Source organism: Mycoplasma sp. 2575 (genome assembly GCF_053851635.1).
Genome location: NZ_JBSQBB010000004.1, coordinates 1 through 57671, shown reverse-complemented (window position 1 = coordinate 57671; position 57671 = coordinate 1). Strand labels below are relative to the sequence as shown.

Sequence of the window (57671 nt, the reverse complement as noted above, 5' to 3'; positions counted from 1 at the left end):
AGTTAGATATTAAGAGGTATGTTTATTACTTTTTTATTTTTTAAATTGTTGTTTAATGTAAAATTAAGTAAATATAAAATGGAAAGGTGACTTAATGGAAGTACAAAGTAGTGATCGAAGTAGTGCAAATATTGTGTTTTCACTAAGCACATTTTGTTAATTATGTAGAATTACTGCTTCCTTAAACATATTTTAAATATAAAGGAGGTGAATAATGAAGAAAGCAAAGGTTAATAATATTGAAAGTCAAAATATTAAATTATCTAAGCAAGATTTAGCAAAAAATAATCCGATAAATAAGCGACTAGTTGAAGCATCTATTAGTGATGTAGAACTTTTATTTGAAAAATATAAATCTTCTAAAAATGGTATCAAGATTGAAAAACAAGTTGAGCAAAACCGCGATGAATATGGTGTAAATAAAATTTCCAAAAAAGGGGCTGACACTGCTGGAAAAAGATTAATCCGCTCTTTCTTTAATTTGTTTAATATTATTCTTTTTATACTTACAATTATTACTGCTGTAGTCGATATTATATTGCCAATAAGCAGTGGTAAGTATAATGAAGTTAATTATATAACTGTCATTATTATTCTGGTAATAGTTTTTGCCAGCAGTATTATTCACTTTATTCAAGAACAAAAATCTGCTTCTAGTGCCAATAAACTTATTGAAATTATTGAGACAACTTGTTTGGTTGAGCGTGATGAGGTTCTAAAGGAAATACCGATGGACGAAATAGTTGTTGGTGATATTGTCCATTTAGCAGCTGGTGATATTATTCCTGGTGATGTTAGAATTATTGCGGCAAAAGACTTATTTGTTTCGCAATCCTCGTTATCTGGCGAAAGCGATGCAATTGAAAAATATAGTATTATTGATGCACAAACTAATTATGATAATCTGACAGATAGACCCAATCTTGCTTTTATGGGTTCAAACATTATTTCTGGTTCAGCAAAAGCATTGGTGCTAGTAGTCGGAAATGATACTGTCATTGGTAAGGTGGCTTCAAAATTAAATGAAAAACAAGTCCCTACTAACTTTGAAAAGGGTATTAAAAAAATTTCTGTAATGTTAACCTGCATCATTGCTTTTGTTATTCCTATCATTTTTTTAATTGTTGGATTAACCCATCAAAAGATTGAAGGAAACAATGCATGATTTAATGCTTTATTATTTGGTATATCTATTGCTATCGGATTAATCCCTGAAATGTTGCCAATGATTGTAACTGCTTGTTTATCAAAAGGTTCAATCGCAATGGGGAAGGCAAAAACTATTGTTAAAAATATTAACTCTATCCAAAATTTTGGTGCTATGGATATTTTATGTACTGATAAGACTGGAACAATAACTCAAGATGAAATTATTCTTGAAAGGCACCTTGATGTTAATGGGAAAGAGGATTATCATGTTTTAAAGTATGCTTTTTTAAATTCTTATTATCAAACGGGATTAAAAAACCTACTAGATAAATCGATTATTAATCGTACCCTTGATTTAGCTGATGAACAAAAATCATTAGATAATCTTGAACTGCATTATTTGAAAATTGATGAGGTTCCTTTCGATTTCAATAGAAAGCGTATGTCAGTGCTTGTAAAGTCTCTTAAAAATAATAAGGTTACATTGATTACTAAAGGAGCTGTTGAAGAAATTATTAATGTATGTAGCACAATTTATTTAGATGGAAAAGTAATTCCTCTTGATAAAAAGGTAATCCGTAAAGTTTTGAATAAGGTTGAGGAATTTAGTGAAGAAGGAATGAGAGTTGTTGCTGTCGCTTCCAAAAAGTCTAATATTGATGCTGTCGGAAAGCTGAGTGTAAACGATGAAAAAGATATGACTTTAATAGGCTATCTAACATTTTTAGACCCACCGAAAGATTCTGCTGAAGATGCTATTAAGAAGTTACATAATTTGGGCGTAGAAGTAAAAATACTAACTGGTGATAATCCACTGGTTACAAAGGCAGTTTGTTCAAAAGTCGGCATTCCTTATGAAAAAATATTGCTAGGAAAAGATATTACTAAACTTAGTGATGTCGAGCTAGCAATCGAAGTCGAAAAGACACAAATTTTTGCTAAACTTAGCCCCGATCAAAAAGCTAGAATAATTACCATTTTGCGTAATAATGGTCACGTTGTTGGCTACATGGGTGATGGTATTAATGATGCACCAGCAATGAAGGTTGCTGACGTATCAATATCTGTAGATACAGCAGTTGATATTGCAAAAGAGTCAGCTAATATCATTCTTCTTGAAAAAGATTTAAATGTTTTGGCTACAGGGATAGTTGAGGGAAGAAAAACTCATGCCAATATTAATAAATATATAAAAATGACTGTGTCCTCAAACTTTGGAAACATTTTTAGCGTAGTTATAGCCTCAATTATGCTTCCATTTATTCCTTTAGCACCTGTGCAAATTATTTTTTTAAATTTAATTTATGATTTTTGTTGTGGAACAATTCCCTGAGATAATGTAGATAAAGAATTTATTCAATCTCCGCGGCAATGGGGACATAAGTCTATTTGGCGATTTATGCTATGATTTGGCCCTGCTAGTTCAATTGTTGATGTTATGTCGTTTTGTTTATTATTTTTTGTTATCATTCCACAAGCAATTAAACAAACAACATTTACCAAAATTAGTGATTATAGTAATTTATCTCTTGAACAACAAAAAGAATTTAGATTGATGTTTTGAGCTGGGTGATTAGTTATCTCAATGTGAACACAAACTTTCGTTATTCATCTATTAAGAACTGATAAAGTGCCACTAATTAAATCTAACGCTTCTACTCCGGTGATTGTTTCAACCTTGACCGGAGTTGCGCTGGTAACTGCTCTTCCTTATATTCCAAAGCTAAATACTTCCTTGCAACTAGCACCGCTACCCTCGATATTTTATGCTTGGCTTGCACTATTGCTTTCGACCTATACATTTCTTGTAATAATAACCAAAATTATTTATCGTAAGATCTATAAGCATTTCTTATAATTAATAAGTCAACTTGGCTTATTTTTTTAATTTTGTAATAATCTAAGAAAAAGTTAAATATTAACACATTAATATATTAAAATTAATATTAAAAATTAGGGAAGGAAAATTTAAGCTAAAAAAAATGAAAAAATTAGATGAAAATGTAATTATTTTTGGGATGGACAATTCTGAAAAACTAGCTAATGAAATTGCTAAATATTTAGACACTGATGTTAAAAAGGTTAATAAAGTTGTTTTTGCTGACGGCGAGAATTTAGTTTATCCCGACGAAACTGTTCGAAATAAAACTGTTTTTGTTATCAACAATACAGGAAAACCAGTCAATGATAATTTGATGAGTCTTTTGATATTTATTGATGCACTGAAGCGTGCTAGCGCAAAAAGAATTATTTGTGTTACTACTTATTATGGTTATGCAAGACAAGATAGAAAAACAAGCGGCAGACATCCAATTTCAGCCAAACTTGTTGCTGATTTATTAGAAACTGCTGGTGCTGATAAAATTATTGTTGTTGATTTGCACAATGCATCAATTCAAGGCTTTTTTAATATTCCTGTTGATGATCTAAGAGGTCAATTTATTTTTGCTAAGGAATTAAGAAAAAGAAAAGATAAATTTGTTATTGTCTCTCCTGATCATGGCGGCGCAGTTAGAGCACGTCAATTATCAGAATGCCTAAATTCCGATGAACCAATTGCAATTATTGATAAAAGAAGAACTGGCCCAAATGTATCCGAAATTATGGGCGTTTTAGGTAATGTTAATGGTAAGAATGTAATCATCTACGATGATATTATTGATACTGGTGGAACTATTATACATGCCGCAGAAACACTAAAGGCACAAGGCGCTAACAAAGTTATTATCGCTGCAACACACGGGTTATTTTCAAGAGGTTTTGAAATGTTTGAAAGCAATCCTATCATTGATGAAGTTATAATAACTAATTCAGTAGATCACTCACATTTATCACATTTTAAGAAGCTAAAAGAATTATCAATGGCCGAATTTCTTGGTTTAGTTATTGAGGCTAATACTAATAGCACATCAATAAGTGAAATTTATAAAGAATATAGTAATGGAAGAATTTAGAAGAATTATAACTCAATATCTTTGCATTGAAGATGAAGACATAATTGCTAAACTTTATTTATATTATCAGTTAATTGAAGAAGAAAATAAGAAGTATAATTTAACTGGTTTTTACGGTGAAAAATTAATTAAAGAGGGCATTATAGAATCAATTCTTATTTTTAAAAATATAAATAAAAATATTGCAAATCTATGTAATAAGGAGGTTCTTGACATTGGTTCAGGAGCAGGTTTTCCTATTATCCCTTATTTAATATATAGTCAAAATTTTAATCTTACAATTTATGAGCCGATGCAAAAAAGGGTAAATTTTTTATGGCTTGTAGTCAAAAAATGTAATTTAAAAAATGTAAGGATTCTTAAAATAAGATCAGAAGAATCATTAGAAAAGGAAAGATTTGATTTTATAAGCGCAAGAGCAGTTTCAGAATTAAAGAATCTTGTTGAAATATCTCATCATGTTGGAAAAATAGGCTCAATTTTTTGTTTTTTAAAATCAACTAATTTTCAAAAGGAAATTGATAATTCTAGAAATATTAAGAATATATTAAAAATTAAATTTAATACTTTATGTTTAAATAAATTTTTTACTATCGATAATGTCTTGGTTTATTATGAAAAAAAAATTCCTACCCCTAATTTTATCCCAAGAAAATGGTCGATAATTATTAAAGAAAATTCCAAAAAATAAATTTAACTTTTCTGCTCATTATGTACATGAGCAGAATTTTTTGTTGCATATTTAAAAAAATTTATTAAATAATAATTTAATAAACTATATAATTAACATTACAAAGTTTGGGAAGGGGCGAGAGATGAAGAGATTATTTAAAGAAGTTTTTAGGTCACTTGCTAAAAACAAAGTTACATTAATTTGTTTAACAATCTTAATTTTCTTAACAACATTTTTATTTACTTTGTTAAATGATGTTAAGACTTCATATTCACGAACAATAAATGCATATGATAAGGTTTCTAAATTGCATGATTTAACTGTTGATTTAGATATTAATCCTTCAGGAGTCATCCCTAGCCATGGATATAATCAAATTGATAAGGATAATCATAGTGTTATTACTTCGCCAATAAAATTCGAATCATCTAAAAATGGTTCGGATGTTTCTTATACGATTAATTTGCCGGGAAGCGAGCACAATTTTATTAACATAAAAGATACTATCGAAAATTGAAACACCAATCCTAAATATTATTTGAAGACTGAAGACTTTTTAAAATTATATTATGAACAACTTTCAGGTCAAGTTTCAAGTGTCAGATTCGAGATTAATAAAGAAAACCCTAATCCAAAAAAGATTAGAGAATTTACTTTTTCAGGTGAAAATAGAAAATTTAAAGTTTATCAAAAAGAGGGAAATAAATATTCTTTGGTAACTAAAGTAAACAGAGTTAATACCGATGACTTAATAAGATTTAAAACAAAAGTAAAATTAGGTGATATTTTAACTATATCATATGGTCCCCAAGGACCTTTTAATCAACAAACAATTAAAGATAGCGTTGTAGAATCTTCGCCTCTTTATATCAATACCGTAACTAAACAAGCATCATTTTTGACCCAAGATTATGATGAATGAAAAGCAGAAGGCGTTTTATATGTTATTGAATCTAATAAAGTCCTTGAATTAATGGGATTTGAAAAAAAATCAAATGATCAAAAGTGATATTTTAATGAAGAAAAAGCTAAAAATGCAAAAATTAAAATCGCTGGCAACCAAAAAACAACACAATGAAATATTATTAATGATGATATCCTTGTTGATGATTTTAAACTCGGGACATTTGCAAATGTAAATAAAATAGTTTCTAATTCTCCTCTATATATCGAACTAGCTTCTAATAATACTTATAAAATTCCGGAAGGATGAATAAGAAGAGCTGAGCGAATGGTTTCATATAATTGATATCGTTACATTTTAAATTGAAATGAAAGCAATCAAGAAGATAAGTCCAATTGAAAAGGATCGTACTTTAAATTTATTGAGCAATTTAGCAAAAATCAACCTAAAGAATATGAGCAGCATTTATATTTCTCTTATTGAGATAAGACCATAACCACTACCTATAGTATTGGAAATAAATATAAACAAACCTTTGTGCAAACGGTTCCAATTGATAAAAATGATATTGATGTTACCTTTAAACAGCCGTGAAGTGGAGGGAAAGAAAATACACGAATTCCTAAAAATAAACAAAACCTTGATGCCTTTAATTTATGAAATATTAAGCAAGTAGAATTTAATAAATTAGGATCGCAGCCATTAAGTGATGAAGAATTTCAAGATGTATCAAATGTTGGCAAGCTTAATGTAGCTCAAAATTTTATTCGTAATAATGCTTTAAGTTTTGCTCGTTCTTCAATACTAGAAGATATTAAAAAAACTGTTGGTAAAGATAATTTAGGTATTAGAAAAACCATCACTGTTGAAACAGTTAATGAAGGCAACGCAAAAAAGAATGTATTTCATTTTGTTAATATTGGTGATAAGGATAAAAAAATACTAGGATTTGAAAATAATGTCGGTAAGTTATATAATGAAAGTCTTAATCCATCTATTTTGCATTCAAGTATTTCAAATGAAAATGTTGATAAATTCTTATTAAAGCCAGATAAAAATAGCAATCTTATAACTAAAATTCCTGCTGTTTATACTAGGTCGTTAGTTGAAACTATTTTTCGTAATTTTACGCCAAATAATGAATATTTTAATGCGGATATAAGATTTGAAAAGTACTATGATTTTCTTGAAAATACAAAAATCCCAACACTAGTTGATGGAAAAATATTGGTTTTAACTACTGCTACGCCAGAAATAAAGCGCCCCGGAGGATCTACTGTCGTTGGGGCAATTGCAATGCCTAGACCAAATAAATATATATTTTTAGTTCAAAGCAATATTGATGGTTTTACAGACGATATCGTGTGAAATAAGGTTTTAGTTAATGACAAGGAATATTTAAGCTTGGATGAAGTTTATAATTACCTTGTTCAACAAGATTATACTGTTCGTGGTGAAATAGGTGCAAACGGTTGAGCCGTTGTTAATCCTCAATTTAGAAACGCAATAAGTTTACCAATATCATTCGGATCAATTTCACCAGATTTAACTCTTGAAATTACACAAAAAAATACAATTAAAACCTTAGTTGATAGATTGCGTTCAGTTCTTTTAGATGCAGATTTTGGAAAATTATTTGATCGCCGTGATGTATATCGTATTTTCAAAGCTGTCACCGATTCTGTCGAAAGCAATGGGTTACATACATTGCTTGCCATCGGAAAAACTAACCGTTTTATTTTAGAAAAAACAATTTTAGATATTATTAAATTTTTAGTTAAACCTCTGCCGCAAGATAATAACCAAAATCTTGAATACATAAATATAAATGCAAATGCTTTCATTCATAATTTCTTTGCAAAGATATTTTTATATTTTAAAAAACAATATTTACTATCGGCTAAAACTAATGAGGAAAGGGAAAACTATCTTGTTTCACAAATAAATAATCTAAGCGGAATTTTAAATTTTTCTAATTTATACATTATTCCACAACTCAAGATTTCATTAAAAGATCTATTTGTTTATATAAGAGATAAAGAAAAAATTTTCGATATTTTAACCGAAATATTTTCATCAATTGATTTTGTTAAATTTTCAGCAATAATAAACGATTGATATGATCGCCATCCATATAAACCGTTTACTGCGGTAAATGATACATATTGAACAATGTCTCATGAACGGATGATTATTTCTTTATTAAGTTCATTGAATGAAGAAAAATTCAAAAAATCCATTAAGAACCTTTTTAATTTAGTAGATTTTAGCAAAATACTTGATCCAGAGCAAAAAAGCAGCTACTACCAAAAATGAGTTCAAGCATACAAAAATATAAATCAAGACTTAGATAAAAATACGAAGGATGAGGCTAAAAAATTCTTCAAAGCCTTAGACGCTAATAAAGATGGCTCATATAAGAATATTAACGAAGGACTATTTAGTATTTTTTCAAATATAAATATTGAACAATTCACTAATTCACTTAATAAATTAATTAAGATTAATAAATATCCAATTACAGCTAATAATAAAATTTATAACGATTACAATACTGAATATCTAAATCAATCTGATTATTTGGCAGCATTTATGTCCTCTCTAAATCTTGTTGGCGAAAATGAAATTTCAGCAAGCAAAATTATTCAAATTCAAAATGCGATTATTAAAATTTTTAACTTTTCAAACAAAACAGAAAGTTTGGTTAAAGAATTAAATATTTCTATTCCAACCAAAGAAGAAGGAAAAATTTCATTACTAGATTTGGCTATTTTACCTAAATTAGCATTGCCAAATAATTTGTCTAGCAATTTTTCTATTCCTTCATCATATAATGTTCCTATTAATGAATTTGATTTAGTTGATATCAAAAAGATTATTGCGAAGGTAAAACAAGCAATAAATTCTAAAACTTTATTAAAATTAACTAAATCTGAGTTTGATTTTGTTAAACAGCAAGCACTTGTTAATGATATTGAGCTAAATAATCTATCAAAATTACTTGCTAAACTTGAAAAATATTTTAATTTTGTATCTCTTTTAAAACTCAAATCTCTTAAACCAAGGGATAATAAGTTCGACTTTATATTAGAAGATAAAAACCAAAAGCCCGAATCATATGCTGATTTAGCCTATTTATCAGCAATTATTGATTCAAATGCTAAAGATAAAAAATCACAAATAGAAATTCTCAAAACCTTGCATAATTTTCTTGCTAAATATCTAGGTTCATCATTTCTTGCAAATGGTGAGGAATCAATTATTAAAAATATGTTTGTTTTATATAGCATATGAATTAAGATGGCTTATTTTTTGAATAGAATTGAGCGTATTGAGGATAAAATATCTATTGATCAAAATACTGGACAAAAGATTATTGAAAAGCAATATGCTAAAAAACTTTCTTATGCACAAATTAAACTTGTTCTAAATGAAATCTATAAACTAGCGCTAAATCCTGAATTTGTTAAGGCAATGCAAAACTTTGATAAAGTTATTAATCCAATTCCTAGTTTGGGAATATTGGGAAGCGATAATAAGTATCAAGCAACACTTTTAAAAATTCCTTATGCTCATGCACATACTAATTTAGCAAATCGTGAACTTATTTCTTTATTGAAAAAATCGCACGGTATTAATTTATTTAAATCTAATTTAATTAATGCTAGAATTGACACCAAAACTATTGATAAAATAATTGACCTTTTAATTAAGAATTCAAATGAACTTACTTATAACTTTGGTTACATTGCAACAGCCTCGCAAATTCCAACTTATTACAATAATTCATTAAAAATGTTTCTTGATTCATTCCTTGAAACTAATGACAAAACTCCTATAAAACCGTTAATTAAAGATGATTATGAACTAGATTTGGCATTCAAAAAGGTTATTGAAAATTCAAGACTTAATAATCATTTATCATTATTAAATATTCCTAATAATCTATTAAATCCTTTGACACTACTAAGCTTTCCTCAAATTCCTTTATATTATATTTTAAGTCCAAATCCAAACGAAGGCAATATTGCTTATATTGTTAAAAAAGTTTTAAATAATCTTAAGTCTTCGAATGTTAAGGATATATTTTATCAAATTGAAGCAATTACACAAAATTTTGAAAATTCTGCTTATTATGTTGAATCAAAAAACGATACTTCTATTGATTTAGACCTATCTAGATTTAATTATATTTTTAATCAAAAATTAAGAAATAGTAATGGTAAGGGACTTGATTTATTTGGTATTAACATTACCTCATCTTTAGAAAAATCAGTATATAAAATCATAGAACCTATTAAAATATCAAATTTAATTTCTTATTCAGATTCAGGCTCATATGTTGCTAAAGTTAATTATGGTTATGCATCTAAAAACGGTAAAGAAGTCTATAAAGGTGATATAAGCAAATATCTATCGAACCCTTATGCTATGCAATTATTTATTTCTTCATTAGATGAAAAGTACAAGGTTAAAGTTAATACGCAGGAGTATTTAATCATTGGTATTGATTCAACTGTTGATTATTTATATCCTGTTATTAATGAAGAAAATATTCAAGTAGATACTAATACCCAAGCAATTATTTATGTTAATTCAAAGGGTTTTGACCGTATAAATTCAGCATATCCAACTTTTGCTGTTAAGACTTATGCATTAGTTAAAGCACCTGTTGATGAGAATGGAAAATATTTGCATAATAAATCGCCGAAGGAATTGCAGGAGCAATTTAATAATGATATTAATCTTATTAATCCTAATTCATTTAACAAAAAGGTTTATTTAAAAGATGAATTAGACAATATAAATCCTGAAAGAAAGATAAGAATTGTAACCATTAGAACTATTGTTAATTCAATCAAAAATGCCACATTCTATTTAATTTCTGTTTTAACTATTTTAGTTGCATTCATCATATACTTTATTATGAAGAGATATATTGAAGCGAGAAATAAAGTTGTTGGAATATTGCGTGCTCAGGGTTATAAAACCTCAAAAATAGCATTTGCATTTTGTGCTTTTGGTTGAATCCCTGCTTTTGTTGGTGGTTTACTTGGTTATATTGTTGGTTTTGCCTTACAGGGAACAGCAATGAATGTTTTGTCTTCATACTGGACACTTGAAAATAATATAATTCCTATTCACACCTCCGCCATCCTTGGTACAATAATTGCACCGTTGTTATTTGTTAGTTTCTTAATTTTTATAATAACAGCAATTTCTGTTAGAAAAAAACCTATTGAGTTAATGAGTGGTCTTGTTGAGGTTAGGGTTGGAAATTTTGCTCAAAGAATTTCAGCAATGTTTAGAAAACTGCCAGTTAAAGCAAGATTTATCGCCTCTATGGCACTAAATAATTTCTGAAAAATGTTCTCTCTATTCTTAGCATTTTCAACCACATCGTTGATTTCTATGTTCTTTTTATCGTCAAACAACATTTTTAATAAGGCTATAACAAAAACATATAAAGATAGACTCTATAAATTTAAGCTTGATCTTGAAAGCCCGACAACTGAAGGTGGGCCTTATGTTACTTATAATAAATCTGATATAAATTCATTATTATATGTTCCTAATGATTTAGCTGGATCATCTTCATCAAATGGTAGTCAACTTGATTATGCCAACCCGAATTTCTTAAGACCAGGCAGTTCATTTAATACCGATGTCCCACATATTCCGTATGCACCAACAGTGTTGACTAAATCATCACTTGATATCTTGATTGATTTATCGGTTGAATTAAGCCCTTGAGATATTACTTATGCTAGTTTGCCTGAAACGCAAAGAGCTAGAGTCGCGCAAATATTTAAGCGTGTATCAAAAGAAATGCAAGCTACCCAATATTTAATTGATATTTCTAAGTTAAAAACTGGTAAGGATTATTTAAATGTTGAAGATAGTGACATATCAAATATTATTGCCGTTACTGATTTGGAAAAATTTCAAAAAGATCTTGCCAATAATAAGCCAGAAGATATAAAAAATCGTACGAGCTTCTTTTATTTCACTTCGTCGTCTTTATATCAAAACAATCAATCCAACGGAAGAATTAGCGAACAATTTAAATTTATTGAATGAGATCCCATTAATGAAACATACTTTAAACCAAAATCTGTTTCAACATCGAGATATAGACAGGAATATCGTAATTTCTTGGTTAATGCCTACCGTCGTATTGAAGGTCTTGATTTCTTTGTATCATTTGGCGGTATTTATTGAAATGATGTAACTAATGAAAAATATACTTATGCTAAAACACTATATAATAATAAAGAAATAAAGATTTATGGATATTATGGTGATAGTAGATTCATTTCAATGCACAATGCTAATAATGAAGATTTACAACAAAAATTAGCTAACTATCAATATAATGAAAATACTACAATCCCATTGATTGTTAATACTGTTGCCCAAAAAAGATACAATCTTTCTATTGGTTCGAAAATTGAATTTGATTTATTAAACCATGTTGATCGCTTTAGTTATCGTGCGTTAAATCAAAAGCCACCAAGAACTAAATATACCTTTGAAGTTATTGATATATCCGAAACATACATTAATAGTGAATTTATTACAAGAAAGGACATCTTAGACAAAATTTTGGGTTATGACACATTGACTACTCGTTTGCAAAACGCACGTAAACAAGAACTAGAAAATGCTATATTCTTAAACCCACAAAATAAACAAAAAATTACTAGAGACTTTAGACGAAAATATGAAGCATTTAATGGTATTTTATCTAGTGATACAACACCAGTCCAAACAATCGATACCTTAACTACTTATTCATCAACCGGTTTTTGAGGTGCGACTTCTTCATTTGAAGTTGAGGGTGCAAGCGATCAAACTGTTTGAGAATTCTTTAAACGCATATTTATATCTAATAAAGATCTAAATTATATATCCGTTTATGAACACAATATTGATTCCTATAATGAAGCACACCCTGGAGCTAAATTAAGATATAAAGACGTATTATTTAGACTTCTTAATATAAATGAATCTCAATATGAAAAGATTGTAAAACAAGCTAATTCAAATGAAGAATTTAAAGGTTTAGCACGCAGTATTCTTACGAAATTTTATGGAATACAACCCGATACTATTTATGGTAAAAATATTATGTATGGCGCCTCATTTAACGTTAATAGTAAAGATATTGAGGCGGGCTTTATAGCTGATATTTCTGAAACTGTAAATGTTATTCTAATAGCCTTTATTGTTATGTCGCTATTGATTTCCATTATAATATTAATTGTTATTACTAATATTATGATTGCCTCAAATCAAAGAGCAATAGCTACGTTTTCAGTTTTAGGTTATACTAATCGCGAAAAGATTTCACTATTCTTTGCTAACTTTGTTCCGACTATAATATTTGCTTGTTTATTAATGATACCTGCAACATTACTATTGATTTCGGTATTTAATGCATTTATGATGGCTACATCTCAAATTGTCTTGCCACTTGTTTTACACTATTCAACAATTATTATCTCAGCAGCAATTTGCTTAACAGTGTTTATTCTGACCTCGATGGCTACTTGAAAGAGTTTAAATAAAATTAAGGCCATTGACACCTTGAAAGGAAAATAATGTGAAGAAGAAATAAAAAAGTTGAATCTAAAAATGAAGATTTAAATGTTTCCATGAATAATAAAAAAGAGACATCAATAGCTTCGAATGCTGATGGGATATCAGGACATCCATTAGATAGTGCAACGCTAAAAAAATATAAATTAGCAAATAATAAACCTCGAAAAAAAGATGGATTAGAAAAGGAAAAGAATAGCGATGGCAATATTGTTGAAGTCTTTGATGTTAAGAAAACTTATTTATCAGGAAACGTTGCAACCGATGTTCTAAAAGGTGTATCTTTAACCATAAAAAAGGGCGAAATTGCAATATTGTATGGTAAATCAGGGTCAGGAAAATCGACGCTTTTAAATATAATAAGTGCACTAGATAGACCAACTAGTGGTAAGGTTATTGTTAATAATATAAATTTGCCTTATCTAAATGAATCCAGACAAACGCTATTTAGACGTGATAATATTTCATTTATTTTTCAAAACTATAATTTATTGCAAAATCTAAATAGCTATGATAATGTTGAGACCGGCGCTTATTTACAAAAGGACAAGTCAAAACATTTGGATATTAAGAAATTATTTAAGGATTTCGACCTTGAAGAATGTATGTTTAAATACCCTTCACAAATGTCGGGCGGTCAACAACAACGTGTTTCTATCCTAAGAGCAATAGCTAAAAATTCTGATATTCTTGTTGCTGATGAGCCAACCGGTGCTCTTGATGAAAAAACGGGATGAATTGTTTTAAAAATTCTTCAAGAAATCAACCGCGATTATGGAACTACGATAATTATTGTTTCACATGATGCTGATGTTGCACAAATTGCGGATAAAGTTATTTATCTTGAATTAGGACATATTAAGGATATAAAACATCAAGAACGAAAATGATTAATAAAAAAGGAAAAAGAAAATTAAAATGATTATAACTATATTATTTATTATATTTGGATTAATACTATCAACTGCTATTATTACTCTATCAGCATTTTTGCTATCAAAGAAAATTAAAAAATCTTACATAGTATCCTCATATTGCATGTTATCATCCTGCTTACCAATATGGATTGCTTTATTTATCTCTGCATTCACATTGACGAAAATAGTATTACTTGTATTCATATGTATTACGCTAATATTAATAATTGTTTCAGCAATTGTATTTGGTATTGCTAGAATAAAAGTTGCTACTCAAACCAAAAAAAGAAGAATAGCTGAAAAAAGAGCGTAATTAGTTGAAGAAAAAAAGCCAGTAATAAACTGGTTTTTTATTTTAATTTAAGAAAATCTTAATTATTTATCATCGTTGTTAGAAACACTTTTTATAATGTCGATACATGAGCCAAAGTGATATGGAACTGCAATTTCTTTAATGTTTTTTCAATCACTTCCAAAGATGTTTCTTAAATAATTTTGATATTCATTTATAACATGAAGTTTTAGTCCATCTTTTTCAAAAATACGAATGTTATAGTTAGTATTTGTTAATCATTTTGTTAGAAAAAAATGATTAATTATTGGTGATGTTATAACAAAACCTTCATACATATCATCGTTTAGATCATTTACTAAATCCTTATAGTTTATCGATTTTTTTAAAGCCTTTAGGAATTTAGAAATAATAATTTTGTTTTTAATTTTAGGAATATTTGAATAATTCATAGTGGCATAATATTGTATAAAGCTTTTACTTTTATTAGTATATTTATACATCTTTTTTATTTTTTTAATCGTTGTGGGAATGATTAAATTAATATCAACAAAAGGGCAATCATTGTATATATTTTTACTATCTTCAACAAATTTATTTTGTAACGAATAATAGTCAGAGTGTTTGACCGAATCAATTACCTTGTGAGGATATAATTGTCTTAGTTTTTCATATGATTCAAAAGTCATCATTACTTCATAATGATCAGTTTCATTTCAATATTCCAGGTTATTAACCACTGCTAAAAGACTATTAAAATCAAGACTATATCAGAGCTCATGCTTACTACAAATATTAATAAATTCTTTCAAGATGTCAAGTTTATGGTTAAAAATTTTAGTCATATTTTAAAATTATAATTTAAATTTATTTTTACCTTAATTTATTTAATTTGCTAATTCTCTACTAAATATTGCTTAAGCTGCCTGTGTTAACTTGGTTTTGTTGTTAGTAAAATATATGTAAAAAGTGGTAAAATTTTGTTATCTTATTTAATTAATTAAATATGAATATTTTTATTTGTACATTACTATATTCAGAATGAAAGGCAAATATGTCAGAAAAATTTAAAAAACAAATAACCACTGAACAAAAAGCTAAGAGAAAAAAGGTCATTTGAGGAACTTTTTGAGCAACCGCCATTTCAGCTGTTTTAGCAGCTGGTATTTCTATTCCACTTGTTCAAGCTTCGAAGGCCCTACCTGCTCCAACTCCGATATTGGATGAAAAAAGCTCAATTATTAAAATCATTCAACCAGATGGTTCTATTAAAACTTTAACATATGGCGAGCTAGACAAAAATCCTACTCTAACAAATAAAAACAAAAATATTTTTGATTCTATTGAAAAAAACATTGCCAAATATCTTTATGAGAAAGAGTATGAGGCTTCTTTATGATATCAAGCAGTTTATAATGCCGACAAAGCAAAAACAGATGAAAAATCTTTTGCCCTAGATTCGATTGATAAAATTAAAGAAAAAGTGCAAAAAGAAATTGATGATTTAAAAAGACAGTATCAAAAGCAATATGGCCTTGAACAAAAATGAGAAGAAAAATTCTTAGAAGAGATTTCGAAGCCATCATGAGGATCATCAAAAAATGAGAAACAAGCTTTGGAATACCGAGTTAATTTAGAAATCAACAAAAATGCTTATCGTAGATATAAAACCGAAGTTAATACTGATTGAACATACAATGAATTAAAAAATGGTATCCTAGCCAATAAAGATGTTTTTTATGAATACAATGGCAAAAAAGTTGAAATAGCTAAAAAAGGCCAAAAAATATTTTTGCCTTTTGCTCATGAAAACAAAAATTATGTATTGCCAGCAGAGGATTCAATTGAGTCACAAACAAATTCACAAGCTTCAATCAAAATTCCGATGTTTGTTACAACATCATTTGTTAAGGAATTTAGAAATCCTGAAAGATTTATCAAGCCTTGAATCGACAGAAAACAAGCCATTTTATCAGAATTTTCATTATCTGCTCATCAAGATACAACTGGTGCTGAAAAACCATGAGTTGTAACAAAGGCCGAAATAATTAATCTTCTTAAGTTTTCAGCATATCCGGAAGATAATACTCACAATAAATTAAAACTTGCAATTGATGCATTAAATGATTTTAGAGGATTTAGCACATTAATAAAAAATGATAACATTACTTCAGATGATGAAAGACATGCAAAAAATGACCAGACATTAATTGAATATTTATCAGCCGATAAGGCAAATGCTTCAAAATTTGGATCAAAGGGTTTTGTTAATTTAAAACAAGCAATTTCTTCAAGTGAACCATCTTCATACTTTGGACTACTATCAATTTTACTAGGTGACGCACAAATTGATAAAGGTATTTATAAATATACTCAAAAGAATAATTTGTTTAAGGATTTAAAGAAAAAGCTAATTGAGGTTTTAAAATCGCTTAGTGGTTATAGTAATCTTGAAACAGATTTTAAGAAAAAACTTGAGAGTGCATTGAATGCAGATCCTGTTTCAAAAGAAAAAAATGCTGATTACGTTGAGGAATATGCTAAGTATAATAACGAAGTTGAGAAAATAATTAATAACCTTGAAGATAAGGAATTTAACAAATTATTTGGTAATGCATTTAAAGATGTATTTGTGAATGGTAATAAGGACAATAAAATTAACGCTATTTACAAGGTCGGGGAAAATTTTGTTTCAGTATCTCCAAAAGGAATATTAATTCAAAATTTACACAAGTTTGATACAGTGGAAGCCGTTCAAAAATTAATTGTTAAAGATTTAGCAATTAAATCAAAAGCAAATTACAAAAATACATTTACTAGTGAATTATTCAATTTAAATACTATTTTTGCCGATATATTAGATACTACATATCAAATTAACGATCTTCTTTCACAAGATACATTCAAAGAATATTTAAAACAACAAAAATTTACTCCTATTGATTCGGATAAAGAAAAAAACTTTGATGATGCAGATATTAAAGGAGCTTTAAACTATATTTCAACACTAGAGCAAACAAATAAGGCAACTATTGTAAATAAAAAATATGGTCAAATAAAAGATTTTATTAAGAAACAAATTAATGATAATCTTGTAGCTGATTTCGAATATGAAACAAGTACAAATAAATTTATAATTAAACCACATGATAATAAAGATATTATTTCTTATTTATTTGACATCATAGTTAAATATGTTTTAGAATAGAAAATTTTTATAAGGAAAGGAAAAAAATGAAAAAACTTTCAAAAGTATTGCTTAGTTTATCACCTCTAATATTTTCTGGTGTTCCATTACTAGTATCATGTGCAAATAATAAATCACAAAATAATGCTGAAACCCCGGGTTATCAATCAGGTTTTTTAAAACAGCAAACATCAAAGAATCAAATGATTTTATCAGTTGTTGATACATATCTTGAAAAATTTTATGTTAATGATTTAAAAAATATTAATCAAAAAGACAAAATTGCTTTTGCGATTGAAAATAAAAATAATCAGCTTCATAAAGATTTATATGACTTATTTAAATATTATGCTTCTGTTTCACTAAATACTGATGCTCAAAAGTTTTGAAATCTAAAACATGATTTTATTCGATTAAATATTGATACTAGCGCCTATAATCCAGCCCCTGAAAATATTCCTAGCGAAGATGAATTTATATTTTTAATGAAGAATTCTAAGTTCTTGCAGGAAAATCTTAGATTAGAGTTAGAAAAAATGCTAGTTTCTAAAATTTATCTATTAAAATCAAGAGATGAGTTTAAAAAACTATCCGTTAATCAAAATGGCCTAGATAAATATCAAGTAAGTCTTGAAGAGGAAATAAAGAAAGATTCAACTACATTGTTAAAAAAAGATATTTATGATGCCCTTGATTTTTCAAGTAATAATCTTTATCTAATTAAGTATCTTCTTGAAAACCCCCTTATCCAAAGATGATCATTTACTGATACAAAAGATATGAATTTAAGAATTGGTAAGGCAAATATTTCAACCTTTAACGATTTTAACAATCTAGCATCATATAATCCTAAAAAAACTCAACAGTATGATTACAATCCGGTTGCCAAATATCCTGAATATATTTTAAAAACTGGTGCTTCAGAAGGATTTGAACTTAAAACATTAAGAGCATTTAACGGAATTGTTGCTAATTCGGAAACAACAGGCGATTTATCAAACTCATTTTACACAGCCAAAAAATTTACTTCACCTGTTTTTGGTTTTGTAGATCCAAAAACTAAAAAAGTATTAGACCAGGACTATTTTAAATTAGCAAAAATTCTTGCTCAAGAAAAGAAGTTACCAAAAATTAAGGCCACAGCATCGCTTAAATCTAAACAAGATAAGGAAGAAAATTTAAAAGTATTTAATGCTAAGGATATTGAATTCGAAGGCCTTACAAGACAAAATGATAATGAAAAAGTATTTACTAAAGAAATAACTTTAGAAAACAAAAAATATACTCTTATGTTTGAATTAAAAGACTCGATAACTTTTAGTGGTCAAATTCTAAGAGCACCAATGAGATTGAGTATTAAGGAACTTGGATCGAGACATTATTACGATTTTAGTGCTGAATTAGAATATAAGGATAAGAAATTTATAGACCAAACTAATGCAAATGATTATAACCTAGATAAGTATCCAACATTTATCGATGTTATTAATGATAAAAAAATTGATGCTTCATATGTAATTAAATTAGTACCATTATATTTATCTAAAAAAGTAAAAAATCTAAAAAATGAAATTGTTGATAAGAAAATTTTTACTTTTGAAAATACCCCATGAAATGATGCAACGCAACAAAGTATTATTGCTAACTATATTGTTGTCTCAAAAGGAAACACTTTGTTTAGAGAGGCTAATAAATACATAATAGACAATCTAGGATTTAAGTTAACAGAGCTAAACCCAATTGTTTTAGAATTATTTAAAGTGGAAGGATTAATTTAAAAAAAGAAAATTATGGAAAAAGATACATTCCAGAGAATTATTGATAGAGAAATACCCGCAACAATTATTTATGAGGACGCTGATGTTATTGCTTTTCTAGATATTGATCCAGTAGAAAAAGGCCATTTCTTGGTTGTACCAAAAGAGTTTTCGCAAAACTTATATGATATCGAAGAGGAAGACTTGGTTAAATTGGTCAAAAAAGCTAGAAAATTAGCTTTATTACAAACAGATAAGCTTAATGCTTCTGGTTTCAAATTAGTTATAAATAATAATGAAGCTGCTGGACAAGCAATTTTTAGAACACATATTCACATCATTCCTTATTACGATTAGGATATTATTTTGAAAGATTATATAAATTTATGGAAAGAAAATATTCAGAACAAGAACAAATAAGAAGAAACAAAATTTCAATCTTAGCGCAAAAAAATATTAGAGCATTTAATTCAACTATTAGACCAACAATTTCATCGCAAGAAATAATGAAATTGTATGAAAGTAAAACAAGAGAAGCAATTGATGCTGAAAATAAATTTGTTGTCTTTAATGGTAGGGTTGTCGCTCAACGTGGTCCTTTTTTAGTATTACAGGACCGCAATGGTAAAATGCAAATTTATATTGATAAAAAAATATTAGATGAATTTTCTCAAGAAGTTTTAAAACAATTAGATCTAGGTGACATTATTAGTGTTGAGGGTTTTATCTCTAAAACCCATACCGAAGCATTAATGATCAAAGCCTCAAAACTTGTTTTATTAACAAAGTCATTAAAGCCATTACCTGATAAATACCATGGTTTAGTTGATGCAGAAGAAAGACGTAGACATCGTTATGTTGATACAATAGTTAATGAAGAATCAAAAAATACTTTTATCTTAAGAACCAAAATTATTAAAGGTGTACGTGAATTTTTTGATAATTTAGATTATCTCGAAGTTGACACTCCTGTATTGCAACCAATATTAGGTGGAGCTGCAGCTAGACCTTTTAAAACATTTTATAATGCTTTAAACCGTGAATTCTATTTAAGAATAGCCACAGAATTGCCATTAAAAAAATGTATTGTTGGTGGTCTGGAAAGAGTTTATGAAATTGGACGTATTTTCCGTAACGAAGGGGTTGATAGTACACACAATCCTGAATTTACCTCAATTGAATTTTATGAAGCATATTCAGATATGTGAGGAATGATGGAAAGAACGGAAGGCGTATTTAAACACTTAACCACAAAGTTAAATATTAAAAATGTTAAATTTAACGGCTATGAAATAGAATTTAAATACCCTTTTGCAAAGATTAATATGGTTGATGCTGTTTCGCAAAAAATAGGAATTAATGTCCGTAATTTAAGTGATGCTCAGGCCCTTGAATTAGCTAAACAACATGGAATCAAGACGCAAAAATATTATAAGTTAGGTCACGTTATTAATGAACTATTTGAGAAATATATCGAAGAAACATTAATACAACCTACATTTGTTTATGGTCATCCCATTGAGATTAGCCCCTTAGCATTTAAAGAATTAGATGATGACCGTTTTACTCAAAGAGCAGAATTATTTATTGGAACCAAAGAATTTGCTAATATGTTTACTGAGCTTTCAGATCCTATTGATCAGCTAGAAAGATTTGAGTCCCAACTTGAGGAAAGAGAAAATGGTAATGAAGAAGCAAACGAAATTGATTGAGATTTTGTTAACGCTTTAGAATATGGTCTTCCGCCAACAGGTGGTTGCGGAATTGGGATCGACCGTTTGGTAATGCTTCTAACTCAAAATGATTCAATTAGAGATATTCTCTTATTTCCACAATTAAAAGAAATAAAATAATTTTAAATAAAATATGTTCCACAATAAAGGACATATTTTATTTATTTAAAAATGTGTTAATATTAATATAATATAACTAAAATAAACTTATGGGAAATAAAACGTTTACTCAAACAATCAAAGAAGAAATTATAAATAGACCATTAAAAAAACAAGATAAATTAAACTTGTTAAGTGGTGTTTTTGCTACGTCAAAAATAGAAGAAAATGCTTTTAAATTAATCATTAATAATAAAATAATATTTGAATTTATTAAGCAGCTTTTAGTAGAACAATCAATTCCTTATTTTTTAGAAAGAAAAAATGAATTTGTTATTAAAATTGTAGATTTTTATAACGGAAAATTAAAATATGAACGTGAATATTTTTCTGGCATCTTTTTAGCATCGGGCTCAGTCTCAAATTTTGAGAGTTCTTCAAATCATCTTGAATTGAAGTTTTATAATTTTGATAATGCTTTACAATGTTTGACTATACTAAATAAATATAATCTTGAATTTAAATTATTAAAAAGAGAAAATAAATTTTTAATTTATTTAAAAAAAATTGAACATATTTGTGATTTTTTGAAAGCCATTGAAACGGTTAATTCATATTATCAACTTGAAGAATATAAAATTGAACGAGATTATTTTAATAATATAAATCGCATTACAAACTTTGATATATATAATCAACAACGAATTGCTAATGCTAATATCCAGTTTTTAGAAAACTATGATTTTGTGCAAAAAAATAACCTAACATTTCTTTTTACTAAGCAGGAATTAGCTTTTTTTAAAATTAAAAAAAATAATCTTGATAGTAGTCTATCTAACCTGGTGGAACTATTGGCTAATAAAAAAATTTATAAGTCAAGATCATCATTAAATCATTCGTTAATAAAATTAAGAACATTTGTGAAGAAATATAGTTCAAAAAATGTTAAACTAGCCAAAACCTAGAAAAAATAATATATTTTAAAATTAATTTGCATAAGTTTCTTAGCAATTTAAACACTATTTTTGGGTTTAAAATCGAATGAATTGATAAAAATCCGTCGCTTTTATTAAATTAATAAAATTTAAAAAGTAGTAAAATTTATATTGTGAATTACACAAATCAAAACTCACATTTCACAACTGAACAATAACGATTAGTTTTCTGATCGTTATTGTTTTTTGTTTTTAAGTAAAAAAATGAAAGGATAAATAATGAAAAGAAGTAATAAAATTTTATTCTCATTAAGTGGTTTATCACTTTTTGCAGTCCCTATGTTTTTGGCATCATGTGGTCCTTCACATTCTAGTGCTAGATATGACCAAGTTTATGATGGCAAATTAAAAATTGCTACTGGTTTTTCTGAAAATAATGTTCAAGGTATTGGATTAAAAACTATTGTTAGTGAATTTAACAAATGATTAAAATCTGGTTCAGCTGAAGAACAAGCTAAAAAGACTGAAAAAGGTTATTTACCTGTTGAAATCGTTTTTACACCAAATGGTTATTCAACAAATGCCTTAGAAACTAAATTAAGTGCAAAAGAAACAAAAGAATTTTGAAATATAATGATTAACTACCCAACTGCTGCATCTATATTGGCAAAGTTGGACATGAATTTGGCTTTACCAAATGATGTTTATGAAAATTTGAATATTGCTGAAGCATTTAAGCATGTTAATGATGAAATTGGTGGTAATCTAGAATCAAAAGAAAAATGAGTAGTGCCATTTTCAAGATCTTCTGAAATGCAATCAGTTAATAAAGTTCTTTTAGGTAAATTATTAAAAGAATTAGAAGATGCTGGTGTAAAAATGGGCGAAGATGCTTCAACCAAAAAAGTTAAAGAATACATTGATTATTACAAAAAAACATCGAAGAGTGATGCTCGATACGTAGACACTGAGTGAGCAAAGAGCAAAGCTACTGATATGGAAGCTGCTAAAAAAAGTATCTTAGAACTAAATTTAACACTTGATGACTCTATTTTTCAAGAATATGATAAGTTAATTAATTTTGCTATTGCTGCCAAAAAATTATATCCAAGTGATTTAAATAAACCTATTTTAGGCATTGACTCATTAGCATCAGTTGTTAATGTTATGAATGTTGCTATTACCAAGGGTAATGTAAGTGAACAATATATTAATCCTTCATCAGGTCATGATCTTACTGGTGGGTATGATTATGAATCGTTTAAACAAAATGGCACATTCCAAAATGAATTATTTAAAAAAATAACAAAAACTATTTTTGATGGTATTAAATCTGGAGCAGTTTGAATTGGCGGTGGTGGAGCTTATGGTTCAAGCTTATTAACTAAACATAATATGGCAATAAGCATTGGTTCAACAGCCGGATACTCACATACATATATAAGTGGTAATACAGAAACAATAAACTATATTAAGGATCAAAAAAATAAAATTGAAAAATTATATGAACTTGTAAATAAAGGCGAAAATGATGGCAATGATGTTGTATTAAAATTCAAATCAGGAACACATATAAATAATATCTATGCAAATAAATTATCACAAGGTACTACTGTTAGCCAATATGATAAACAATTAGTATCTAATGAAGTCGGGACAAAATTAGCTAATGAATTTAAGAAAAATAATAATTATCGCTTGTTAGCCGGAAGCGTTGAAAACAAAAACCTAGTTTTAGCAAGTACACTAAAAATTGCACTTAGTGATGATGAAATAAAGAAAGTAGTTTCATTAGGTACAACATTTGCTAATGATGGAAATTCATATGTATTAGTTGATAAGAGTTTAATTTCACAATTAGTATTTACCGCTGATAAATTATTGAATTTTGAAGATGCTGATTGAATTAGTACTCCATTGGTTAAAGATGCTTCTAAAGATAAAAAATCAGTATTTATTCAAGGGCCTTCACTTGTTTTGATTCATGCTAATGAAAAAGAAGATAAGGCAACCCAATTATTTGTACAATGATTGTTTAAGGAAAAAATAGCATCAATAAGTTTTACAAATAAAGGTAAAGCTATTAAATATGATGATGTTAAGCCAATTGATGCATTTAATTACTTTGGTAGCTATATTTCGCCAACTGCAGATTACATTAATCAAGATGTAAAAAATATTAAACGTTTAAATAGAGCATCAAAAATTGCATTTGAAAACTTCAAAAAAATCCAAACAAACAGCAATGAATATCAACCAGCAGAAGACGTTTATTCAACATCTTCTGATAAACTAAGAGAATCAATTGGTTCCGCTGGTAGAGCTATTGTTAACAAAGTTTTAAATAAAAAACCAGTTAAATTTGAAGATTTTATTAATGAAATTCTTAAATTATTTGCATAATATCAAAATAAAAAAATACAAAATTTTTGTGTTTTTTTAACAAAAGGGAAGAAATGAAAAAAATAAAATTATTTTTATTAGCACCAATTTTTACCTTTCCACTATTGTCCGTTTCTTGTCAAAATGAAAAAACAAAAGAATACTATGATAATTTAAAATTAAATGCTACTTTTTTATTTGAACCTAGCAATTATCACAGTGTTGGGAAAACATTAGATAATGTTATTGAAACTGAAATTATTGATGATGTGGAAAAAGGGACAACTAAAAAAATCGCTTTATCATTATGAGAAAACTTTGGGGCTGTTGAGGGGCAAGTAACTCAAGTATTTGATGGTGATACTATTGAAGTTACAATCAAAAAAAATCTGACCTCAAAAACAACCTTTGAGAATGGACAAAAAATTAAGATTAGAATTCCATTAATTGATACTTTAGAGCAAAATACTAAGGATACAACAGAGCGTGAAAGAAAATTATCAAATCTTGATAGTGCTTATGTTGAGGGTATTCTTCAAGGTAAAAATGTAAGACTGGTATCTGATAATTGGTCTAATAATTCATATAGTAGATACGTTGCGTATGTATTCTTTGGCGATTCATTTGAAAAAAACTTTAGTATCGAAATGTTGGCTAATGGTTGGACATTACCAAGAATTGACGCTTTAGATTTTAAAACATTTGTTAATGATTATGAAAAAACCGAAAAGAGCGCAGTATTGTCTTATTTATTACCTTATGCTGCAAGGGCTTTTAATGACGGATATTTCAACAATAAAGGATTTTATGCTAAAGAAGGTGTTAATATTTCTGTCGGCGGTCAAGACCTTAACCTTAAATTTAAATTGCCAGTTGATTTATCAAAAGAATATCAAGCCCATGGCTCTGATTTGATTAATGATGCATATCAATTTATGTATCCATTTAATATTGAGAAAAAAAATAAACAAAAATTTGTTAATCCACAAAATAATATTTTTGAATTTTTAGGAACTAAACAATCAAAGAAAGAAGTAAAATAAATGAAAAAGGAAAATAAAAAAATAACGCAAAGCCATATTCACGGTTTTTCTCAAGAACGTTATCAGGCTAAAAAATTAGTTCCTGCGATCGAAGTCAAGGATTTAGTCATTGACTTTGGTGAATCACTAGCTGTTGATAATGCTTCTTTTGCGATTGAAAAAGGAGAGTTAGTTACATTACTAGGCCCTTCAGGTTCAGGTAAAACTACTACTCTGAATGCCATTTCTGGCTTGTTGCGTCCTACAAGTGGAAAGTTATTTTTCTCTGGTGTAGATGTTACAAAGTTTTCACCTCAACAAAGAGAATTGGGGTTAGTGTTCCAAAATTACGCTTTATACCCTCATATGACTGTTTATGATAACATAGCATTTCCACTATTGAATGATAAACACTGAAAAGAAGAAATTATTGAAAAATCAAAATTAGCTCAACAAAAAATATTTGAACTAATATTTAAGTTCTATGGTGTTTCTGAAGAACTTATTTCTGAAACAAGAACAAAACTATACCACACTATTGATAATCCGCGCGAAACAAGAAATTATTTAACTGAGTTAAAAACACAATATAACAATATTATTGATAATGAAGTAAATAACTATAATTTCATTGTTACTAAAAAAACGGCTATCTTATCTAATTTAACTAAAAAAGTTTTAAAAGATATTAAAGATGTTAGGGAAGAAACAAATAAGTTACTTAATGACTTAGAAATTGAACGCGCTGCAAGAATAAGTGAAATTAAAGAACAAATTGAAATTATGATGGTTAGAGATAAGTCAGGGTGTGGTGATTTATTTGAAAAGCAAAAGAGTATTATAGTTGAATTTTCTAATAAAAGAAAAGAAATTAAACAACATCTTAAAGAAAAGATTAAGAATCTTAAAAATGAGTATGTTAAAAGATATAATGAAAGTAGACTTGAATATACTCAAAAGGTCAATGAAGCAAAACAAATTTTGAGAGAAAAAATTGTTGTTCAAAAGATCGATCCTATCGGAATGCAAATTAAGCAAATTAAGGAACGTTTAAAACATACGAAGATTGAGACGGAAACAGTATACAAAGAAGCTATTCGTTCTTTAATTATTCCAATTTTAGAAAGCAATAATATAAAAACAAGAAATTTAAAGAAGTCATTAAATGAATTAATTGCTTTATTGCCAGATGATTTACAAAAAGAAATTAGAATTTTAGGCAAAGATGTTTTAACAATAGAAGAAGCAATTATTAGAGATGTTTTAGATGTTGCTCAAAGAGTTGAAATTACTAAAAATTTACGTAAGAGACCAACGCAGTTATCAGGGGGGCAACAACAACGTGTTGCTATTGCTAGAGCTATTGTTAAGAAACCAAAGATTCTTCTATTGGATGAACCATTATCAAACCTTGATGCTAAGCTACGTGTTTCTACAAGAAAATGGATACGTTCTATTCAACAAGAACTTGGAATTACAACAGTCTTTGTTACCCACGATCAAGAAGAAGCTATGTCTATTAGTGACAAAATTATTTGCATGTCTACTGCCAAAGTTCAACAAATTGGCGCTCCAATGGAACTTTATTTAACGCCTAAAAATGAATTTGTTGCTAAATTCCTTGGTGTTCCTGAAATGACTATTTTTGAAACACCAATTAAAGATGGATATGTATATTACGAAGGACAAAAATTAATTAAAGCCCCTGAAAATTACAAAAAAGCAACTATTGACTTAGGATTTCGCGGTGAATCGTTGGTTGAAGACGAAAACGGAATTATTACTGGTGATATTAAATTAGTTGAATATCTAGGAAAAGAAATCCAAGCCCAAATTTATATAAAATCAATTGATAAGATTGCTAATGTTTTCCTTTCGGCTAAAACAAAATATGAAATTGGTGAAAACGTTAGATTAAGTATTAAAAGAAAAGAATTGTACCATTTGTTTGATGTTGATACAAAGGAAAGAGTTTAATGAACACTTACTTTTGAAAAAAATATCGTATCAAAAAGACAGGGGAAGCTCTAAGTATATTAAATACTAAGACACCATTTTGAAAACCATTTTTATTGATGTTGCCTTCCTTAATTGCCTTGGCGTTTATGATTATTATTCCATTTATTCTTGTTATTATTGTATCATTCCGTGCCCCAACATCATTTAGAGGATTCGGATGATCAATAGCAAATTATTATCAAACAAAAGGAAAAGCAGGGGTTTTTAATGATCCTAAATTTGATGTAGCAGTTGTTAATTCATTGCTATATGCTGTTGTAGCTCTACCAATAGGGCTTTCAATATCAATATTAATAAGTTCTGCTATTACAACGGTAATTAGAAGATATGCACGTAGTTTTTGACAAACTGTTTTCTTCTTGCCATACATGACTGGTGCTGTAGCTGTTTCGCTAACATTCTCAGCTATTTTTGGTAAAACAAGTGAAGGCGCTATCTTTCCACTGTTGTATGGTTCAGGTAATAGATGAAATCCCTTTATAGTGATCTTGATCCGTGGAATTTGAGGAGGATTGGCCTTTCAAGTGTTAATTCTAACCACATCAATGTTATCAGTTAATCCTGACTTATATAAATCGTCAGCAATTGATGGCGCAAGTAGTGGGTCTCAATTCTTTAAAATTACCCTACCTTCAATTCAAAAAACAATTTCATTCTTATTTACGATAGGAATTATTAATGGTATTAAGGTCTTTCCGTTGGCCTTATATAATAACGATGCCTCAGCTTCTATTACAGAAAATGGTAGTACGTTATTGCTTTACATTTTTCAAGCAACAAAATCTGGAGAATTCGGAAGAACCGCTGCTGCTTCAGTGTTCTTATTTATACTAGGTACCTTAGTTTCATTTACATTGAAGAAATCAGTATCATCAATTTTTAAACTAAAAACTAAATTGGGAGAAAGAAATGTTATCAACAAGCTTAAAGCTGAGATACAAAAGAGAAAAATCAGCTTTAAAATCTAAACAAGAATTAATGTCCAAGCCTTATTCAACAACAAATGTATGAGGCAAAATATTCTCTTGATCATTTAAAATTGCTATATTAACATTCTTTAGTTTCTTAGTTGTTCTTCCGTTTTACTTTATGATTGAGCAATCGCTTGTTGATCCAAGGTTTTATGGCCAACCAGGTTCAAAGATTGCTTGATGACCATTTGATTATGAAAAATTCTTGTCAAATGGTAAAGAGTTTGGCGGCAATTTGGGAACTAGTTTTTACTTTAGTAATTTCCTACAATCACTACAGGAAGGTTATCTACAAGCACTAGTATTCACAGCTGGATTTACAGCTTTATCTGTTGTTGTCAGATTATTCTTTGCAACTACACTTGGTTATGCATTATCTCTTAGAAATTGAAGAGGAAAAAATGCATTTTTCGGAATGCTATTATCATTGTTAGTTATTCCTGAAATTACTTTATTGTCTTTACAATATACGTTAGTTTCTAAAGCCGGTTGAATCGGTACTAAAAATCCATTAATTATTATTTCAATGGTTGTCCCATTTGCTACATCAATTTTTAATGCATATATGTATAAAAACGCTTTTGAAGCTATTCCAAATTCAGTTAAGGAATCATCAATGCTTGACGGGGCAAGTGGAATTAAGTACTTCTTTAATGTAGCTTTACCTATGGTTAAAGCCACAACATGAACAGTTATTATTTTGACCGCTCTTGCTTCATGGAATTCATATACATGACCTGCATTATTGTGAGATGCAGCACCTGGTAAAACTGCTGGTTATTATGCACCAATTAACTTATGATTATTTACAACCGGTAGAGTTGAAGTAGATGGTGGCGAAGCACAAATAATTTTATCGGTAAGAATGGCTGCTACAATTTTAGCTATTTTGCCTATGATGATTGTGTACTTTGTTTTAAGAAAGAGAATTATGGCTGCTATTTCTAGACAAGGAAATGCAACAAAAGGATAAACTATGGATTATAAAAATTACAGTATTATAAATGATCAACAAAAAACAAAAAAAGTTGGAAAAAGAGTTTTGAGTTTTGTAGGAATTTTAACAGTTGTTGTTGCTGGTTTAGTTATACTAGGATTCATAATCTATGGTTTAATTGTTGGTGTAACTAATATATTCACTCAAGACACATTAAGATTATTGAGTTAAAATAGAATATACAAAATCTAATTAAAACAGATCTTTATAATAGGTCTGTTTTAATTTGTCTATTTTTTGCTAAATTTAATATAAAATATTAAATTATGAAATTTTTTAAATTCAAATCAACTGAAATGCGTATTGCAGAGCAAACATTAAAAAAAATTAATCAATTAGAAGAAAGTATTGCCAAATTAAGTGATGAGGAACTGAAAAATAAAACAATTGAATTTCGCGAAAGAATTAGGTTAGGCGAGAGTCAGGACGATATTAGACCTGAAGTTTTTGCTGTTTCACGTGAAGCAACAAAAAGAATTTTAGGCAAAAGACCTTATGATGTGCAAATGATAGGTGGTATTATTCTTGATTTAGGTTCTGTTGCAGAAATGAAAACAGGTGAGGGAAAAACTATTACATCTATCGCTCCCGTTTATTTAAATGCTATTGGTGGCAATAGTGTTATTGTTTCGACAGTTAATGAGTATTTAGCAGAACGTGATGCTGAGGAAATGGGACAAGTTTTTAAATTTCTCGGTTTAAGTGTTGGTATTAATAAAGCACAAATGCATACTAATTTAAAAAGAGAAGCTTATGCATGTGATGTTGTTTATTCGGTTCATTCAGAATTAGGTTTTGACTATCTAAGAGATAATATGGTTATGTCAAAAGAAGAAAAAGTTCAAAGAGGGCTTGATTATATTTTATTGGATGAGGTTGATTCTATTCTAATTGATGAAGCTAAAACACCATTGATTATATCCGGTGGTGATCATGAAGAAAGTACAATGTATACTATTGCAGATTTATTTGTAAGAACATTAAACCAAAATGATTACTTTATTGACGAAGAAACAAAATCTGTTTATCTTACTGATGAAGGAATTGAAAAAGCAAATAAATATTTTAATTTAAGAAATCTATATGATCTTGAAAATTCGGAGCTTGTTCATAGAATTCAAAATTCATTAAGAGCTCATAAAGTTATGAAGCTTGACGTTGAATATATTGTTAGAAATGATAAGATCGAACTCGTAGATTCGTTTACTGGTCGTATTATGGAAGGGCGCGCCTATTCCGAAGGTTTGCAGCAAGCAATTCAAGCGAAGGAAAGAGTTGAGATTGAATCAGAAACAAAGACACTTGCTACTATTACATATCAAAATTTCTTTAGATTATTTAAAAAAATTAGCGGTATGACTGGTACTGCCAAAACAGAAGAAAAAGAATTTATTGATATCTATAATATGCGTGTTAATGTTGTTCCAACAAATAAACCAGTTATTAGAAAAGATGAAAAAGATGAAATTTATGTTGATATGCATTCTAAATGAATGGCCGTTGTTAAAGAAGTAAAAAGAGCCTTTCAACGTAAACAACCTATTTTAATTGGAACAGCACAAGTTGAAGATTCTGAGGTTCTGCATGAATATTTATTACAAGAAGGCATACCACATACTGTTTTAAACGCAAAACAGGATGCTAGCGAAGCTGAAATTATTTCAAAGGCTGGCCAAGCAAGTGCTGTAACTATTGCTACTAATATGGCAGGACGTGGAACGGATATTAAGCCAACAAAAGAAGCTATTGAACATGGCGGTTTATACGTTCTAGGAACGGAAAAAGCCGAATCACGTCGTATTGATAATCAACTTAAGGGTCGTTCTGGCCGTCAAGGGGATATAGGTTATACTAAATTCTTTTTATCGTTAGATGACCAATTAATTTTGAGATTTTCTGTTCAAGATAGATGAAAGGAAATATTTAAGGAATATGGTTCAAATCCTATTCCTGGTGAATTAATTCGTTCAGCATTTTTAAAAGCGCAAAAGAAAATTGAAGGTTTTAACTATGATAGTCGTAAAAGTGTTTTAAATTTTGACGACGTTATTAGACAACAACGTGACCTAATATACGAACAACGCGACTTAATTTTGGAACGAGACGATTTGGGTTCAATTATATACAAGATGTTTAATGTGGCTGTTAAGCAAATTGTTAATAATCCTTATTTTGTTAAGAAAAATGACACAATGGATTTTGATAATTTTGCCGAATATCTAAATCGTAATTTTATGCTATTAACTCAGCATCAATTTGAACCAGGTGAAATTATAAAAATGGATCGTGAAGAGTTAAAAAATTATATAACAAATATCTGAAAAAAAGAATATGACCGTTTAAGACAAAACATAATTGAAAAATATGGTTTAACTTCATTAGTAAAATCAGAAAGAAATATTATCCTAAATGTTTTTGATTCAGGATGGCAAGACCATATTAATGTTATGGACAAATTGCGTCGTAGCACTCATTTAGTTCAGTATGCTCAAAAAAACCCATATCAAATTTACACTAAATTAGGTTCAAAAAAATTTAAGGAACTTACTGATAGAATAGCAATGGAATGTAGTATTAACTTATTGAATAACTATGAGGCATTGCCTTCCTCAAATAGCCAAATTGATTTTCCTTGATTGGCAAATAATATTAATCCAAACAATATTCAAGAAAGCATTAATGCTGCAAATGAATTTATTAACTTTTTACTTGAATCAGAAAGAAAACGGCTAGTTTCTGAAGGAAAAAGTGCAGAAGAAATAGTTGAAATTCTTAATAATCAAAAGAATGAAGTTTTGCGCGAATTTAAACTAAAATTAGAGGGTTTTGATTCCACAACAAAAAAAACAAATTAAATTAATTTGTTCAAAAATATGGCTGTTTTGCCATTTTTTTATTTCTTAGTTTAATGATTGAATAGCGAATTAAATAAAACAAATTTATGTTAGTGATATTTTTGCAGTAAATATGTTTTTTATTAGATCAAGGACGTAAATTAGAATAATGTTAAGTAGTAAAAAGTGCCTTCATAAATGCCTTGGTTTTGTCTAAATTTTGGTCATAATTAGAGCATTAATCGCGAAATTATGCCAAAACAAAAAAAAAAAAAAAATACTATAAAATATGCTTTATAAACTTAATTAAATATAAGGAGCAAAATGAAAAAAAGCAAATTACTTTTTCTAGGATTTTTACCTGTTTTGGCAACACCAATTATGGCTCTATCATGTGCAAATCCCGCTAAACCAGAAGAACCAGAAAAACCAGCTGAACCAATGAAGCCAGAAAAACCAGCCGAACCAAAGAAACCAGAGACTCCAAATGAAGATAAAAATCAACAGTTTGGCGATAATATTAAAATTGTTTATGAAGATTTAAAGAAACATCATTCAAAAAAAGTTCTTACAGACTTAATAAAACAAAATAAACCAATTAAGGATCTATTAATTAAAAATGCAATTAAACTAGACTCAGTTGATTCAATCAATACTAACAATAATCTTATAAATAATATAAAAAATGAAGCACCAAAAATTGAAATTGATTTTGGTGATCCAACTAATGAAGAAATTAAGAATGTAATTGAAAACTTCTATTACAAGAATTTATATAAAGAATACGACAAAACTAAGGATGATGACAATCATGGATTTGATTTTCCATTAGATGATGCATTTTATGGTGATTTAGATATTTTTTCAAAAAATAATGAAAAAGAACATAATGAACCATGGTATGAAGATGATGAAGAAGCCGATAAAACATCTAACAATCCAATACCCCCTGCGGTAAAACAACCAGAAATGCAAAAAAACGCCAAAACTCAACCGAAAGAATCAACACCTAATTTTGACGAAATTATCAAGAATTTATTACAAGGTATTTCACCTTATGCTCCAAACATTGAAATATATGACACCCCCGGTGAAAAAAAATAGAAATTCAAACTAAAAACCAGGTTCATTCTGGTTTTTAATTTGCTTAAGGAAAATATTCATTTTTTTGGTAACTAGTTTGTTGTTATTTATCATTATGTATAAGGCTTTTATAAATTATGAGGTTTTAAACATTTTATTAAAACGAAATGATTAATCTAACTTAATGTAGTATCAAAAAAAATATTAATTTATAATTAGTTATTATGAAAAAAATCGGTGTTTTTAAAAATAACTTAGGATATGGTAATGACCTCTTTGTTTATCAAGATAAGGAGATGTTTAATTATTCTGTTGATACAATTTTATTAGGTAATTTCGTTTCAATTAATCGCAATGTATCGAATATGCTCGAGGTTGGTACAAATAATGGAGCATTATCAATCTTTATGGCTGCCAGATCCAAAAAAATAAAAATTGACGCAGTTGAAATTCAACCTAAAGCAGTTTTGTTGGCTAAGCAAAATGTATGTTTAAATAATTTGGAAGACCAAATAAAAATTTTTGAAGCTGATTTTAAGGAATATGCAAAAGATTATGCTTTTAAATGTGGGAATAATCTTGCTAAGAAATACTCTTCAATTGTTGCTAACCCACCCTACTACAATGAAAACTATAATCAAGTTAGAAAAACTGGTACATATGCGCAAAAACTGGCTACACATGAAATTAATTTAGATTTAGAAACACTTATTTCTTTATCTTCTAAAATAATTGAGCAAAAAGGTTATTTTAGTGTTGTGCTTCCAATTGCTAGATATATTGATTTAATATCATTATTGCGCAAATATAATTTTGAACCAAAAAGAGTGCAACTAGTTTTCACTAGAATCAATTCTCAACCTAAATTTTGTTTAGTTGAATCACGATTTAACTCGGGTTGAGGCACGTATTTTGAACCAAATATTTATCTTCATAATGATGATAAAAACGACCATTCATATCGCCTAGAAACGCAAAAACTTTATATCCCAATGAAACAAAAAGGAGAAAAACATGAATAATTCAAAAAAAACATTTTATATAACTACTCCAATATATTATCCTAGCGGAAATTTACATATTGGTCATGTCTTAACAACGACACTGGCATGAGTTTTTGCAAATTATAAAAAAACTCAAGGATACGAAACTTTATTTGTGACCGGTATTGATGAACATGGTCAAAAAATTCAAAAAAAAGCTGAGGAATATAATTTGTCCCCTCAAGAATATGTTGATATTCAATCTCGGAAATTTATTGATTTATGAGGTTTATTGAAAATTAACTATGATTTCTACAGTCGTACTACAAGTAAACAACATGAACAAGCAATTATTAAAATTTTCGAAAAAATGTACGAAAAGGGATTTATTTTTAAAGATAAGTATGTAGGTCTTTATTCGGTTAGCGATGAAGAATTTTTTACTAAAACACAAGCTATCTATAAAGACGGAAGATATTACCACCCGACATCAGGTCATGAGCTTCAAGAAATTAAAGAAGAAAGCTATTTCTTTGATATGAAAAAGTTGGAACCTTGAATAAATGAATTTTTTGATATAAATTCTAACTTTTTAACTAATAAAAATATTGCCAAGGAGCTAAAGAGTAATTTTCTTTCCAAAGGAATTGAAGATCTATCAATTACTCGGGTTTCCTTTGATTGAGGAATCAATGTACCTAAACAAAAAAATAATGATGAAAAGCAACATGTTATTTATGTTTGATTAGATGCATTATTCAGCTATTTAACTGCTTTGGGATATGAAACAAATAACGATGAAAATTATCATAAATTTTGGCGTAATGGTAATGAACGTGTTCACGTTTTAGCGAAGGAAATTTCGCGTTTTCACTCAATTTACTGACCAATATTTTTAAAATCACTTGATATCAATCTACCGACAAAAGAAGTTGTTCATTCATGAATTATTACTCCCGAGGGTAAAATGTCAAAATCAAAAGGAAACATTGTGGAACCAATTCCCTTAATTAACAAATACGGAGCTGAGGAAATTAAATATTTCTTTTGTTCGCAGGTTAATATCGATAATGACTTTTCTTTTAGTGAAGAACTTTTAATTAACGTGCTAAATGCTGATTTGGCAAATAATTTTGGTAATCTTGTTAATCGTACTATCAAAATGGTTAATCAAAACTTTGCAAATGGCACATACTTTGATAAGAATAATTTGCTTGAAATCGATCAAAAAATATTAGACTCATTAAGTGTTTATTATGAGGAATATAAAAAGGAATTTGATCAATTTCATGCTGATAAGGCAATTAAAAATGCTATTAATTTGTCTTCGAAATTAAATGAATATATAGATTTAACAAAACCATGATTGTTGAAGGAAGATTTAGATAGACTTAATTGCGTTTTAAATACCTTGCTTAACGGGATTTATGGCATAGCCTTAATGTTATCTGTTGTCATGCCTCAAAAGATGAAAAAAATATTTAGTTTTATTAAGATAGATTTGATTAATTACGAACAAATAACTAATTTTGCCAAATTTGATAATTTGTATCCTGAGGCTAACGAGATCTTATTTGCAAGAGTTATTAAGAAATAAGACCATTTTTCATTTATAATATAATTGAAATTATGGAATATCTATAAAAAGCAAAAAAGATTCTTTTTTATCAAAATAAGGAATTTAACAATAAGGAGAACAAGTGAAAAAATCAAATAAATTGCTATTAGCATTGACATCTATTTCGTTACCAGTTATTACAGGAGCTGCGTTGGTTTCGTGTTCAAATCCATCTAACCCAGGGCCTAAAAAACCAGAAAAACCAGCTGAACCAAGCAATCCGCATAAGTCCCCCGGCAAACCTGGCGATCAAGGCAACCCTGAAAATAAGCCAAAAGAAAAACAACCTGATAAGCATGAGACACCAGATCAAGGAAGTAATACTACTCCTCCAATAGTGAATCCCCAAAAACCCGGCGAAGGAAAGCAAGAAGATCAGTCAAGTAAAAATCCTCAACAAGATAATCCAAAACATGACAATAAAAAAGAAGAAAAAAATCCCCAAACACCTGAACAAAAACCTGAACAAACACCCCTCCCAAATGATCCTATGGATAAACATGATGATAAACCAAAAAAGGATGATCAATCAAAGATCAAAAAAGAAGATGATAATATACCAAATGATAAAAATGGCATTATAAAAAAATTTGAAGAGTTACTTGCCTATTATGAAAAAAAATGAAATGATGTTAATAAAAAGATTGATGATTTACAATCTAAACTTAATGGAGATGAAATAAATAAACTAACTAGAGAAAAAGTAGCTCAAGATAAAACAGAACTTTCCTTCTTGCTTAATTTAGCTAACGAAATAAATCTAAAAATTAATAGTAGATTCTCGGAACTTAAAGAAGAAAAAAGTATGCATAAAGATGTTGATGAAGAACTTCTTAGAAAAATAAAAGAACTTATAACGGAATTTTCCAAAGAAAAAGGTGATAAGTTAATTGAAGAATTTTCACAAAAAGCAAGAGCCAAAGCAGAAGAAACATGAACTAAGAACCTTGCAAAGCAGAAAGAATTATATGAAAAACTAATTAAGCTTCTAGAAAAAATAACGGATTCAGAAGCAAAAGAAGAATGGAAGAAAAATATCGAAGATCTTTATAAAAAATTGTCACTAACAGATGAATTATTGCAACAATTAAATAAAACCATTGAATCACAAAAAAAGTAAATTAAATAATAGAAAAGCAACCTTGTCAATTTTAAAAAGGTTGCTTTTAAACTATTTAATAATTACTCATAATGGCTAAATTTATCTAAATTTTTGATAAAATAAAACACATGAAATTTATAGATGAAGTTGATATTTTGGTTATTGCTGGAAAAGGTGGAGATGGGATCATTAGTTTTCGGCGCGAGGCTAATGTTGATAAAGGCGGCCCGGACGGCGGCGATGGAGGAAATGGAGGTTCAATATATTTTCAGGGCGATCCTGGGCAAAATACATTATTGCCATTTTACTACCAAAAAAAGATTGTTGCTAATGATGGGGAAAACGGCAAACCTAAAAATGCTTTTGGCAGAGGCGCTGATGATTTAATTGTTAAGGTGCCATTGGGCACTATGGTTTATAATGATGGCAAGTTAGTTGCTGATATTGTTACAGAAGAAAAATATCTGATTGCTAAAGGCGGTAAAGGTGGTAAAGGCAATTTAAGATTTAAATCATCAAGAAATACTGCTCCAAGAATTTGCGAAAACGGAACATTAGGTGAAAGATTTAATTTGCATCTAACATTAAAAGTTTTAGCTGATGTGGGCTTTGTTGGAAAACCAAGCGCAGGGAAAAGCACAATCTTATCTCAAATTTCTAATGCTAAACCCAAAATAGCCGATTATGATTTTACAACACTTGTTCCACAATTGGGTTTAGTTAAATTTTATGAAAATACTTTTGTAGTCGCAGATTTGCCTGGATTGATAGAAAAAGCTTCGGAGGGCAAAGGCCTTGGGATTCAATTTTTAAAGCATATTGAGCGTTGTAGGGTTATATGCCACATTATTGATTTTGGTGATTCAAATAAAAACCCAATTTTGGATTATGAAATTATTAATAATGAACTAAGATCTTATAATCTTAGACTTGAAAAATTACCACAGATTGTTGTAGCTAACAAATCTGATCTCGAATCATATCAAACTCATTTAGAAAAATTTAAAAGTAAGTACCCTAATATTAAATTAATAGAAAATTCATCATTGCTTGACTCGCATATAGAAGAAATAAAAAAGGTGTTATGAGAAACTCTACAAGAAGCTAAAATTAATATTGTTAATGAATTAAAAGAATCTGAAGAAGTTGTTGTTATTTCGCTAGATAAAAAGAAAATAGAAATTATCAAACTGTCTGATGATACTTATGAAATTGTTGGCAGTGATATTTATAAGGTTTATGAAAAAATTCCTGTTATTTCTATTGATAATTTATGAAGATTTAATTACAAATTAAAATCATTAGGTGTATTTGATTTAATTAAAAATTCCGATATTAAAGATGGTGATACTATTAAAATTAAGGATTATGAGTTTATTTGAAACAACGAAGATTTTTAAAAAAATTAATAACTAACATAAAAAATAATATATAATAATAAAGCATTTAGCAAAAATTTCTGTGTGGAGAAGTAGCTCAGCTTGGTAGAGCACTTGACTTGGGCTCAAGCGGTCGCAGGTTCGAATCCTGTCTTCTTCACCATTTATGGGGGGGTAGCTCACCTGGCCAGAGCGCCTGCCTTGCACGCAGGAGGTAGAGGGTTCGAGTCCCTTCCTCTCCACCATTATGGCACTGTAGCTCAGTTGGTTAGAGCGTCCGGTTCATACCCGGAAGGTCAAGAGTTCGACTCTCTTCGGTGCTACCAAATGTAAAACCCAATAGTGAAATTTTAGGACCCATAGCTCAATGGTTAGAGCAACCGGCTCATAACCGGTCGGTTACAGGTTCGAGTCCTGTTGGGTCCACCATGGGCAATTACCCAAGAGGCTGAAGGGAGCAGTCTTGAAAACTGCCAGGGGCTTCACGGCCCGCGGGGGTTCAAATCCCTCATTGCCCGCCATAATATAGCGGAGTAGAGCAGGCGGCAGCTCGTTGGGCTCATAACCCAAAGGTCATTGGTTCGATTCCAATCTCCGCAACCACGGTCCAGTGGTAAAGTGGTTTAATACGCTTCCCTGTCACGGAAGAGATCGCGGGTTCAATTCCCGTCTGGACCGCCATGGCTCTGTAGCTCAGTTGGTAGAGCAACGGACTGAAGCTCCGTGTGTCGCTGGTTCGATTCCTGCCGGAGCCACCATTTCAGAAATGACTTAACACCAAATTGGTGTTTTTTTTTTTTTTTTGAACGTTCTAATTTTACATAGCAAAATTTAGATGGTTTTTATAATAATTTTTAATAATATGTTTTTGCTATAAAAAAATATTAAAAACTAGGCAATATTATGTTTATAAATTAGTATTAATGTATAATTTTTTAGTTATGACAGCATTAGAAATATCTATTCAGTTTTTTGGAGCATTAGGAGCGATAGCGACAATTCTTTTAGGTGTTCCTCAACTAGTTAGGGTTGTTAAAACCAAAAAAGCTGAAAACATAAATTATTATTCATTTTGAATTTTTTATATTGGAATTATTATTTGGTTAATTTATGGTGTATTTACAGGTGATGAAAACGGTTGATACATTTTTTTAGCAAACTTAATTTGTTCTTTTATATATGCTTTTACAATGTATTTTTTATATCACTATAATAAAGCAATTACCAAAAAACAAAAAAAATTTGCAACGGCAGCTATAGTTTTAGTAGAATTATTTGCAACTTCGATATTCGCTGTATTTATAGTATTAGTATTTCAAAAGATTAATACTGGCTATTTTTATCCAATTGTTGGGAATAGAATTGCGGTATTTGATAAAGTTACATCACTTATTATTGGTTTAATTACGCCTGCGGGAACAACCTTAGCTTTTATGCCTCAACTAATAAAAGGATTAAAAACAAGAAACTTTAAATCAATAAGTCCTTGAATGCTATTTATTTTTATTTTAAATAACTTATGATGAATTATTTTCTTTATTTTGAGTATTGTAGATAAAAATATCAAAGGTGAGGAAGCAGCCTTGAATGGTTTAATCGGGGCTCTTGTATGGCAAATTGTATCATTAATTGTTTATACAGTGCAATTTTCATTTGTTATATCATATGAAGTGAAAATGAAAAAGTGTGAGGTTTTGCATAAAAGAACTATGATGATACAGGACGATGTAATGGAACAAAAATAAGATTCTATATTTTTAGAGGCCTTGACTTGAAATATATCGAAGTCTCTTTTTTATTTTTTTTATAAAAAACCTGTTTTAATTTAATGGTGGACAATACAAAAAATTAAACAAAGCTTCAAAAACTATTTATTGTTTGTATGCTACTTTTAAAATATGTGCATGATGAACTGGTCAAAAAATAGTTTATCATTTAAAAAAACATATATAATTAATTTAAGATTGAAAGGAAAAAATATGGGTCATAAAATTGGTTGGGTAATATGTTTGATAATAAGCTTCCCAATACTTGTTGTTTCATCAATAATTGCTTCTATTACATTTAGTAATGAAGCATTATTATCAAATGCTACTACACCGCTCGGAAAACTAGTGTTTAAACTAAATGGCTTTTTGAAACTTGGTGATATAAGAATTATATCTTATGTTGGTATAGCGATAGCTGCGATATTTGGTATATTGTCACTAATATCATTAATAAGATTGATAAAAAAATAATGTGGTAGTGTAGATAATTTTGTGTAAATTTATCTCTGGCTTATTTTTAGTAAGAGATTTGAGAATAGCAACCACACAAATCTAAATTTATTATACAAAAACAACCAAGCAACATTATGTTGTTTGGTTGTTTTAATTATTTATTTTTTTTCAAAAATAATTTGTAATCGATTAAAAACAGGCCCCCAATTAGGAACAAACTTTATTTCATTTTTCTAACTGATTTTGGGTTGTAAAATAAACTCTTATTAAAGAGTCATCAAAAAGAAATAAGCTTTTTAAAAAAATGCACAAAATTACTTATGGTAACACTTTTTTGCTTTTTATTAGCTAAAAATTGTCAACAAAAAAGTCTAAAACCTCATAAGAGATTCAAGACTTTCTTATTTTGACCTAATTTTTGTTTATTTCTTTTCTTTTTTGAATCTTATGACGTTTAACTGCATATCAAGTCCCAACACTTGCGCCAGCTAATGCTAGTATTACCACAAGAGGCCCTACAATCGCTGCTACATTTATCTTTGATTTGCCTTCTTTTTTAGATTTTGTTTCTTGCTCAGTAATTGCTTTTTGAATCTTCAATTTAATAATTCTTAATTCTTTTATATTTTGGGCGTTTTCTATCAATTTTTCTAACTCTTTTTTTGTATTTGAATTTGTTAGCTTGTTTAGTTCTTCTTTTGTAGAATTAAGTTCCATATTAAATTCTTGTGTTGCTTTAGCTGCAATATCTTTTATTTTATTAGTATTTTCTTTGTTGTTGCTTAATTCCCTACCTAGTTGTTTTTTTAATTCAGAACCTTCTAGTCTGTCAATAGCATCATTCGCCTCTTTTTTTATTTGGGCATTTTCTTGAAGTATTTTTTCTTGAGTTATTTCTTTTAATAGAATTTTTAGATTCTTTATATTATTTGCATTATTAATTTTTGTTTGATAATCCTTTTTATCTAACAATTTGTCAAACGTATCTAATATTTTTTGCTTTTCTATGTTATAAATTTCTTCTGCTTTTTCTGCTACATTAGTAAGTTTAACAACATCATTTTTTGCATTGGCGAACAACGTTTTAAATTCTTCAAATCTTTCTGAACCTTCAGTTTGATCAACGGCTTTTTGTGCTCTTTTTATTAATTTGTTTAAATCTTGTTCTTTTATTTGATTTAATAGTGCTTCATTTAATTTATTTAATTTTTGAATATTATCAGCTTCTTCTAGCGCTTGTTCGAATCCTGTTTTATCATCTAAACTTTTTAGATTTTTTTCAACTTCATTTCTTTTTAATTTGTATTCAGCATTTATTTTATCCGCTAACTTAGTTAGTTTGGTAATATCATCTTGCGCTTCACTATGTTGTTTTTTATATTCTTCATAATTCACTGAACCTTCAATTTTTTTCAGTGCTTTTGTAGCTTCTTCCCTTGCTTTTGTTAAATCTTCTACATTCTTAATTTTTTGTGCCTCTACTATTAATTTTTGTAGATCTTCAATGTTTTTTGCTTTTTTTAATTCTTCAAGTTTTTTAGTTCTTTGGTCTACTGAGTTGATGCTATTTATAAGCAATTTTGTTTTGTTGTTTTCATCAGAAAACAAATTAGTTGATTTATCATTAAGATCATTAAATTGTTCAATAGTAATCCTTTGGTTTTCTATTTGACTTGATAATTTAGTATTAAGTTCATCTTTTTCTTTTTTAATATCAATATTAATTTTAGTATGGTTACGGCCAAAATCTTTTCATTTTTTATCAAAAGCTTCTATTGCAACTTTTCTTTGTTCAATTTGTTGCTCATTTTTTTCTTTTATGGTACTAAATGTTCTCATAAAATCATCATACATGCTAGAACCCTTTGTTTTTTCAATTAATATCATTACATCGTTTTGATATTCGTGTATTTTTTTAGCCATAATATCAGCATAAAGTTCTCTTAAAATTCCTACATTACGTGCTTTATTAATTTTTTCTTTAATATTAGGGTCTTTGTTTCTTAAATCATTAAATGCCATATCGACTTTTTGTTTTTCACTAAGATAAATATTGTTAGCGGAATTTTTAAGATTTTCCAAAAATTCCATTGTGCTAGAATTCGAAACTAGTTTAACTAATGGTTTAATTTTTTCATCGTATTCGATAGAACCGTATGATTTTTGTGCGGAAATTAATGCATCATACATTAACTTATCATGTGAAAATTCTGATTCAACTTCTTTTATGATTTCTTCAATAATACTATCATTCGCTTCTTTCTTAATTTTTTCGAGAATTGGCAATGAATCTTTTAAGGTATTTAAATAAGCAGGATCTGCAGAATTAATGCCACTTTGCACCTTAAATAGATCTTTTATCAAATTTTTAATATTTGAATTTTCTTTGTGTTTAATCAATAAATTAATGGCTTCAAAATGAGCAATAATAGTTTGGACTATATAAATATCACTAATTTTTGATGAAAATTTTCCGGAAGTTACATTTGATCTTAAATCATCTGCAACCTTATAAACACTATCAATGTTTAATTTTTTGTATTCATTAAGTAAGAAAACATTATAGTCAAAATTAACATCTGATCATAATCTAATAAAGGTTCCCCAATGTAAAAAATTATGGTCATAAAAAAAGTATTCATTGTTAAAATTATCAAAAACACCATCAGGAAAAATTTTAAATTCCATTAATTTTTCTTTATATGGAAGTATCTCTAATTTCTCACCTTGAAAATTAATTAATTTTTTTAGTACTCTATATGCAAATAACATTTTGTAATGAGTTTTAAAAGCTTCAGTCTTTCAGTAAATGTTATAACTTTCAACATCATTATAGTCATCATTTGTGGGTATCGATATTGCCTCGGTTGCATAAACGCTAACATTATTGCTAGAATTTTTTTCCTCTTTATCGATATTGTTGGCCATATTGTTTTGAGCACTAATTACTAATGGTGTTGCAGCTATCATAACTGCACTTAACAATGGGTTTAACTTAAACTTCATATTACTCCTTTTAATGAAAAAATTTACTATAAATCAATTTATTATTATGCTATTTTAGGTATAAAATATATCTTATTATTATATTAATAAATATGCCAGATTAATAGAACAAAAAAATAGTTTTATTTCAAGAAAAAATAGGCAAATTAGTGTTTATAGTTTTTTAATAATTGCTAAATCTAAATAAATAAAAAATTATATATAAATAATTCATAATTTTTGAACATTGGGTGAAAATAGCATTTTTTGAAACTATTGTTATTTTAGTTGAGTTCTAAGTTTTTTAACACAAAATAAAATTAAAATCTAAGGTTACAAAATAAATTAGAATTCAAAATTAAGAAAAATTTTATACTTTTTTTTAAAAGGGGATTTTTTATCTTTCTCATTATTTCTTGGATTTGCAATTTTGGGTTTTTCTATACTAGCTCGTTAGTTATTTTTTTAGGATCTCAAGATGGAGTTTTGTTTTAATTTATTAAATAATTTTAATTCAAAGGATTGCCTTAAAAGGTTCAAAAGAATTAGAAAAAGTATATTTGGGTTTTTCTTAGTTTTTATAATTGCTTTTTACTTTCTTTCATGTTACATTGATATGTTTTGTTTAATGCCTTTAAGTTAGAATAGGTTATAACCATTGATAGAATGATAACTATAAAAAAACACTAATAAAACTAGTTATTATACAAGGATATGATTGGTGTTAATTTTAAAAAGACATGTAGTTTCAACTAAATCTAAAAATAAATTCTTTAAATTTTTACTCCATTATTTTGCTAAATTTCAATCTAGCGTAATGATAGAGCTTTTAAATATTAAAATATTTAAAACATTAATTCTAAAAAAGCGAGACTTATATTTGAATTTGAATCTTATTTACTCATTAAAAAGTAGTTTGGCTGCTTGCAAGTAAGCTCTTAATAAATTACTTCTTCCCAATTCAATACCACCGAAATAACGAATAACAACTAATAATTTATTTTTTAAATTTTTACTATTTAAATAGCTATAAAGAGGAATCCCAGCCACACCTTTTGGTTCACGGTCATCAGTATATCCATTGATAATAACATTATTGTCTTTTATAATATAAGCATAAACGATGTGCTTTGCTTTTTTATGTTCTTTTCAAAGAGATTCAATATTTTTTCTTACATCTTCTTTTGAATTGATATTAAATAAAATGGGGATAAATTTTGATTTTTTGATTTCCAAAAACTTCATGCTATTATTATAACATTTGTTATAATTTAAAAATTATGTTGAAACTTGTTGCAAACTATTCTGAAAGAATTGATAAATATATAGCAAATAATTCTTCAATAACTAGAAATGATATTCAAGAATTAATTAAAGAGGGGGCTGTTTTTGTTAATGGAATTAAAATTAATAAAAATAAATTTGTTATCAAAAACAATGATGAAATAGAAATTGTTAGAGTCATCGATAAACAAATAAAGATTGAGGAACAAGAAATCAGCCTTGACATTGTATATGAAAATGAAGATTATTTGGTTATAAATAAACCTTCGGGTTTAGTAGTTCATCCGGCCCCCGGCCACAGGAATAATACTTTGGTCAACGGCTTAATGTACCACTTTAAAAATAATTTAAGTAATGTTAATGGGCTTTTAAGACTTGGCATAGTTCATAGGATAGATAAAGATACTAGCGGGCTATTAATTATTGCTAAAAATAATTCAACCCACAATTATTTTGCTTCTTTGCTTAAAGAACATAAGATTAACAGGACATATATTGCTATAGTTGATGGAAGAATAGCTAACAAAAAAATGCATATTAATTTGCCCATTGGAAGAGATATAAAAAATCGTCAAAAATTTGCTGTTAGCGATCAAAACTCGAAAAATGCATATACAATGATTGAATGTCTTGAATATTTGAAAATTGATAATAAAGATAAAACATTAGTAAAATGTAATTTAAAGACAGGACGAACTCATCAAATAAGAGTGCATTTAGGATATATTAAGCATCCAGTTTATGGGGACCCTGTTTATAATAAAAAAATTGATTCTTTTAATCAAAGACTTCATGCTGCACAACTAGATTTTATTGATAATAAGGGAAGAAACATACATCTTGAGGCCCCTATTCCCGAACTAATGCAAAGAGAAATCGAGCAAGGTAGATAAAATTTAGTTATAATTCTAATATATTTTAAAATTAAGTAAACTCATTAAAACCAAAAGGAGGTGTTTATGAAAAATATTGATATAAATAAATACAACTCAATTGATGAACTTTACAAACACAACAAAAAGGCAATTTTAGTAAAATCAATATTATTTACAGCATTTTTAGTTGTGATGTTTTTATCATTAATGGCCATATTTATTGAGTATGCAGTTAGAAAACAAGTCTATTTATTGAATTATAAAGAAGCATTTTCAAATGCAAATCCTAGTTATGAGATATCTACCATTAATGCTTCAGTTGAAGATTTGTTTATAAGAAAATTTGCATTTTCTATCGTTGTGGCATTATTCTCTGGAGCTGTATTGATTTGACACATTGTTTCTTTAACACTTTCACTAAAAGAAAAAGATTTCACAAAATATTCGCCTTGGTTACTGACTTTATATAGCATGACTGTTATGATTATATTTATTAATTTATTTTTCTCAGCCGGTGGTATTTTTAGAATTAAACCATGGGATATAAACCAAATTTTAAATCTTATTGTTACAATCATATTTTTAATAGGATATTTCACAATATATTGGCCGTTTTCAAGAATTGTAAAATTATTTAGAATTGTAAGAATCAACAATGAACAAGGTAGAATAAATGAAATTTTTGGGCAAAAGTTTTCACAAACTAACCAACAAACTTATTCTACACAACCTTCTATATTTGATAATAATGAACAAAAAAACAATGATGAGATTATTGAGGAAAAAAATAATAAATCATATAGCTCACAATTAGAAACATTAAGCGATGAAAAACTAATAATTATGGCGCAAAAATTAAATATATTTGGTGCTAGCGAATTAAAGCGTAAGCAATTAATTGAAAAAATCAGTGCCATATTTGAAAATAATAATAGTCATAACGAAAAAGCTAATATGAGTAACAATGAAAATAATAAAGAAAATGAATCTGATAATGCCAAAGAAATAAAAGATATTGAGAATAATAATGATTATGATTAATTTTAGGAGGTAAAATGAGTCAGCTGTTTTTACAAGGACAGAATTCAAAGGTTCCCAATAATTCTGAAAGTGTCGGTTCTAATCCTTTTCTAATTTATGGTTTAATATTGACACTTTTGGCAATAGTTAATTTATATTTAATAATTAAGTTTTTTATTAATTTTAAGCGTAGCATTAATAAAACAAAAGCAGTACTAGATGGTTTTTTATTTAAAAAATATATACAAGGGTTAAATATAAAAAGTACCGCGTTTTATAATATAGTTACAATTTTAGTTATTCTAGCTATCCAAATTATTTTTTCATCTGTATCATTGTCAAAAGTATATTCATATATGGGAACTGCAACCCAGAAATTTAATTCAGGTCTGGTTACAGAAATGAAGTATCTAGAATATAAAGACACCATTACCTCATATATTCCTTTATTTATAACATTTATTTCTTTTGCTATCGTTCTTTTAATTTCGTTTGGTATCGCATTTGTTGTGATTTATTACATAAGTTTTAACTATCCTCAATATAAACATAAAAATGAGGCAGTGTATAATGAAATTATTTCTCTTAAGGAATTAAAAAAACAAGAATTAGCCAAATATCCTGAAAAAATTAATATAGAGTTTGATAAGTTAAAATCTTCTAATCTTTTATTATCTAATGTGTTATTAAGATGAATGAAATTTTATAATAATATGGATCAAATAAAATTCGAGAAACAATATAACTTATTTTTAAATCAATTATTTAAAGTAGAGTATTTTGCAGAAGTCCAAAACGAAATTAAAAGTAATGCTCAAAAAATTTCTGATATTGCGGAATTTGCTACACCAATTCACAATCAAGATTTATCTAAGATTGAACAGGAAATTATTTGGATGGATAAAATGGACAAAAAGGCTAAAATTCTTAACGAAACTAAGGAATTAGCAGCAATGTCAAAAGCTGAATTTAATAAAAAATATGAGGAATATGTATACACGGCTCGTGCTAATGATCCTTTATATCAAAGCGCCACTAAAAATTCATGATTATTTTATCGTGATAATGAAGTTGAAGATTTATTCTTTAATCCACATTCGAATGTTTCATATTATTATGAAGATTCAAATATTATTTATGAAAAAGAACTTATTGATTTTATGCATGAATATAAACAATTTTTAATTTCAAAATTTTTAGCAACTAAATAATTTGCTTTTGCTATGGCTAAAAAAATAAAATTAGTACTAGGTTTTTTGCCAGTTATTACTATTGCACCCCTTGTTGCTTCATGTAGTCAAAATCTCGAAAAGTTAAAATATAATGTAATTAACTCACTTAAGAATGATATTATAAATTTATTAGCAAATGTTGATGCGTTATTTGGAAGTTCTAAGAATGAAGAAGTTATTAAATTAAAGGATGAAATTAGCAATCTTCTAAGGTCTCTAAAAGAAGAAAAGATAACTCATGAAAATAATATTGACGTTTTTATAAATAAAGCTAAACAAAAATTTAAAAACTTAGTACAGAAATTTGTGGATATGTACAATAATAATACTCGCCTTGTTTCTGAATTTTTTGAAGAACTAAGTAATTTTTCACAATGAACACTAGATAATTTGATTAATGTTAAATACACGCCCTTGATTTTAAAAATTAAGAAATATTTGCAAGATCATGTATTTAGATATGATTGAAATATTAGCCAAATCACCAAAGAAATAAGCAAACTTAAGGCATTTGAACAACAAATAAAGAAAGAAAAAGAGCAAATTGATATTATTACCAAGAAATTTTAGTAGCCTAATTATATCTGGCTGCTTTTTTATTAATAAAAAACATAAAAAAGTAAAAACACTGGTTTAGTTGTTGTATAATAATTTAGTATTTTTAAAATAAGAGTTAAAAATATCTGAAAATATGTAAAACAATGTTAAGAAAGGAAAAAAATGCCTACAGTTGCGCAATTAGTTAAACAAGGCCGTAAAGATAAGACAACTAAATCTAAAGCCCCTGCTTTATTAAAGATGTACAACTCTTTACAAAAAAAAGAAAAAGCAATTCCAGCCCCATTTAAACGTGGTGTATGTACTCGGGTTGCTACAATGACTCCTAAGAAACCTAACTCAGCTATTCGTAAATACGCCCGTGTTAGATTATCTAATGGACAAGAAGTTACTGCTTATATTCCTGGTGAAGGGCACAATTTACAAGAACACTCAGTTGTATTAATCCGTGGAGGTAAAGTTAAAGATTTACCTGGGGTTAGATATACTATCATCCGTGGTACTCAAGATGCCGCTGGGGTAAACAATAGAAAACAAGGTCGTTCTCTATATGGAACAAAAAAACCAAAAAGTAATTAATTAGAAAGTTAAATAGAAAGGAAAGAATATGTCAAGAAAGCATAAAGCACCTGTGAGAGATGTCTTAGCAGATCCAGTTTTTAACTCAAAAATTATTACCAAATTAATTAACACAATTATGCTAGATGGTAAAAAATCTGTTGCCGAGAATATTTTATACAGTGCCTTTGAAATTATTAAAAACAAAACTGGTAAAGAACCAATGGAAGTATTCAATTCTGCACTAGAAAATGTAAGTCCACAACTTGAAGTTCGTTCAAGAAGAGTTGGTGGTTCTAATTACCAAGTTCCATGTGAAGTTAGTGCTAAAAGAAAACAAACATTAGCACTAAGATGAATTATTCAATATGCCAGATTAAGAAATGACAAAACAATGGAAGAAAAGTTAGCACATGAAATCATTGATGCAGCAAATAAAATGGGTGGAGCTATCAAAAAGCGTGACGATACCCACAAGATGGCTGAATCAAACAAGGCATTTGCTCACTTTAGATGATAATTACCTATTTTTATTTAAATTATTTATTTTATTAGGAACAAAGTATGTCAAGAGAATATAAATTAGAAGATTATCGTAACATCGGAATTATGGCTCATATTGATGCAGGTAAAACTACAACTACAGAAAGAGTTTTATACCACACAGGAAAAATTCATAAAATCGGTGAAACACATGAAGGTGCTTCACAAATGGATTGAATGGTTCAAGAACAAGAACGTGGTATTACTATTACTTCCGCAGCTACAACTGCATATTGAAAGAATAAAAGATTAAATATTATTGACACACCTGGACACGTTGATTTTACTATTGAAGTTGAGCGTTCGTTGCGTGTTTTAGATGGTGCTGTCGCTGTTCTAGATGCTCAATCAGGTGTTGAACCTCAAACAGAAACTGTTTGGAGACAAGCAACCAACTATAAAGTTCCAAGAATTGTTTATGTTAACAAAATGGATAAAATGGGTGCTAATTTCAAAGCATCTGTTGAGTCGCTAAGAAAGCTATTAGGTGCTAATGCACATGCTATCCAACTTAATATTGGTGAAGAATCACAATTTAATGGAATTATTGATTTAGTAACCATGAAAGCCTATGAATTTGATGGTGGTGTCGACGAAAATATGAAGGAAATCGAAATTCCTGACTATCTAAGGGACGAAGCAAATTTAATGCGTGCTTCTCTTGCCGAATCACTAGCAGATTTTGATGAAGAAATTACTGAATTAATCCTAACGGAACAAGAAGTTTCGGCTGAATTAATGAAAAAAGCTATTAGAAAGGCTACTTTAACTTCAACATATTTCCCAGTTGTTTGCGGAACTTCGTTTAAGAATAAAGGTGTTAAGTTAATGCTTGATGCTATTGTTGAATATTTACCTTCACCATTGGATATTACCGCAATGAAGGCATACAAAGGTGAACAAGAAATTTCAATTCCTGCTTCTGATGATGAATTTTTCTCAGCATTAGCATTTAAAGTTATGAATGACCCATTTGTTGGTAATTTAACCTTCTTTAGAGTATATAGTGGGGTTATCTCAAAGGGCTCATATGTAATAAATTCAACAAAAGGTGAAAAAGAAAGATTTAGTAGAATTTTATTAATGCATGCTAATTCAAGAACTGATATTGATGAGGTTAGAACTGGTGATATAGGTGCTGCTGTTGGTTTAAAATACACAACAACTGGTGACACACTTATCGATGAAAAACATAAAGAAATTGTTTTGGAAAATATGAATTTTCCTGAGCCAGTTATTTCGCAAGCAATTGAACCTAAAACAAAAGATGCTTCTGAGAAACTTTCATTAGCTCTACAACGTTTAGGAGCAGAAGATCCTACATTTAAATACTATACAGATGAAGAAACTGGGCAAACTATTATTGCTGGTATGGGTGAACTTCATTTAGACATTATTGTTGATAGACTAAAACGTGAGTTTAAGGTTGAAGTAAGTGTTGGGGCTCCACAAGTATCATATCGTGAAACAATTACTAAGTCAGCAGAAGTTGAAGGTATTCATAAGAAGCAATCTGGTGGTAAGGGACAATATGGACACGTGTGAATTAAATACGAACCAAACCCTGATGGTGGATTTGAATTTATTGATAAAATTGTCGGTGGTAAAATCCCTAAAGAGTACATTAAATCGATCGAAAAAGGTCTTAAAGAAAAAATGGAAATTGGTATTCTTGCCGGTTATCCAATGATCGATATTAAGGCAACTCTATTTGATGGTTCCTACCATGAAGTCGATTCATCAGAACTTGCTTATAAAATTGCTGCTTCAAAATCATTGACCAAGGGCTGTGAACAATTGGGGACTGTTTTATTAGAACCAATTATGGATGTTGCTGTTGTTGTGCCAGAAGATTTCTTTGGTGATGTTATGGGAGATATCTCTCGTAGAAGAGGTCAAGTTAGAGATAACGAAACTCGAAACGATGGAGCGCATGTTATTAAAGCATACATTCCATTAAACGAAATGTTTGGATATGCAACTCAATTAAGATCAATGACAACTGGACGTGGTACATATCAAATGTGATTTGATCATTATGAAAAATTACCTCGCAATTTAGCTGACGAAATTATTAAGAAACGTGGCGGAAAAGTTTCGGTTGACGAAGATTAATTTAAATAAATTTTAAAAATAATAAAAAGGTCTAGGGCAAAATTGCCTAGGCATTTTTATTATACTTGTATATTCTTAGTATATTTGCAAATTAACAAGCCTATCTTATTTGCAAATATAATATGATAGAAATTAAAGATAAAAAAACACCTTAAATTAAGTAGTAAAATCTATTTTTATTATTTTAGACTAACTATTGTTATTTTAAAGAAAATAGATAGTAGTTAACTTATGCTTATTTTTGTGTATTATTATATAAATTTTAGTATAATGTAGGTTAAATTAAAGGTTCATAAGATTTTTTTATGAATTGAAATTATTTTAAGGAGAAAATATGAAGCTTTTAAAGAGTAAAAAGAATAAGATCGTTTTATTTACCTTAGGATCAACAATATTAGGTTCAGCAATTATAGGTAATGCTATTTTTGCTGCTAACCAAAAGAATAAAAATGGTATAGAATTTAACAATATTTATGGTGAAAACTCTGAAATATTTCACAAAGGTACACCCGATGTAACTAAAGCTGATGTGTCTATAACTGATAAGAATTTAAAAGAAATTCCAAAACCTCCTGTTGTTGTGCCTCCACAACCCAAACCCGAACCAGAACCTATTCCAGTTCCTCCACAACCCAAACCCGAACCAAAACCTGAACCCAAACCACAACCCAAACCCGAACCAAAACCCGAACCAAAAACAAACCCAGTCCCCCTTCCACAACCCAAACCAAAACCTAAACCTATCCCAGTTCCGCCGAAACCTGTTCCGGTTCCGCCGAAACCAAAACCAACTCCCAAACCAGCGCCAAAGCCGGCCCCTGCGCCTAAACCCGCCCCTACACCTAGAAGTGAAAGAATTACTATTACAATTAATGGTGTTCAGGTTCTAGCTGAAGTAACACCGCCTCCAACTAGACCATTAGACCCTCGCGATGTTGCTGCAGGAATTACTAATAAAAATCCTTATGTAAATGAAATTGTTGGAAATGTTAAAAGTGTCGAAGTAACAGAAGAGTTAAGAAAAGCAACTCTTAAACAACTTATTAATAATAATGCAGATGGACTGCAAAACTATTTCCCAAGCCTTATCGATGATGTACTATTCACACCAAATGAATTGTTTGATCCTGATAGATATATTGAATTAAATAGTCAAGTATGAACTCAATTAATTGATAAATTCAGACGTCTTCTAGATAGCCCTAATGTTGTTAATTTCTTAAAAGAGGATGCAAAAAAAGAATATTTAGAACCTAAACAATTTAAGAGTAAAAATGTTAAATATGCTTGATTAATTAAAAATTTAGATTATTCAAAATTTACAAAATTAGGTAAAGGAGCAGAAGAATATTTAAAACAAGGTTATACTGCTTCTCCTAATAATGCATATATTAATGAAAATGGAGAAATCGACTCATATAGCTATTCACCGGCTCCTGGTTATAACGGCGAGATAGCTAGACGTGAAAGAGATAATCGTGACCGTCGTGCTTTTGGCATTGAGGGATATTTTGGTCGAAACCCAGAACAAATTCAAAATGGTGTATATCCAGGATGAAATAAAAAAGATGTTACCCAATCTGAACAATTTAAACAATTTAATGTCGGAAATAATGATGGTATAACCATAACTGAATTAATAAGACAAAAACCGCAAGAAGGTAAGTTAAATAAAGGCTACATTGTGGAAATTGATGCTGCTAACTATGATGGTTATGAAAAAACTAAGAATTTAATTGAATCATTAAAGAATAAAGGTATTGAAATTACTTCATATCGTATAAAAAATATGGGTAAAAAAGATCCTAACCAAAAATTCAAAGATATTTTAAGAGCTTTACCTGATAACTTGCCGCAATTAGAACTTTTCTTTGATCATAGAGCAACTAATACATCAGCATTAGTTGAATTAGAAAATAAAAACATTAAGGAACTAGCGTTATTTACCTTGGGTAATTCTCTACTTGATGATTGATCGATTAACCCATGAGCATTGCGCAATGTTGAATGAATTAATACTATTGATTATAATGTTAGTTGAGATACAAGACCCGGAGCCGAAATTGCTTCAAGAATTACATTTAACACCCTAGCATTTGAAGAGTCTGATTTACTAAAAAATGAATCGGATCCGCAAAAGAAATATGAAAGAATTAACAATGGTTTAAGAATGGCTTATTACACTAGAAATAATGAAGGAATATTTCAAGGTGGGTTCGGCCCTGGTCTAAATCCAGATACCAATGAAGGTGGAAATAGTTATCCAACAAGAATTGATTTCTCAAGAGCCCCTTCTATCAGATCATTAAAAGGCTTAATTTTTTATGATTACATTAAATCATCAAATAAACCAAGAAAACTAAAAAATGCTAAATTCTTTAGTGATAAAGCCTGATACGAAATTAGTGGCGATGATTTAGATGGTGCACAATTTGACACCGTAATGTCACGTGGTGAACCTGGATTTCCTCCAACTAAAATTGAATTTAGTAATGGTAGTGTTACACAAAATGTTAGATTGACAACTAAAGATAATTTGACCAGTTCAGCCTTAACAAATTTAAGCATCTTAATTAATTTATCAGGAATTTCGAGGGAAGTTCAAGTTCCACAGGGGGCAACTGCATTGAAGAGTCAACTTGAATCTAATGGTTACAAAGTAAGTTTTGCTAGTGATGAAGCATTCAACTAATTTTAGAAAAGTATGTAAGGAATCTTAAAATTATGAAATTAACAAAAAGAAACAAGGCAATTATTACTGCGTTTTTTGGAATGCCGTTACTTTTTTCTCCAACATTTGCATTGATATCATGTCAGGATGACATAACATCGCTAAAAGACAACATTAAAAAACAATTAACCGAATTAGAGTCATCTTTAAGAGAATTAAAAGATACTCGTAGTGATGCTAAACAATCGAGCGCTTATACTGAAGGAATAAAAGTTCAAAAAGAAATTAATGATATTCTAACTAATGAAAGCAGTGGCGTATTTGATTTGCGTAAGGCTAAAAATAAGGCAGATCAAGCCATTAATGCCATAAAAAGCGAAATTGCAAATATTAAGGAAAACATTAAGAAAAATCAGTCTAGTGAGACACCGGACAAAAGCATAAAATATTCGGATGATGAATTTAATGATGATTTTAACAAATTAATTGTTAATACAAACATTGAAGATAATTTTGAACTTATTTTTAGTAACTTTTTAACAGGCAATACAAAGTCACAGCTATTTGCTAGTGAGCTCCAAAAGAATGTTTCCAATATAAAAATTAATTTTAAGGATGTAAATCTAAATAATAAAATCAACATATCAATTGAAGGTATTATTTTAGAAGATGACGCTAATACTACCGGAAAAGCTAAATTTAATGTTGTTTTTAAAAATAAAGCAACATTAACAAGAAAAAATCATATATTTGAATTATCAGGTTTAAAAACTTCGCCATTTAATAGTGATTCAAATGGTGATAAACCGAATAACAAAATTAATTCAACTCCAGAAGATAATGAAGTTTCAAAATATATTAGTTTAAGCCAAAAAGAGCGTTTTAAATATGATAATGATAAATACGTTGGTTCGCTAAAACAATATTTGGCTTTTTCTGCTGGTATTGATGATTGAACTAAATTAAGAGAAAATACTAAAGCAACTAGTGAACAAATTAAAAAATATGATGAAAAAGCAAAAACGTTAGGTCAAGATTCTTATGAAAATGCCGCATATAAAGGTTTTAGCTTGCCTTCATATAAAGCAGATGGCAAAGTCGATGGAATTGAACTATTTGAGCCTTCAGAATTAGGAAAACAACCTTCATGAGTTGATACACTAGGTAAAAATGATCCCTTTAAAACTAATGGCTTAGCAAGAAAAATTGTTAATCAAAAATATCTTGATATAGCTAAACAGACTTTTACAATTGCTTTAACAAGAGCTAATGATTTTAAAGATGAAATAGCAAAAATTGAATTAGCTATTAAACATTGGCAAGATCCTAATAATGAATCAGAATTTGGAAAATTAATTGACAAAAAGGTTGCTGAATTAAAAGAACAAAAAGAAGCTCTAAAAAAAGAATTAGATGACAAAATTGCTAAGAACACTGATGTTAATTTAACTGAAAGTCTTCAAAAAGAAAAAGAAACTGAACTAAAAAAATATGATGACGCTATTGCAGAATATCAAAAAAGAACTCCTGAAATTGAAATCCAAAAGCAACGAGAAGCTATTCTTGATTTAGAACTAAAAGCAAAATCAAAAAAACATTTAATTGGCGAAAATGGAACCACTTGAATTCTTGATTACCAACTTGATAGTAATGGTTATCCAACAAAATGATATTTAGGAACTAATTCTCACGTTGCAAGGGCATTGACTGATAATTTGACAAGTTTTTCAATTGCTAAGATTGACAATAAATTACAGGTTGGGCAAAGTTTGCGTATTTCTGAATTAGATGATAATATTACTCGCTTTTCGTTTGAAAATCCTAGTGCAATTAGAAAGGTTTTTGATGGAACTGACTATTTAAAATCTCATCCATCTGATTTCTTATCTGAGCGTCAAAAGAAAAAATATGGTGATGTGGAAGAATTTGTTGATTTTGCTGTTTTAGAAATTGATTTTACTAAGATTAATAAATATTATGCAACTTCAAATGACCAAAATGTAACTCAAAGATATCCAAAAGTCGGTAGTGAACATTTTGCGCAAAATTTAGCAAAAGAAATTACTAATGATTATGCTAATCACGCTGATAAACAAGTTAAATTTAAACAAAAATCATACTTAAGGGATTATTCAAAAATTGATTTTCCTCTAAAATCTACATTACCTAAAGATATAGATTTCTTGTATGCTGTAGGGTGACCTTCATCACGTGAGGATTATTATTTGAAGAAAGACATTGATGATGATCAAATTCAAAGAAAAAACAATAGTTTTAGCTTGTGAATTAATAGCGAATATGAATATTATGATGCAAAAATAACTAATGGCGAAGATGGTACACCTTCTTCATATCCAAAAGAAAAACTTGATCGAGGAAGTTTTCTTTCTTATCAAATTGGTTATCGTTCGTTTATTGATAAACCTGGTGTTTTAGATACATTTATAGCGGCTCCAAAAATTGGCGAAGATTTTTATTATGTTAATGGTAAAAGATATGTAAATATGGGCTTAGCTTATATTCCACGTAGATATGCACCGATTGGTGGTTCTTCTGGAACTTCAATTCGAAATCAACATAATGAGCTAGTTTCAATATTTTATGCGTCAAATACTTTGGCACGTGTCGGGCTATCGGTTGCTTTTAGATCTGAAGGTTATAACTATGATGGTTTATATGGCAAATATAATCTTCCACAATATGATCTAATTTATGGTGGTGGTAAAGAACAACAAAATTCATATCGTGAAGCGCTAAAAAAAATCTATTCAGCCTCGGATTTTAAAACCAATCTATTTAAAAACGGATTGAGTGAAATACCTTCTGAATTTAAATTTAATAATAATTAAGAATTAAGCAAGAATTATTTCTTGCTTTTTATTTTCCTTTTGAGTTTCCCAGTTTTATTATACAAAAATAACAAATCTACCTAAATTTGAGGTATATTTGTTCCCGTGTTTCCCACTTTAAGTATAAAAAAATAAAATTCCATTTTTATGGAGTTTATTAAGTTAAA

Annotated in this window: 37 protein-coding genes and 8 tRNA genes (1 of these 45 running past the window's edge); 42 read left to right on the top strand and 3 right to left on the bottom strand. The window is 28.7% G+C overall.

The window, feature by feature from the left end; all coding sequences use genetic code 4:
* The 6 genes from ACWXVU_RS01210 to ACWXVU_RS01185 form a co-directional block, all read left to right on the top strand.
* Nucleotides 1-6 carry the end of a phosphonate ABC transporter ATP-binding protein gene (locus ACWXVU_RS01210; RefSeq protein ID WP_456011993.1) on the top strand. The gene continues 738 nt to the left of window position 1, outside the view, so 6 of the gene's 744 nt are visible here — the last part of the coding sequence; the start codon falls outside the window, past its left edge; it ends in the stop codon at nucleotides 4-6.
* A gap of 208 nt (nucleotides 7-214) precedes the next feature.
* Nucleotides 215-3007 (top strand): magnesium-translocating P-type ATPase, encoded by a 2793-nt coding sequence (gene mgtA, locus ACWXVU_RS01205; RefSeq protein ID WP_456011992.1) that lies wholly within the window; start codon nucleotides 215-217, stop codon nucleotides 3005-3007.
* Between the two features lie 124 nt (nucleotides 3008-3131).
* Nucleotides 3132-4103 carry a ribose-phosphate diphosphokinase gene (locus ACWXVU_RS01200; protein ID WP_438340349.1) on the top strand — a complete coding sequence of 324 codons (972 nt, stop codon included), beginning with the start codon at nucleotides 3132-3134 and terminating at the stop codon, nucleotides 4101-4103.
* Nucleotides 4090-4794, top strand: coding sequence for a 16S rRNA (guanine(527)-N(7))-methyltransferase RsmG (gene rsmG, locus ACWXVU_RS01195; protein WP_455994937.1), 705 nt, complete (start codon nucleotides 4090-4092; stop codon nucleotides 4792-4794). Before ACWXVU_RS01200 ends, rsmG begins: the two co-directional genes overlap by 14 nt.
* Nucleotides 4795-4918: 124 nt before the next feature.
* On the top strand, nucleotides 4919-13285 hold the full coding sequence (locus ACWXVU_RS01190; protein ID WP_456011991.1) for an ABC transporter permease: 8367 nt from the start codon (nucleotides 4919-4921) through the stop codon (nucleotides 13283-13285).
* Nucleotides 13285-14199, top strand: coding sequence for an ABC transporter ATP-binding protein (locus ACWXVU_RS01185; protein ID WP_444704803.1), 915 nt, complete (start codon nucleotides 13285-13287; stop codon nucleotides 14197-14199). The genes ACWXVU_RS01190 and ACWXVU_RS01185 overlap by 1 nt, the downstream gene beginning before the upstream one ends.
* Nucleotides 14200-14574: 375 nt before the next feature.
* Here the strand turns inward: ACWXVU_RS01185 and ACWXVU_RS01180 are convergent, their stop codons facing one another.
* Nucleotides 14575-15336, bottom strand: a complete 762-nt coding sequence (locus ACWXVU_RS01180; protein ID WP_456011990.1) for a hypothetical protein — start codon at nucleotides 15334-15336, stop codon at nucleotides 14575-14577.
* Nucleotides 15337-15545: 209 nt separating this feature from the next.
* Between ACWXVU_RS01180 and ACWXVU_RS01175 the strand changes: the two genes are divergently transcribed.
* From ACWXVU_RS01175 to ACWXVU_RS01045, 27 genes are all read left to right on the top strand, one after another.
* Nucleotides 15546-17699 carry a HinT-interacting membrane complex protein P80 gene (locus tag ACWXVU_RS01175; protein ID WP_456011989.1) on the top strand — a complete coding sequence of 718 codons (2154 nt, stop codon included), beginning with the start codon at nucleotides 15546-15548 and terminating at the stop codon, nucleotides 17697-17699.
* A gap of 26 nt (nucleotides 17700-17725) precedes the next feature.
* The gene (locus tag ACWXVU_RS01170) at nucleotides 17726-19456 is read left to right on the top strand and encodes a HinT-interacting membrane complex lipoprotein P60 (protein WP_456011988.1); all 1731 of its coding nucleotides are present in this window, start codon (nucleotides 17726-17728) and stop codon (nucleotides 19454-19456) included.
* A 12-nt stretch (nucleotides 19457-19468) separates the two neighbouring features.
* A complete protein-coding gene (gene hinT / locus ACWXVU_RS01165) occupies nucleotides 19469-19792 on the top strand; it encodes a histidine triad protein HinT (RefSeq protein ID WP_438340342.1) in 324 nt (107 codons plus the stop codon).
* 29 nt (nucleotides 19793-19821) lie between these two features.
* Nucleotides 19822-21288, top strand: a complete 1467-nt coding sequence (gene lysS / locus ACWXVU_RS01160; RefSeq protein ID WP_438340341.1) for a lysine--tRNA ligase — start codon at nucleotides 19822-19824, stop codon at nucleotides 21286-21288.
* Nucleotides 21289-21377: 89 nt separating this feature from the next.
* Nucleotides 21378-22232, top strand: coding sequence for a DNA-binding protein WhiA (gene whiA / locus ACWXVU_RS01155; RefSeq protein ID WP_456011987.1), 855 nt, complete (start codon nucleotides 21378-21380; stop codon nucleotides 22230-22232).
* 249 nt (nucleotides 22233-22481) lie between these two features.
* The gene (locus ACWXVU_RS01150; protein WP_456011986.1) at nucleotides 22482-24605 is read left to right on the top strand and encodes a P68 family surface lipoprotein; all 2124 of its coding nucleotides are present in this window, start codon (nucleotides 22482-22484) and stop codon (nucleotides 24603-24605) included.
* A 53-nt stretch (nucleotides 24606-24658) separates the two neighbouring features.
* A complete protein-coding gene (locus tag ACWXVU_RS01145; protein WP_455994917.1) occupies nucleotides 24659-25627 on the top strand; it encodes a thermonuclease family protein in 969 nt (322 codons plus the stop codon).
* Entirely contained in the window at nucleotides 25628-27583 is a 1956-nt protein-coding gene (locus ACWXVU_RS01140) for an ATP-binding cassette domain-containing protein (RefSeq protein WP_455966358.1), read from the top strand.
* Complete coding sequence (locus tag ACWXVU_RS01135; RefSeq protein ID WP_438340336.1) at nucleotides 27583-28593, top strand: carbohydrate ABC transporter permease; 1011 nt, start codon at nucleotides 27583-27585, stop codon at nucleotides 28591-28593. The genes ACWXVU_RS01140 and ACWXVU_RS01135 overlap by 1 nt, the downstream gene beginning before the upstream one ends.
* The gene (locus tag ACWXVU_RS01130) at nucleotides 28535-29569 is read left to right on the top strand and encodes a carbohydrate ABC transporter permease (protein ID WP_455993653.1); all 1035 of its coding nucleotides are present in this window, start codon (nucleotides 28535-28537) and stop codon (nucleotides 29567-29569) included. Before ACWXVU_RS01135 ends, ACWXVU_RS01130 begins: the two co-directional genes overlap by 59 nt.
* A gap of 3 nt (nucleotides 29570-29572) precedes the next feature.
* Complete coding sequence (locus tag ACWXVU_RS01125; protein WP_438340334.1) at nucleotides 29573-29764, top strand: hypothetical protein; 192 nt, start codon at nucleotides 29573-29575, stop codon at nucleotides 29762-29764.
* A gap of 95 nt (nucleotides 29765-29859) precedes the next feature.
* The gene (gene secA / locus ACWXVU_RS01120; RefSeq protein WP_456001954.1) at nucleotides 29860-32448 is read left to right on the top strand and encodes a preprotein translocase subunit SecA; all 2589 of its coding nucleotides are present in this window, start codon (nucleotides 29860-29862) and stop codon (nucleotides 32446-32448) included.
* Between the two features lie 303 nt (nucleotides 32449-32751).
* Nucleotides 32752-33531 (top strand): hypothetical protein, encoded by a 780-nt coding sequence (locus tag ACWXVU_RS01115; protein ID WP_456011985.1) that lies wholly within the window; start codon nucleotides 32752-32754, stop codon nucleotides 33529-33531.
* Between the two features lie 203 nt (nucleotides 33532-33734).
* A complete protein-coding gene (locus ACWXVU_RS01110) occupies nucleotides 33735-34532 on the top strand; it encodes a tRNA1(Val) (adenine(37)-N6)-methyltransferase (protein WP_444704791.1) in 798 nt (265 codons plus the stop codon).
* A complete protein-coding gene (gene metG, locus ACWXVU_RS01105; RefSeq protein ID WP_456011984.1) occupies nucleotides 34525-36090 on the top strand; it encodes a methionine--tRNA ligase in 1566 nt (521 codons plus the stop codon). Before ACWXVU_RS01110 ends, metG begins: the two co-directional genes overlap by 8 nt.
* Nucleotides 36091-36193: 103 nt before the next feature.
* On the top strand, nucleotides 36194-37231 hold the full coding sequence (locus ACWXVU_RS01100) for a hypothetical protein (RefSeq protein ID WP_456011983.1): 1038 nt from the start codon (nucleotides 36194-36196) through the stop codon (nucleotides 37229-37231).
* A 110-nt stretch (nucleotides 37232-37341) separates the two neighbouring features.
* Entirely contained in the window at nucleotides 37342-38613 is a 1272-nt protein-coding gene (obgE, locus tag ACWXVU_RS01095) for a GTPase ObgE (protein WP_444704788.1), read from the top strand.
* 65 nt (nucleotides 38614-38678) lie between these two features.
* Nucleotides 38679-38755 (top strand) — tRNA-Pro (locus tag ACWXVU_RS01090).
* 5 nt (nucleotides 38756-38760) lie between these two features.
* Nucleotides 38761-38837 (top strand) — tRNA-Ala (locus ACWXVU_RS01085).
* Nucleotides 38838-38841: 4 nt separating this feature from the next.
* A tRNA-Met gene (locus tag ACWXVU_RS01080) sits at nucleotides 38842-38918 on the top strand.
* A 27-nt stretch (nucleotides 38919-38945) separates the two neighbouring features.
* Nucleotides 38946-39021, top strand: a tRNA-Ile gene (locus tag ACWXVU_RS01075).
* Nucleotide 39022: 1 nt separating this feature from the next.
* Nucleotides 39023-39113 (top strand) — tRNA-Ser (locus tag ACWXVU_RS01070).
* Between the two features lie 6 nt (nucleotides 39114-39119).
* Nucleotides 39120-39195 (top strand) — tRNA-Met (locus ACWXVU_RS01065).
* A gap of 1 nt (nucleotide 39196) precedes the next feature.
* Nucleotides 39197-39273, top strand: a tRNA-Asp gene (locus ACWXVU_RS01060).
* A 1-nt stretch (nucleotide 39274) separates the two neighbouring features.
* A tRNA-Phe gene (locus ACWXVU_RS01055) sits at nucleotides 39275-39350 on the top strand.
* A 183-nt stretch (nucleotides 39351-39533) separates the two neighbouring features.
* Entirely contained in the window at nucleotides 39534-40337 is an 804-nt protein-coding gene (locus tag ACWXVU_RS01050) for a SemiSWEET family transporter (protein WP_456011982.1), read from the top strand.
* 234 nt (nucleotides 40338-40571) lie between these two features.
* The gene (locus ACWXVU_RS01045; protein WP_438340326.1) at nucleotides 40572-40832 is read left to right on the top strand and encodes a hypothetical protein; all 261 of its coding nucleotides are present in this window, start codon (nucleotides 40572-40574) and stop codon (nucleotides 40830-40832) included.
* Between the two features lie 393 nt (nucleotides 40833-41225).
* On the opposite strand, the gene ACWXVU_RS01040 is transcribed toward ACWXVU_RS01045, so the two are convergent.
* Nucleotides 41226-43820 (bottom strand): hypothetical protein, encoded by a 2595-nt coding sequence (locus tag ACWXVU_RS01040; RefSeq protein ID WP_456011980.1) that lies wholly within the window; start codon nucleotides 43818-43820, stop codon nucleotides 41226-41228.
* An 876-nt stretch (nucleotides 43821-44696) separates the two neighbouring features.
* The gene (locus ACWXVU_RS01035; RefSeq protein ID WP_455966342.1) at nucleotides 44697-45044 is read right to left on the bottom strand and encodes a YigZ family protein; all 348 of its coding nucleotides are present in this window, start codon (nucleotides 45042-45044) and stop codon (nucleotides 44697-44699) included.
* Between the two features lie 35 nt (nucleotides 45045-45079).
* Here ACWXVU_RS01035 and ACWXVU_RS01030 point away from each other — a divergent pair, with 35 nt between their 5' ends.
* The 9 genes from ACWXVU_RS01030 (at nucleotide 45080) to mip (ending at nucleotide 57504) form a co-directional block, all read left to right on the top strand.
* A complete protein-coding gene (locus ACWXVU_RS01030) occupies nucleotides 45080-45976 on the top strand; it encodes an RluA family pseudouridine synthase (RefSeq protein ID WP_455993638.1) in 897 nt (298 codons plus the stop codon).
* A 66-nt stretch (nucleotides 45977-46042) separates the two neighbouring features.
* Nucleotides 46043-46999, top strand: a complete 957-nt coding sequence (locus ACWXVU_RS01025) for a hypothetical protein (protein ID WP_456011979.1) — start codon at nucleotides 46043-46045, stop codon at nucleotides 46997-46999.
* A gap of 14 nt (nucleotides 47000-47013) precedes the next feature.
* On the top strand, nucleotides 47014-48189 hold the full coding sequence (locus ACWXVU_RS01020; protein ID WP_456011978.1) for a hypothetical protein: 1176 nt from the start codon (nucleotides 47014-47016) through the stop codon (nucleotides 48187-48189).
* A 12-nt stretch (nucleotides 48190-48201) separates the two neighbouring features.
* A complete protein-coding gene (locus ACWXVU_RS01015; RefSeq protein WP_438340320.1) occupies nucleotides 48202-48780 on the top strand; it encodes a hypothetical protein in 579 nt (192 codons plus the stop codon).
* A gap of 150 nt (nucleotides 48781-48930) precedes the next feature.
* Complete coding sequence (gene rpsL / locus ACWXVU_RS01010; RefSeq protein ID WP_438340319.1) at nucleotides 48931-49347, top strand: 30S ribosomal protein S12; 417 nt, start codon at nucleotides 48931-48933, stop codon at nucleotides 49345-49347.
* Between the two features lie 28 nt (nucleotides 49348-49375).
* Nucleotides 49376-49846 carry a 30S ribosomal protein S7 gene (rpsG, locus tag ACWXVU_RS01005; protein WP_438340318.1) on the top strand — a complete coding sequence of 157 codons (471 nt, stop codon included), beginning with the start codon at nucleotides 49376-49378 and terminating at the stop codon, nucleotides 49844-49846.
* Nucleotides 49847-49890: 44 nt separating this feature from the next.
* The gene (gene fusA, locus ACWXVU_RS01000; RefSeq protein WP_456011977.1) at nucleotides 49891-51984 is read left to right on the top strand and encodes an elongation factor G; all 2094 of its coding nucleotides are present in this window, start codon (nucleotides 49891-49893) and stop codon (nucleotides 51982-51984) included.
* 334 nt (nucleotides 51985-52318) lie between these two features.
* Nucleotides 52319-54676: a putative immunoglobulin-blocking virulence protein gene (locus tag ACWXVU_RS00995; RefSeq protein ID WP_456011976.1), complete on the top strand. Its 2358-nt coding sequence runs from the start codon at nucleotides 52319-52321 to the stop codon at nucleotides 54674-54676.
* A 32-nt stretch (nucleotides 54677-54708) separates the two neighbouring features.
* Nucleotides 54709-57504, top strand: coding sequence for an Ig-specific serine endopeptidase MIP (mip, locus tag ACWXVU_RS00990; RefSeq protein ID WP_456011975.1), 2796 nt, complete (start codon nucleotides 54709-54711; stop codon nucleotides 57502-57504).
* Nucleotides 57505-57671: the final 167 nt, after the last annotated feature.